Below are 57,671 nucleotides of genomic sequence, written 5' to 3'. Positions count from 1 at the left end.
ACAGCCAAGGCCAACGACGATCTGCGCAACCTGATCTCGTCAACCGGCATTCCAACGGTGTTCGTCGACCGCGAGATGCGTATCAAGCGATATACGCCGCCGGCGGTCGAGCTCTTCAAGCTGATTGCGTCGGACATCGGGCGGCCGTTGCTGGATCTCACGCATCGGCTCGACTATCCACAAATGGCCGACGATGCACACGCGGCCTTCGACACCCTCACGCTCACCGAGCGCGAGATCCGCACGAATCGTGGCGAATGGTTTCTTGCGCGCGTGCTGCCGTATCGCACGGCGGACGATCAGATTGATGGAGCGGTCATCACGCTGATCGACATCACGGCGCGCCGGGCGGCCGAAGCGGCGGCGCGCAGCAGTGAAGAACGCTTGCGGCTGGCGGCGGTTACCACGAACGACTACGCGATCATCGTGCTCGACATGGACGGGTTGATCGTCACGTGGAACGGCGGCGCGCAACGCATTTTTGGCCATGCGGAGAGCGTAGTGCGAGGCCAGCCGCTTGATCTCATCTTTCTTCCCGGTGACCGTGAAGCGCGCGTGCCTTTGCGCGAGCGGCAACGCGCCACTCAGGCCGGACGTGCCGAAGACGAGCGCTGGCACGTGCGCTCCGACGGCACCGAAATCTATTGCAGCGGCGTCACCACGCCGATCGAGTCCGATCAGTTCCGCGGTTACGCGAAGATCGCTCGCGATGTCACCAACAAGACCGGCGTCGAGAGCCAGAAGCAACTTTCACTCACGCTGGAGCGCGCGATTCGTGCGCAGTCCGAAGCGGCGGACCGGTTAAAGGACGAGTTCTTTTCCGTGTTGTCGCATGAGCTCAAAAACCCGCTCAACCTGATTCACGTGAAGGCCGAATTGCTCACGCGCATGCCTGATGTGCGGGACATCTCAAGCGTGCAGGACGCCGCCGATGCCATCCAGCGCGCGGTGGCGGGCCAGGCCAGGATCATCGACGACTTGCTCGACCTGTCGCGTGTACGTACGGGCAAGCTTGCGCTCCGGTTCGCGCCGGTGGAGGTCGCGTCCGTGCTGCAAGCGGTGGTGGCTGCGAGCGCGGCGGATGCGCGGGCGGGGGATATCGAGTTGTCGGTAGCGGGCGCCGATGCGGCTGTGATGATTCGTGCCGATGCCGAGCGTGTCGAGCAGATGGTCTGGAATCTCGTGCGCAATGCGCTGAAGTTCACGCCGCATGGCGGGCGGGTGCGGATCGCGTTATCGCGGCAAGGCGGCTTTGTTTGTGTCGAGGTGGAGGATACGGGGCAGGGTATCGATCCCGGCTTCCTGCCCCGTATCTTCGAGATGTTCAGCCAGGCCGATGGCGGGGGCCGTCGTGATCGAGGTGGTCTTGGGATCGGGTTGTCGCTTGTGAAGCAACTCGCGGAGTTGCACGGCGGGCGTATTGAAGTGGAGTCGGCGGGGCAGGGACAAGGGGCGCGCTTCCGGCTATGGCTGCCGGAGAACGCGCCGTCGCCGCCGGTGGAAACACCGCGTGAAACCGTTGATCCGGGCATCTTGAAGGGCCTGCGCGTATTGCTTGTCGATGACTCCATCGAAGCGTTAGAGGCGTTTCGTACGCTGCTTGAAATGGAGGGGGCGCAGGTGCGTGCCGAGCCGAGCGCCGAGCAGGCGCTTGAAGCGGCGGCGCAGCAGGAGTTCGATGTGGTGCTGTCCGATATCGGCATGCCGGCCATGAACGGCTACCAGATGATTCGGCAAATGCGAAAGACACCGCGGACCGCGCGGCTGCCTGCGCTGGCGCTCACCGGGTTTGGCCGCGAACAGGATGTCGCCCGGGCGCTCGATGCCGGGTTTGACGGTCATTTGAGCAAGCCGGTGTCGTTGAAGGGACTGGTCGCGGCGATTGCCCGGAGTTTGCGGAAGTGAGGGGGGCTTGTGCCAATCCAGGACGGCTGGTGTTTGCAATTTGTTAGCATTATGCTAACATTGGTCATGTACACGATCGAATACACCAAAGACGCTGTCAAAGTACTCAAAACAATGCCGCGTAACGTCGCTGCCACGATCCAGGCGAAGATAAAGGTGCTTGCGAACGATCCGTACTCGGCTGCCAATGTGAAGAAGTTAACCGGACGCGATGGCTATCGGTTACGTGTTGGTGACTGGCGTGTTTTGTTTGAAATCAACGATGGCAAACTGGTGATCCTGGTGCTTGCCGTCAGACCTCGAGGAGGGGCTTACGAATGACTGCCATTCAATTTATCGAGCGCGACGGTCGCGCTGAATTCGCGATCGTGCCTATCGAAATCTGGAACCGCGTCGCGCCGTTGATCGAGGATCTCGATGACGAAGCGCTTTTTGATCAAGCGAAAGCAGCCGACGATGGTTTCCACGTGCCAGCCGCTGTGCTCGATGCTGAGTTGGCCGGCGCACACCCAATACGCGCCTGGCGCGAATATCGCAATCTCACTCAGGACGCGTTGAGCGAAGCATCCGGCATTAGCAAGCCGTATTTGAGCCAGATCGAAAGTGGGAAGCGAAACGGCACGTTCAAAAAACTTGCTGCTATAGCCAAGGCGCTCGCTGTGCCCGTGGATATCCTTGCGCAGCCGTAGTGTCTTGTCCGGTCGAGTTCCTACATCAACACAATATCGTATTGCTCCTGACTCAGATTCGACTCCACCTGAAGCGAAACCGGCTTGCCAATAAAGTCCATCAACATCGCCAGATGTTGCGACTCTTCTTCGAGAAACAAATCGATCACCTGCTGCGACGCCACCACGCGAAACTCGCGCGGATTGAACTGACGCGACTCACGCATGATCTCGCGCAGCACGTCGTAACACACGGTGCGCGGCGTTTTCACCTGGCCTTTGCCATCGCAGGTCGGACACGGCTCGCACAACACATGCGCGAGCGATTCACGTGTGCGCTTGCGGGTCATCTCAACCAGCCCCAACTGCGAAAACCCGTTCACCGTCACCCGCGTCCGATCTCGTGACAACGCCTTCTTCAATTCGCCAAGCACCTGATCGCGATGCTCGACGTTTTCCATGTCGATGAAATCGATAATGATGATCCCGCCCAGATTGCGCAACCGCAGTTGCCGTGCAATGGTGTGCGCTGCTTCGAGATTCGTTTTGAAGATCGTATCGTCAAAATTACGGGCACCTACATAACCGCCCGTATTCACGTCGATGGTGGTCATTGCTTCGGTCTGGTCGATCATCAGATAACCGCCCGACTTCAAGTCGACCCGGCGTGACAACGCGCGCTGAATCTCGGCTTCAATGTTGTACAGGTCATATAGCGGCCGCTCGCCCGCATAGTGATGCACACGGGAAGCCACAGCCGGCGTGAACTCGATCGCGAAGTCGGCCAGCATCTGGTACGTCTCGCGCGAATCGACCTGAATACGCGAAGTCTCGTCGTTGACGAAATCGCGTAACACGCGCTGTGCAAGATTGAGATCCTGATGCAGCAGCGAGGTCGGCGCTACCCGCGTCGATTGCGCGACAATCGTCGCCCATGTCTTGCGCAAATAAGCGACGTCGGCCGCAAGCTCTTCACTCGACGCATCTTCCGCAATCGTCCGGACGATGTAGCCGCCTTTTTCGTCAACGGGAAGAACAGCCGTGAGCCGTGCCCGGATGGCCTCGCGTTCAGCCTCGCTGGCAATCTTCTGCGAGATCCCGATATGCGGCTCCTGCGGCAGATAGACCAGTGTTCGCCCCGCGATACTCACCTGCGTGGAAAGCCGCGCGCCCTTGGTGCCGATAGGATCCTTGACCACCTGCACCATCAGCGCCTGGCCTTCGAACACGATCTTCTCGATCGGCGTATGCGGCGCGTTCGAATGCGTTTCGCCGGCAATACGCGGATGCCAGATATCCGCCACGTGCAGGAACGCCGCACGTTCGAGCCCGATATCGATAAAGGCCGACTGCATGCCAGGCAGCACGCGCACGACCTTGCCGAGATAGACATTGCCTACCCGTCCGCGCGACAACGTGCGCTCGACGTGCAGCTCTTGCACCGCGCCTTGCTGAACGAGGGCAACGCGGGTTTCCTGCGGTGTGACGTTGATCAGGATTTCTTCGTTCATGGACTGTTTAGAAGTCAACGCGCGCCACGCGCAGGAGTGCTGCTGTTTCGAAAAGAGGCAGGCCCATGATACCCGAATAGGACCCCTCGATCCGTTCGATAAACGCCGCGGCGCGTCCCTGAACGCCATATGCACCGGCCTTTCCGAGCGGTTCACCCGTGGCCGCGTAACGCTGCAGTGCAGCACGTTCGACAGCGGCGAACCGCACGAGCGAACGCGACAGAACAGGCGTGAGCAGAACGCCGTCGGCATCGACCACGGCAAGCGCTGTCAGCACCTCGTGATCGCGCCCGGATAGCCGTTCGAGCATTGCGACGGCATGGTCCGCGTTGTCGGGCTTGCCCATGATCGCGCCATCCAGGGTGACGGTTGTATCGGCCACCAGAATGGGTGCCGCACGATGTCCGTCCTTCTGGCGGCGAGCGTAGGCCGCTTGCGCCTTTGCTGCGCAAACACGCAGTACATAGACGTCGGCCGCCTCACCGGGCAACTCGGCTTCGAGCGCTTCGGCGTCTTCATCGGGACGCGGCAGCAACAACTCGAAGCGCACGCCGAGTTGCTGTAACAGTTCTTGCCGCCGGGGACTTTGCGACGCGAGATAAACAAAAGGGAAGCTGGACGATGGCATGTTCGCGGATATTGAAGGTCACGCGCCGTAGCCCCAAGCGTGGTTGTTCAACGCCCGATGCCACACCTCATACGTTACGCGCGATGATAGGGATGATTTTGCGTGATGCTCCACGCGCGATAAAGCTGTTCGGCCAGCAGCACGCGGACCATGCCGTGCGGCAGCGTGAGACTTGAAACACGCAGCAGGACTTCGGCACGCGCCTTGACCTGCGGGTCGAGACCGTCGGCGCCGCCGATCACGAACGCCACGTCACGGCCTTCCTGCTGCCAGTCCGGCAATGCGCCGGCGAGTTGCATGGTGGTCCAGTCACGGCCGCGTTCATCGAGCGCGACAAGCCGCGCATTCTTGGGCAGCGCCGCCTCGATTCGCAGGCGTTCGGCAGCCATCACGCTCTCGGCGTTACGTCCCGATGAACGCTGTTCGGGCTTGATCTCACGCAACTCGACGCGCAGCTCGGGCGGCATGCGTTTCGCATACTCGTCGAAGCCGGTCGCGATCCAGTCGGGCATCTTGTGGCCGACCGCGAGGATATGAAGTTTCATGGCGACATTGCAAAGCGCTTCACCCGCACTACGTCCGCGCTTTTACCTTGACGGGCAGCGCGACGTACGGGTGCGGCGAACGTCAGCGGCGCGTGGTCTTGCGAGCTGGCTTGGCCGCCGGCTCGTCGTCTTCTTCGTCGTCCGACACGCTCACCTGGGCGCCGCTGAAGCCACCCGAGCTTTGCAGTTTCACCCGCACGGGTTTGTCGCCCCAGACCTCTTCGAGGTTGTAGTACTGGCGCAGCGCCGGTTGCAGGATATGGACGACGGCGTCGCCGCAATCGACCAGCACCCACTCGCCGACTTCCTCGCCTTCGGTGCTGATGACGTCGCCGCCCAGCCCCTTGACCTTGTCGCGCACGCTGTTGGCGAGCGCCTTGGTCTGACGATTCGACGTGCCGCTCGCGACGATGACACGGTCGAAGAGGGCGGTCAGGTGGGTGGTGTTGAACACCTTGATGTCCTGCGCCTTGACGTCTTCGAGACCGTCGATGATCGCGCGTTGAAGCTTTGTGATTTCCATATTTTTACCGATGGTTTTTACCGATGATACAAGTGGTGTTGAACAATATAGTCCCATACGGCGGACGGTACATGACTCTCGGCGCCTTTCTCACCCGCCGCGTGCGCCCGCAGGCGTTCTCCCAACTGCTCGCGGATTTCCGTTGCCGACACTTCCAGCTCCAGCGCGGAATCAATCAGCAGATGGCCGTGCGGCGTGGCTTGCAGCACCTCAGCCGGGGCGCTGCGCGCGGTAATCTCCGCGGCTACGGCGGGAGAAACCGTTGAGACATTAAATCCGGCACGGGTTTCCACACACACGTGCGCAAACTCGAACAGGCGTTTCCAGTCGCGCCATGAATCCAGGTGCACGAGCTGGTCGGCGCCGATCAAAAGTGACAGCGACGCGTCCGCACCTTCTCGCGCGCGCCAGCGAGCCAGCGTCTCCACGGTATAGGTCGGGCCGTCGTGATCGATTTCATCGGTGGCGACGATGACTTGCAATCCTTCCGCATGCAGCGAATCCGCCGCCGCGCGGGTCATGGCAAGCCGGTGATGCGCCGCGGTGACATCCTTTTTCTGCCACGGCTGGCCGGCCGGCAACAGCACGAGTTCCGTCAGGTCGAGCAACTCGGCGAAACGGCGCGCAAGGGCCAGATGAGCGTCGTGAATCGGGTCGAATGTGCCGCCCAGTAAACCGACGCGTCGAGCGCAAGGGAGGTTCGATTTCAGTGGACGATCCTCTTCGGGGACAGATTGCAACACGTGCAGCGATCAGGTCTCATAGTCTGCAGCCTTCTTGCGGCTTCTTTCGCAGTTCTTTCGCAGTTCTTTTATAGCCACTCTCGTGGCACCAGGAAATCGGAGTAAAGCCGCGCTTCGGGCGTGCCCGGCTCCGGCTTCCAGTCGTAGCGCCACGTGACAGCCGGCGGCATCGACATCAGGATGGATTCTGTCCGGCCGCCACTTTGCAGCCCGAACAACGTGCCGCGGTCGAAGACGAGGTTGAATTCCACGTAACGGCCGCGCCGGTAGGTCTGGAATTCCCGTTGCCCTTCGCCGTAAGGCGTGTCACGCCGGCGTTCGATGATTGGCAGATACGCGGCCAGGAAGCTGTCGCCGACACTGCGCATCATGGCGAACGATTCGTCGAAACCGGGTTCCGAGACGTCGTCGAAGAAAATCCCGCCGACCCCACGCGCTTCATTGCGATGCTTGAGATAAAAATACTCGTCGCACCATTTCTTGAAACGCGGGTACAGATCTGTTCCGAAGGGTGCCAGCGCGTCCCGGCAGACGCCGTGAAAATGCCGCGCGTCTTCCTCGTAGCCGTAATAAGGCGTGAGATCCATGCCGCCGCCGAACCAGAACAGTGGGGGCTCACCCGCTTTCGTCGCTATCAGCAGGCGCACGTTCATGTGCACGGTAGGGCAGTGCGGATTGCGCGGATGCATGACAAGCGACACGCCCATGGCCTCGAAACCACGCCCGGCAAGTTGTGGACGCGCGGCGCTCGCCGAGGGCGGCAAAGCGTCACCGGCTACATCGGAGAAGCCGATGCCGCCGCGTTCGAAAAACTGGCCGCCTTCGAGAATCCGTGTGGCACCGCCCCCGCGCAATCGTTCTTCCGGGCCACGCTGCCAGGAATCGATGGAAAATTCAGTGCCGTCGAACGCGCCGAGCGCCTGCGCGATCTGCTTTTGCAAACCGGTCAGATAAGTGCGGACAGCTTGTACGTCGTAGGTTGGAGCGGTCATCGTGGACTGTTTTACGGCTTGCGGGGAAAGGGCCCGGAGTGGGTGAACCTTGGATTGGCCCAAAGTTGCCTGGTCCTGTGCGCGTTCCTTCTAAAACGCACTGCCGGACGCGAAGGTCCGGCAGTGCGTTGCTCAATGTGCTGCGTTTCCGGCGACGGTTTCTGATGACGGTTTCCGGTCACCTTGCTTCCGGCTACCTTAACACCGGTTCCGCTTCAGCTCTGGCGGTCTGCCGCTTTACGATTCAATGCGCGATAACCAATGTCTCGCCGATACTGCATGCCGTCGAACGCGATTTGATTGATCGTATCGTAGACGACGGACTGCGCGCCACGTACCGAGTCCGACAAACCCACGACGCACAACACGCGTCCGCCCGATGTACTGAGCTTGCCGTTTTCCAGCGTGGTGCCTGCGTGGAAAGTCACGGCTTCCGGCGTCTCTGGAGGAATGCCGTTGATCCGGTCGCCCTTGCGCGGCGTGTCCGGGTAGTTGTGCGCGGCCAGCACGACGCCGAGCGCTGTGCGCCGGTCCCATTCGATCTCCGCCGTCGCCAGCGTCCCGGCGATCGCCAGTTCCACTACCTTCGAGAAATCGCCCTTCAGGCGCGCCATGATCGGTTGCGTTTCCGGGTCACCCATCCGGCAATTGAATTCGAGCGTTTTCGGATTGCCGTGCGCGTCGATCATCAGGCCCGCGTACAGGAAACCGGTGTAGCGGATGCCTTCCTGCTCCATGCCACGCACCGTCGGCAGGATGATTTCGCGCATGACGCGGGCGTGCAGTTGCGGTGTGACGATAGGCGCGGGCGAATAGGCGCCCATGCCGCCGGTGTTCGGGCCCTTGTCGCCGTCGAGCAAGCGCTTGTGGTCCTGACTCGAGGCCAGTGCCAGCACATGCTTGCCGTCCACCATCACGATAAAGCTCGCTTCCTCGCCGTCCAGGAATTCTTCGATCACCACGCGCGCACCGGCGTCGCCCAGTTTGTTGTCGGCGAGCATGGAATCGACAGCCGCGTGCGCTTCTTCAAGCGTCGTTGCCACGACCACGCCTTTGCCGGCCGCGAGTCCGTCGGCCTTGATGACGATGGGCGCGCCCTTCGTGTCCAGATACGCGTGGGCAGCGGCTATGTCCGTGAACGTTTCGTATTCGGCCGTCGGAATAGCGTGGCGCTTCATGAACGCTTTCGCGAAGTCCTTCGAGCTTTCGAGTTGCGCGGCTTCCCTGGTCGGGCCGAAAATTTTCAGGCCACGTGAGCGGAACAGGTTGACGATACCCGCCGCGAGCGGACCTTCGGGGCCGACCACGGTCAGCGCAATCTGCTCTTTCTCCACGAAATCAGCGAGTGCGGCGGGATCGGTAATGTCGACATTGAGCAGACGCTCGTCCTGAGCCGTGCCGCCGTTACCCGGCGCGACATAAACCATTTGCACGCGCGGCGACTGCGCGAGCTTCCACGCGAGCGCGTGTTCGCGACCGCCGGAACCGACGACGAGTAACTTCATTTAAATCCTCGAAGATCTTAAGAAATTCATGGCGGCAGGAGGGTGGACCAGGGTCGAATCGATTTTTATCAATTCGAGCCGATTTAAATTGGTCCGCCGCGCCTGATCCGCGGATATCTGCTTTGTCATGCGCCGGATCTTGGCCGGTCGTCTGCCGAATCCTCGGCGGGTGCATTGACGGTGGAAGCGGTTCGCGCCATCACGCGGCTGCGTCACTCGACTTCCTGGCTGTCAAACGCGGCTTCCGGCCAGGTTCGGCCCACCTCAACGGCTATATCCAGCCTGCATTTCAGGGTCGGATTGCTGGAAACATGCCCGGCGTGGTCTGCCGGCTTGCCTTTCACATAACGCGCCAACCGGCGGGTTTATTTACCCATGGCCACCGTATTCGGCGCGCACGCGTCCGGGCTCCGCTGTTCAAACAAACGACTGAACCCACCGCCACATGCACCAATCGAGCCAGAAACGGACAGTGGCTTCGGACGTCCCACACCGGGCACATCCGCGCCGCACGGGTGTTCAGACAAACCGTCGCGGCGGCTTTGTGGCCAACCGGCTCATTTACCCGGCAGTCATTCCTGGTCGATGGCCGCGTTGGTGTACACCTCTTGCACGTCGTCCAGATTTTCCAGCGCGTCGAGCAATTTCTGCATTTTCGCCGCGTCCTCGCCGGTGAATTCGACTTCCGTCTGCGGCTTCATGATGATTTCCGCCACTTCCGCCTTGAACCCCGCAGCTTCCAGTGCATCTTTCACCTTCTGGAAGTCGTTGGCGGGGCAAACTACTTCAATGCTGCCGTCGTCATTCGTCACCACGTCGTCCGCACCTGCCTCGAGCGCCGCTTCCATCAGCTTGTCTTCGGACGTGCCGGGAGCGAACAGGAACTGGCCGACGTGATCGAACATGAACGCCACCGAGCCGTCCGTGCCCATGTTGCCGCCGAACTTCGAGAACGCGTGGCGGACTTCCGCAACGGTCCGGGTACGGTTGTCCGTCATGGTGTCCACGATGATCGCCGCACCGCCGATACCGTAGCCTTCGTAGCGAATTTCTTCATACGTCGCACCGTCGACACCACCCACACCGCGCTGGATAGCGCGGTTGATGTTGTCCTTGGGCATGTTGGCGTCGTAGGCCTTTTCGACGGAGAGCCGCAGGCGCGGGTTTGTATCCATTTCTCCGCCGCCCATGCGTGCGGCGACCTGAATTTCCTTGATAAGACGCGTCCAGACCTTGCCACGCTTGGCATCGGTCGCCGCTTTCTTATGCTTGATGTTGGCCCATTTTGAATGACCCGCCATACCTTTCTCCATCGCGCGCGAGCTTCTCTCGCACGCCTGTGTGTCAATGATGCCGCCCTATCCCGAAAAGGCGCTTTTCGCCAGCCGGCATTTTTATGTTCGCGCCGTACGGTTGCAGGGCTCAAATCGGAAGGCGCGGCAGGGCGCATGCCTTGGTTGGCGGTTCTACGAGGCCGGGCCGGTTGCCGACAATCTGCAAATTCACGATTCCGCGAACTCGAACCAACACATCCGCCCATAACCCGCTGCCGGCCGACTGATGTTAGCTAATCCGGTCAGCCAATCCTGCCTGCTAATCCCGCCAGCCAACCCAATGCGCGAACCGCTTATTTGGCGGACCCGAATTTTATCATGGCGCGCTGCTTCGGCAGGCGTTGGCCTTGCTCCAGCGGCGCGCACGTCCTTTCATGTTCCCATGCTGGAGCTTGGTTCTGTGCTAGTTCTTCGTACCAAACAGCCGGTCGCCTGCGTCGCCCAGGCCCGGCACGATATACGCGTGCTCGTTCAAATGCGAGTCGAGCGAAGCCACGTACAGCTTCACGTCCGGATGGGCGTCCGAGAAAACCTTCACGCCTTCGGGCGCCGCAACCAGCGCCACGAAGATGATGTTTTCACCGAGCACCTTGCGCCGTTTCATTACGTCCACGGCATGGACCGCCGAATAGCCGGTTGCGAGCATTGGGTCGCACAGGATGAACACGCGCTCTTCCAGGTCCGGTGGCAGGCGCACGAGATACTCGACCGGCCGGTGATCCTCCGCGCGATACACGCCGATATGGCCGACCCGCGCCGACGGAATCAGGTCCAGCAGCCCGTCCGACATGCCGATACCGGCTCGCAGCACCGGCACGATAGCCAGCTTCTTGCCGGCGATCACGGGCGAGTCTACGGTGACCAGCGGGGTTTCAACGCGCTTCGTGGTCAGCGGCAGGTTGCGCGTGATTTCATAACCCATCAGCAACGTGATCTCGCGCAGCAACTCGCGAAACGTTCGCGTGGACGTGTCCTTGTCCCGCATGTGCGTCAGCTTGTGCTGAATCAGCGGGTGGCTGAGGATGAAGAGATTGGGAAAGCGGCTGTCCTGTTTCATGGAATTCGCGCGGTTGCCGCGGCATTAAGTGTGGATTCGGGTGAATCGGGTGATTCGTTCGGTCCTGAAGCCGCTTCGGTTTTGCATGGCTGGGCTCAAGTAATGACGCCAGTTTACCCAAATTAGGCGCGCCCAAAGTGGAGATTGGGGGTGATAGGCCATCCGGCTTATTGCGCGTCCGACGTCCGATCCCTCATTCTTCTAGAATTGCATCACGCGGTCCGCACGAACGGATGGCGGACCAGGATTCGGCACAAGACTTCATTACCCCGCTTTTAATCGAAATCGTTTCCCCCGGTTTCAACGCGGGCAACCAGAAAGGGACAGCAATGGACATGGGAATCAAGGGGCGCACGGCGCTCGTGTGCGCGGCCAGCAAGGGTTTGGGGCGCGGTTGTGCCGAGGCGCTGGCGGCCGAGGGCGTCAACCTCGTGATCGTTGCGCGCACGGCGGGTCCGCTTGAGGCCACGGCCGAGCATCTTCGTGCAAGCTTTGGCGTGAATGTGACGGCGGTGGCGTGTGACATCACCACGGCCGAAGGCCACGCCGCGGCGCTGGCCGCGTGTCCTGCGCCGGACATTCTCGTGAACAACGCCGGTGGGCCGCCGCCGGGGGATTTCCGGCAATTTTCGCGCGACGACTGGATCAAGGCGCTTGATTCGAACATGCTGACGCCGATCGAACTCATCAAACAGACGCTCGACGGCATGATCGAGCGTGGCTTTGGACGTATTGTGAATATCACGAGTTCGTCGGTGAAGGCGCCTATCGACGTGCTGGGTCTGTCGAACGGTGCGCGTTCAGGGTTGACGGGTTTTGTCGCGGGTTTGTCGCGCAAGGTCGCGGCGACCGGTGTCACCATCAACAACCTGCTGCCGGGTTCTTTCGATACCGACCGGCTCATCACCACGTTCGAGGCGGACGCGAAGGCGAACAACATTTCGTTTGAAGAGGCCAAGAAACGCCGCATGAGCCGGCTGCCGGCGGGCCGCTTCGGTACGCCGGAGGAGTTCGGCCGAGCGTGCGCGTATTTGTGCAGCGTCCACGCCGGCTATATCACGGGGCAAAACCTGCTGATCGACGGCGGGGCTTACCCGGGCACGTATTGATTGTCGAATCCTATAAAACATCACAATCCATCACAACCCGGAGACATTCGATGAACCCACGCGTCGCGCTGATCGCGCACGACATGAAGAAAGATGACATCGTGGCGCTGGCCGGCGAATTCGCGGCCACGCTGGCGCAGTGCCGGCTGGTGGCGACCGGCACGACCGGTGCGCGGATTGCGGCGGCCCATGGTCTGGAAGTCGAGCGCAAGCTCTCCGGACCGTTCGGCGGCGATCTGCAGATTGGCGCTGAACTGGCCGAGGGACGGGTCGACGTGGTGGTTTTCCTGCGCGACCCCATGACGCCGCAACCGCACGAGCCGGACATCAATGCGCTGGTGCGCGCGTGCGACGTCCACAACGTGGCGTGCGCGACGAATCTCGCGACCGCACGCATGATTCTCGATGATCTGAAGCTACGCCTGAACCGGGTTTAGGCCGGCTGAATAGTGACTAGTGGCCGGCTGACGCCGGCAAAAGGAGACAAGGGTGACAAAGGCAATTCGATTCGATAAAACCGGTGGCCCGGAAGTGATGAAATGGGTCGACGTCGAAGTGGGCGAGCCGGGCAAGGGCGAGATTCGCGTGAAACATCATGCGGTCGGTTTGAATTTCATCGACGTGTACTTTCGTACCGGGCTATATCCCATGCCGCTGCCCGGTGGACTTGGCATGGAAGCGGCAGGTCAGGTCACTGCGCTCGGCGAAGGCGTGACAGGGTTCAAGGTGGGCGACCGGGTGGCTTACGCGTCGCGGCCGCCGGGCGCTTATGCGCAGGAACGGGTCATGTCGGCGCAGTATGTCGTGCGCCTGCCCGATGCAATCGCGTACGAGGATGCGGCGTCGGTAATGTTGCAGGGCCTGACCGCGCAATATCTGCTCCGACGGACGTATCGCGTGAAAGCCGGCGATACCATCCTGATCCACGCGGCGGCGGGCGGCGTAGGCATGCTCGCGTGCCAGTGGGCGAAGGCGCTCGGCGCGACGGTGATCGGGACGGTCGGCTCGGACGAGAAGGCCGAACTCGCGAAGGCGCACGGCTGTGATTATCCGATCGTCTATACCCGCGAGGACTTCACAAAACGGGTGCGAGAGATCACGAACGGCGCGGGCGTGCCGGTAGTCTACGATTCTATCGGCAAGGACACCTACACGGCATCGCTCGACTGCCTCGCACCGTTGGGTTTGTTCGTGAGTTTCGGCAATACATCGGGGCCGTTGCCACCCATCGATTCGTCCGAGTTCGCCGGGCGTGGTTCGCTGTATTTCACGCGGCCCACGTTGTTCAGCTATGTCGCCAAACGCAGCGATCTCGAAGAGATGACGGGTGAACTGTTCAATGTGTTGAGTACAGGCCAGGTCAAGACGAGCGTACGGCAGCGGTATCCGCTGGCCGAAGCGGCAAAGGCGCACGAAGATCTGGAGGCGCGCCGAACCACAGGGTCGACAATTTTCCTGCCTTGATAAGAGCGTGAGGAAACGGACGGGGCGGACGCGGCGTTCTTTCGTGTCGCGCCGTCCATTGGGGGCACGGCGAAGAATGCGAATTAGCATAATTAATGGGTGACGCATCGGACGGGACCGTCTTGCGATCCGCGTTACTCAAATGCCCGCTGCAAGACCACCGCAACAAAGCCTCGCTGTGAAGGTCTTCCGCAGCCCCATTTACATAATTTTTACGTCCATATCCCGATCTTTGATCCGCCTTTTACGTCGGCGCGCTTAATGTTCGGGCCATCGTTCAATACTTGGGGAAAATACCCGGCAGCAAACCCAATATCGGACCCGACGCCGGAGATCCAAAACGTAGCGGTTCGTGATAGCGCGAAAGCCACGTGTGAATATGTTGATGTCGAACCAAAGAAACCGAACCTCGCCTCGGATGCGATTGCTCCGCAAAGCTAAAAAATGAACCGCCCAAACCCAGACGAGCTGCTCGGAAAGCTGCAAAGAGAAGAAGAGAAGCGTCGTCGCGGACGGCTGAAGATATTTTTCGGCGCATCGGCGGGAGTGGGCAAGACCTACGCCATGCTACTGGCGGCGCGGGGCAGGAAACAGCAGGGCGACGACGTAGTCGCCGGCATAGTGGAAACGCATGGCAGAAGCGAAACGGCCGCGTTGCTGGAAGACCTCGAACAACTGCCGTTGGCGAACATGCTGTATCGCGGCCATGCGCTCCAGGAGTTCGATCTCGACGCCGCGCTTCAGCGCCACCCGCAGCTTGTACTTGTCGATGAACTCGCTCATTCGAATGTTCCTGGCGCACGTCACCTGAAACGCTGGCAAGACGTGCATGAATTGCTGGACGCGGGTATTGACGTCTACACCACGGTCAATGTCCAGCATCTGGAAAGCCTGAACGACATCGTCGGGCAGATCACGCAGATCCGCGTGTTCGAGACGGTTCCGGATCGCGTGCTGGATCAGGCCGATGAAGTCACGCTGGTCGATCTTCCGCCCGAGGAGCTGCTGGAACGGCTGCGCCACGGCAAGGTCTACATGCCACAGCAGGCGGAACACGCGGTCCGCAATTTCTTTCGCAAGGGTAACCTGATCGCGCTGCGTGAACTGGCGCTGCGGCGCACGGCGGATCGCGTCGATGCCCAGATGCGCGAATACCGCGCGGATCGTTCTATCGACAGGATTTGGCAGGCGCGCGACCGGTTGGTGGTGTGCATTGGGCCAGGACCGGAAGCGCCTACGCTTGTGCGCGCCGCGGCAAGGCTCGCGGCAAGCCTGCGCTCGGACTGGATTGCGGTGTATGTTGAAACGCCACGGCTGCAAAAACTTTCCGATGCGCGTCGCGAACGCACGCTCGCCGCGCTCAAGCTCGCCGCCGAACTGGGTGCCGAGACGGTGACGCTGGCCGGCGAGGATGCGGTTGCGACGATGATTGGCTATGCGCAGGCGCGCAACGCGTCGAAGCTGGTGGCGGGTGCATCGAAGCATCGCGGTTTCGCACGATGGTTACAACGGTCGTTTGGCGAGCGGCTGGCGGAACACGCGGGCGACCTCGATCTCACGCTGATTCGAGCGAGGGAGAGCGACCAGAGCGAAGCAAACGGCTCGGATGACCGAAGCGGGTCGTCGTCGCAAGAAGAGGGGATTGCCCCTGACTGGCACGACGCGTTGAGTGCCGCGCGCGAGCAGCGCTCGGCGCCGCGGGGCTACGCGTACGCCATCGCGATCTGCGCGGTCATCACGCTGCTCGCGAGCCAGATCCGGAATCATTTCGATCTCACGAACCTCGTGATGTTTTATCTGATCGGCGTGATTTACGCAGCGGCGCGTATTGGCCGTGGTCCGGGCGTCCTGCTGTCGTTCCTGAGCGTCGCGGCCTTCGACTTCTTCTTCGTGCCGCCGCGCATGTCGCTGTCCGTCTCCGATACTCAATACCTGCTGACCTTCGCCGGCATGCTGCTGACGTCGCTGGTGATCAGCCACCTCACGTCGAGCTTGCGACGCGAGGCGCGCGTGGCGTCCAAGCGTGAGCGCCGTACGGGCGCGATGTATGCAATGGCTGGCGAACTCGGCGCGGCGCTTGGTGTCGAGCAGATCGTGGGTATCGGTATGCGGCATGTGAGCGAAGTATTTCGCGCGAAAGTCGCGATGCTCCTGCCCGATTCCAGCGACAAAGTCCGCCAGAAACTCGATTCATCGGATACGTCAGTGGCCGCGTTGCTGCTCGATGCAAGCGCGCTTGACCTTGATGTTGGCCAATGGGTCTACGACCAGCAGAAGCCGGCCGGCCGTGGCACGGATACGCTGCCGGCTGCGACCGCGCTTTATCTGCCGCTCAAGGCGCCGATGCGCACGCGCGGCGTGCTTGCGGTCGTCACGCGCAACGCCGGCGAACTCGATGTCCCCGAACAAAAGCGCATGCTCGACGCATTCGCCGCGCAGATCGCGCTGGCGCTTGAACGGGTGCATTACGTCGAGATTGCACGCGACGCGCTGGTGAGCATGGAGTCCGAGCGCCTGCGCAATTCGCTGCTGTCCGCCATCTCGCACGATTTGCGCACGCCGCTCACGACCATCGTTGGTTTTGCATCCATGCTCGCGGAAGCGCGCGGCGATGCCCGTTCGCCGGCCAATGCCGAATTGATCGCGGCGATCCATGATGAATCGCTGCGCATGACCAGCATTGTCACGAACTTGCTGGACATGGCGCGTTTGCAGGCGGGCGGTCTGCGGCTGAACCGGCAATGGTCGTTGCTGGAAGAGACGGTCGGTGCGGCGTTGCGGGCGTGTCGGCGCGTCTTGAACGGCCACCCGGTCGAGGTGCGTCTGCCCGCCGATCTGCCGTTCCTGCAACTCGATGCTGTGCTGATGGAACGGCTCTTCTCGAACCTGCTCGAGAACGCTGCGAAATATACGCCGCCGGGCTCGAAGCTCGTGATTGGCGCAGATAGCCTGGATGTGAATGGCAAGCCGTTCGTGCGTGTTTATATTGACGATAACGGTCCGGGTTTGCCCGCGAATATGGAAGACCGCGTGTTCGAGAAATTTACGCGTGGCGAGAAGGAGTCGGCGAAGCCGGGCATCGGGCTCGGGCTCTCGATTTGCCGCGCGATCGTGCAGGCGCACGGCGGTACAATCGGCGCGAATAACCGGCTGGACGCGAGTCTTCCGAACCCCCAGGTCCAGGGCGCGCGCTTCTGGTTCACCTTGCCCGTGGATGCGGCGCCGCCCGTGCCCAGTTTCTCCGATGAAGCCGAACAGGACTTCGTCGATTTCTCCCCGTCGGACCCTAAAGCCCCCTAAAGCACATTAAGCCCCATGAGCGAACCTAACCTCACTGTTGTGTTGATCGAGGACGAAAAGCAGATTCGCCGTTTTGTGCGCGCGTCGCTCGAAGCTGAGGGCATTACTGTGCACGAGGCGGAAACGGGCAAGCAGGGGCTGGTGGAGGCGGCCACGCGCAAGCCTGATCTCGTGATTGTCGATCTTGGCCTGCCCGATACCGACGGTCTCGATGTAATCCGCGAACTGCGAAGCTGGACCGAATTGCCGGTGATCGTGTTATCGGCGCGTACGCAGGAAGAGGAGAAGGTCGCGGCGCTGGATGCGGGCGCCGACGATTACCTGACCAAGCCGTTTGGTGTATCGGAACTGATGGCGCGGATTCGGGCGCATTTGCGGCGACGCAACCAGGCCGCGTCGAGTGAATCGCCTTTGGTGAAATTCGGCGATGTAGTCATTGATCTTGGTCTTCGCCAGGTCACGCGTGGCGGTGCGCCCGTGCATTTGACGCCGATTGAATACAGGCTGCTCTCCACGCTGGTGCGGCACGCCGGCCGCGTGCTGACGCATCGCCAGTTACTGCGCGAAGTGTGGGGGCCGTCGCATGTGGAAAGCCACCACTACTTGCGCATTTACATGGCGCACCTGCGGCAGAAACTTGAACGTGATGCCGCGCAGCCGGAGCATATTGTTACTGAGACCGGCGTGGGTTATCGGCTGATCGGGGCTGTCTGAACTGTGTCGAGCACATCGTCTATTGGCACGTCGCCGCCGACAAACCCGATCACCTCGTCGCGCACACCGCGTTTGATGCATGCCACTGTGACGCGTGCAACGTCATCGCGCGAAACGGGCGCTGCATCCGCGCTGCGTTGCGTGGAGAGTGCGATTGTGCCCCGGCCGATGTCATTGGAAAGCGGTCCTGGTCGCAAGATCACATACGGGACGCCGCTTGCCTGGACGTAGTCGTCGGCTTCGCGCTTCATTTTCGAGTAATGTTTGAGCGGCAACGGGCTGGATTCCGGCCAGTAGGCGGAGATCGCGCTGATGACCACGAGTTGTTTTGTCCGGCGGCGTTTTGCGTAGTCGGCGGTGCGTTGGACGGCGTCGCGATCGATCGCGCGTTCCTCGTTCACGCCTTCGCTTTCCGCCGATCCTGCGGCGTAGATGACGTGCGTGACGTCGTCGAAGGCGTGGGAGAAATCGTTTGTCAGATCGCTGAGCACGATTTCGGCGCCAAGTGCGGCGAACTCACCGCGATGCGCGGATTTGCGCAGCAAGACTTTGAAGGGGAGGGCTGCGGCGCGGAGTTGCCGGGCAATGTGGCGGCCGGTCCGGCCGTGCGCGCCGATGAGCAGGATTTTCATTGCTTTTTCGCTCCTTCTGTTTGTGGGCAGGAGCTAAAACGTTAAGCGATTTTTGGAATTCATGCACGGGGGGAGTGCTCGCGCCGGTGGACGGGTTTGGGGTTTTTGGGGGGGCGGTCGGGGTTGATGCTGGGGTGCCTGGTTCCGCGGTTAGTGGTCGGGGTCAATGCCGGGTTGGTGCTTTCGGCCGTGGTGGTCTGCGAGAGTCGGATTTTCTCTTTATCACTATTAGCCACTGTGCGTGGCGGCACGTCATTTCTTTGTCCAAAGCGACAAAGAAACGAAGCAAAGAAAACGCTTTCAACCACGCTACCCTAAGTGTCCACAGCGTGCAGTTTTGATTCATAGGTGCCCCAAAAGCACGGTGCTCGCCAGAGCGGAGGATGTGTGAACCCCTCCTTCTACGAACACCGATACCCACACGCTTCGCCACCAGTGATTGAACCTGCCCAAGGAGCACCCCGCGCTATCCGCGGACGACCTCCCTCCAAATATGTACGCGACGGACCACGTCGCTAACCCATCAAGAAACGGGCCGCGCGGATGCATCAGATCGTAGCTGGCGAAAAGAATCGTACATGCCGCGTAATAGCCCACCAAACATGAAGCCGTAAGTATGCGTTCGGCCGTGTAGTCCACCAAAAAAACAGCGCACAGTTGGCCAACGCTCCAAGAAACGCGGCAGCGAATACGCGTGAGGCCGTGCAGGTTCCTGGGCGCCTCGTGCTTGCCCGAGAGCGTACGGGGCGAAGCGTGTTCGTGTCAGGATTCGTGAGAAGGAGGGGTTCACACATCCTTCGCTCTGGCGAGCACCGTGCTTTTGGGGCACCTATGAATAGAAACTGCACGCTGTGGACACTTAGGGTAGAGCGGTTAAAGCGTTTTCTTTGCTTCGTTTCTTTGTCGCTTTGGACAAAGAAATGACGTGCCGCCACGCACAGTGGCTAATAGTGATAAAGAGAAAATCCAACTCTTGCAGATCACCACGGCCGAAAGCACCAACCCAGCACTGACCCCGACCGCTAACCCCAAAACCGACCAACCCGGCATAACCCCCCGACCACCAACGCCGAAAGCACCAACCCAGCATAGACCCCAACCACTAACCCCAAAAACACCCCCCGGCACCAACCACCGCCCCTCACTCAACCTGAGCACCCCCCGGCGGAGCTCGGCGCGCGCGCCGTTCCTCTGACCAAATCCGGATCCGGTCCATATAAAGATAAACCACCGGTGTTGTATAGAGCGTCAGCAACTGACTCACGATCAACCCGCCCACAATCGCGATCCCCAGCGGTGCGCGCATCTCCGATCCCTCGCCATTGCCGAACGCCAACGGCAACGCACCCAGCAACGCCGCAGCCGTTGTCATCATGATCGGCCGGAAGCGCAGCAAGCACGCCTGCTCGATCGCCTCGCGAGACGTTGCAGCCCCATGCCGCTGCGCCTGGATCGCAAAATCGACCATCATGATCGCGTTCTTCTTAACAATGCCGATCAGCAAGATCACCCCGATCAACGCAATGATGCTGAACTCCGTCCTGAACAGCAGCAGCGCGAGCAACGCGCCAATCCCCGCCGACGGCAACGTCGAGAGAATCGTAATCGGATGGATGTAACTCTCGTACAGAATCCCAAGCACGATATACACCGCAGCAAGCGCCGCCAGGATCAGGATCGGCTGATCTTTCGTGGAATCCTGGAATTGCTGCGCCGTGCCCGCGAAACTGCCGTGGATCGTGCTGGGCACGCCAAGGGTCGCCATGGTGTCGTAGATGGCGGCGGTGGCATCGGAAAGCGACTTGCCGGGCGGCAGGTTGAACGAGATGGTCGACGCCACGAACTGGCTCTGGTGATTCACCGACAACGGCGTGTTGCCCGGCCCGAACTTAGCAATAGCCGAGAGCGGGATCATGGTCTCCTGCGACGTCGACACAGCCGCGCCCGCCGATGAACTGGACTTCCCGCTCGCAGCAATGGCGTTGGTCGCCGCATTGCGGATGGACGCCAACGCCAGTGCGCTAGTCGTGTCAGTTGACGAAACGCTGCTCGAACTCGTGGACGCAGAAGTAGCCGTGGAAGTCGTCGTGGTCGCGTTCGTCGATGCCGCTCCGCTCGCGGTCCCGCCCGACGTGCTCACATAAATCTGCTTGAGCATCTCCGGGTCTTGCCAGTATTTCGGCGCGACTTCCATCACCACGTGGTACTGGCTCAACTCGTTGTAGATGGTGGACACCTGGCGCTGGCCGAACGCGTCGTAGAGCGTATTGTCGATTTGCGCCGGCTGGATGCCCAGGCGCGCGGACGTCGCCCGGTCGATCGTCACAAAAGATTCCAGGCCGCCTTGCTGCTGGTCCGAATTGACATCGGCGAGTTCGGGGCGGGTGAGGAGAGCGTCGGTGAGCTTCGGCCCCCACGTGTAAAGGTCGGTGGTGGAATCAGCCAGTAGCGTGAACTGATATTGCGCATTCGATTGCCGTCCGCCCGCGCGAATGTCCTGCACCGCTTGCAGAAAGGTTCGCACGCCCGCGACGTCCGAAAGTGGCGCGCGCAGCCGCTGGATCACCTCTTCGGCCGATACCTTGCGGTCCTTCTTGGCCTTCAGCGAGATGAACATGAAGCCCGAGTTGGTCTGCCGGCCACCCGTGAACCCGGCGACGCTTTCCACAGCCGGATCGGCTTGCACGATCCGCATCATCTCGGAAAACTTGCCTTTCATCGCCTGGAAGGATGTGCTCTGGTCGGCCTGAATGCCGCCAACGAGCCGCCCCGTATCCTGCTGCGGGAAAAATCCCTTCGGCACGATGATGTACAGATACACATTCAACCCGATGGTCGCGAGCAACACCAGCAACACGATCCTCGGATGCGCGAGCGCCACGCCAAGCGTACGCGCGTATCCGTTCTGCATCCGCACGAACTGGCGTTCAAGCCAGCGTGAAAACCGGCCGGGCGGCTTTTGTTCGTGCGATTCATGCAGCAAACGCGCGCACATCATGGGCGTGACCGTCAGCGAGACGACCAGCGAAACGGCAATCGCCAGAGACAGCGTCAACGCGAATTCGCGGAACAACCGCCCGACAATGCCGCCCATCAACAAGATAGGAAGAAACACGGCGACCAGCGAAATGCTCATCGACAGCACGGTGAAACCCACTTCCTGCGCGCCAAGAATGGCGGCTTTCATGCGCGGGACGCCGTTCTCTATGTGCCTCGAAATATTTTCGAGCACGACGATGGCGTCGTCGACCACGAACCCCGTCGCGATCGTCAAGGCCATCAGCGAGAGGTTATCGAGCGAGAAGCCGAGCAGATACATGGCCGCGAAGGTGCCGATGATCGAGATCGGCACGGCCACGCTGGGAATCAGCGTGGCGCGCCAGTTCCGCAGGAACAGGAACACAACCATCACGACCAGCGCCACCGCGACAATCAGCGTGAATTCCGTATCGTGCAGCGACGCTCGGATCGTGGTCGAGCGATCGGCCGTCGGCGTGATCTCGATGTCAGCCGGCAACGCGGCCTGGAGTTGCGGCACCATCGCTTTCACACGGTCGATGGTGTCGATAATGTTCGCGCCCGGCTGCCGGTACAGGATCACGAGCACGGCGCGCTTGCCGTTGATCAGGCCCAGGTTGCGCAGGTCCTCGACCGAATCGACCACTTCACCTACGTCTCGCAGATGCACCGCCGCGCCGTTCCGGTAAGCCACCACCAGGTCGCGATACTGATCGGCCTTGCTCGCCTGGTCATTCGTATAAAGCTGGAAGTGGGTGCCATTGAACTCGATGGCGCCCTTCGGACTGTTCGCATTCGCCGACGCCAGCGCCGCACGGACGTCTTCCAGCCCGATGCCGTAGTGGAACAGCGCGTTCGGTTCCAGTTCCACCCGCACGGCCGGATTCGCCGAGCCGCTCACGTCCACTTCGCCCACACCGGGCACGGTGGAAAGCGTTTGCTGCAGCACGGTCGCGGCGGAATCGTAGAGCGAACCGGCCGTCCGCGTAGGCGAGGAGAGCGCGAGGATCAGGATCGGCGCGTCGGCGGGGTTGACCTTGTGGTAGGTCGGATTGCTTTTCAGTGCCGTGGGAAGATCGGCGCGCGACGCGTTGATTGCGGCCTGCACGTCGCGCGCGGCGCCATCGATGTCGCGGTTCAAACCAAACTGCAACGTGATCCGCGCTGCGCCGACCGAGCTTTGCGACGTCATTTCGCTGACGTCGGCGATGGAACCCAGATGGCGCTCCAGCGGACTCGCCACGCTGGTCGCGACGGTTTCCGGACTCGCGCCAGGCAAGCTCGCCTGGACCGAAATAGTCGGGAAATCGACTTGCGGCAACGGCGCGACCGGCAGCTTGGTGAACGCGAACAGGCCGGCGAGCGCAATGCCAATAGCCAGCAGCGTGGTAGCGACCGGGCGCGCGATGAACGGTTGCGACAGGTTCATGCGCTTACTCCGTATCGCTCGCCGGGCTCGCCGGCCGAGGCGGCGCGTTCCGGTAGAAACGCGCACGCACGCGGCGCGCGAGCGAATCGAAGCCGAGATAGATCACCGGCGTGGTGAAGAGCGTCAGCGCTTGCGACACGATCAACCCGCCAACAATTGCGATCCCGAGCGGCCGCCGCAATTCGGAGCCCGCGCCCCAGCCAAGCATCAGCGGCAAAGCGCCGAGAAGCGCGGCCATGGTGGTCATCAAGATCGGCCTGAAACGCAGCAAACACGCCTGATAGATTGCATCGCGCGGACTCTTGCCCTGCTCGCGTTCGGCCTCCAGCGCGAAGTCGATCATCATGATGGCGTTCTTTTTCACAATGCCGATCAGCAACACGATCCCGATGATCCCGATGATGTCGAGATCGTGCCCGGTGATCATCAGCGAAAGCAGCGCGCCGACGCCCGCCGAGGGCAGCGTGGACAGGATCGTGATCGGGTGGATAAAGCTCTCGTACAGCACGCCGAGCACGATATACATGGTGACGATCGCGGCCAGGATCAGGAACAGTTCGTTCGACAGCGACGCCTGGAAAGCCAGCGCCGCGCCCTGGAAACGGATCTGGAACGAGGGCGGCAAGCCGATGTCCTTCTGCGCCTGATCGATCGCTTTCACGGCCGCGCCCAGCGACGCGCCGGGAGCGAGGTTGAACGAGACCGTGGTCGCGGGAAACTGCCCGAGGTGCGTGACCAGCAGCGGCGCCGCGCGTTCATGGAAAGTGGCGATGGCCGACAGCGGCACCTGGCCCGAGCTTGCCGTGGAGGAGGGCAGGTAGATGCCGCTCAGCGTCTCGCTGTAATGCGCGTCGGTCGGCTGGGACTCAAGGATCACGCGGTACTGGTTCGACTGCGTGAAGATGGTCGAGATAATGCGTTGGCCGAATGCGTCGTAGAGGGCGTTATCGACGGTGGCCGGCGTGATGCCGAAGCGCGCAGCCGTCGACCGGTCGATTTCCACGTACACCGATTGACCGTTCTGTTGCAGGTCGGTCGCGACATCCGCCAGTTCCGGCGATTGCTGGAGCCGCGCCGTCAGCTTCGGCACCCATTGCGCGAACTCCGCCGAATTCGGATCCGTCAGCATGAACTGGTATTGGGTCGGGCTGACAGTGGAATCGATAGTCAGATCCTGCACCGGCTGCATGTAGAGCCGGATGCCCGGAATGTTTTCCACGTCTTTCTGCAGGGTGCGGATCACGTCGCTCGACGTATTGCTGCGGTCGTCGCGAGGTTTCAGGTTGATCAGCATCCGGCCGCTATTCAGCGTGATATTGGTCCCGTCCACGCCAATGAACGAGGTCAGGCTCTCAACGTCCGGGTTCTTCAGGACCTGCGCGGCGAGCGCTTGCTGTTGTTCGGCCACCGCCTGGTAAGACGCGGCTTGCGGCGCCTGCGTAATCGCCTGGATCACGCCGGTATCCTGGATCGGAAAGAAGCCTTTCGGGATCCAGATGTAGAGCAGGGCAGTGAGCACGAGCGTGAGCAGGGCGACCACCAGGGTCGATCGCTGCCGGTCGAGCACCCAGGTCAAGGCAACGCCATAACGCCCGATCACATAGTCGATAAACTGATGCGCGCGCGCTTCGAAGCGATGGCTTTCCTTCGGCGGCGTGTGGCGCAGCAACTTCGCGCACAGCATGGGCACGAGCGTGAGCGAGACGATTGCCGAGATCACGATGGTCACCGCCAGCGTGATCGCGAATTCATGGAACAGCCGCCCGACTACGTCGCCCATGAACAGCAGCGGAATCAGCACTGCGATCAGCGAGACAGTCAGCGAAATGATGGTGAAGCCGATCTGCTTCGAACCCTTGAGCGCCGCTTCGAGCGGCGACTCGCCTTCTTCCACGTAACGCGCAATGTTCTCGATCATCACGATGGCGTCATCGACGACAAAACCCGTTGCAATGGTCAACGCCATCAGCGAGAGATTGTCGAGCGAGAAGCCGCACAGATACATGACGGCCAGCGTGCCGATCAGCGAGACCGGTACGGACAAGCTCGGAATCAGCGTGGCCCAGACGTTCGCGAGGAACAGGTAGATCACGAGCACGACCAGCACCACGGAGAGCGCCAGTTCAAACTGCACGTCGCGCACCGAGGCGCGAATGGTCGTGGTCCGGTCGGTGACGATGCGCACGTCGAGCGCGGCCGGCAGCGCTGACTGCAACTGCGGCAGGATCTTCTTGATGCCGTCGACAACCGCAATCACATTCGCGCCCGGCTGGCGCTGCACGTTCAGGATGATGGCCGGCGTGTTGTCGACCCACGCGCCGAGCTTGGTGTTTTCCGGCCCTGAGACGACGGTCGCCACGTCAGTTAGCATGACTGGCCGGCCGTTCTTGTAAGCGATGACCGCGCTCTGGTACGCGCTGGCATCGGTCAGCTGGTCGTTCGCGTTGATCGTGTAGGCCCGCGAGGGGCCATCGAAATTGCCCTTCGGCGTGTTGACGTTCAGGTTCGAGATGGTGGTGCGCAAGTCGTCGATGTTCAGACCGTACGACGCCAGTGCACGCGTGTTCGCCTGGATCCGGACAGCCGGCCGATTACCGCCGCTGACCGACACCAGCCCCACGCCGCCGACTTGCGAGATCTTCTGCGCGAGCCGGGTATCGGCGAGATCCTGGACCTGCGTGAGCGGCAAGGTCTTCGAACTGATCGCGAGCGTGATGATGGGCGCGTCCGCGGGGTTCACCTTCGCGTAGATCGGCGGGGCGGGCAGGTCGGACGGCAGCAGGTTGCCTGCTGCATTGATAGCCGCCTGGACCTCCTGCTCGGCAATGTCGAGCGGCAGGTCGAGACTGAACTGCAACGTGATGACAGAGGCGCCCGCCGAGCTTTGCGACGACATCTGGTTCAAGCTCGCCATCTGCCCGAACTGCTTTTCAAGTGGCGCGGTGACCGAGGTGGTCATCACGTCCGGCGATGCACCCGGATAAAACGTCTGCACCTGGATGGTCGGATAGTCGACAGCGGGCAACGCGGACAGCGGCAAGAAGCGCAGCGCAACGAGGCCGACCAGCATGATTGCCGCCATCAGCAGCGCCGTGCCGACCGGACGCAGAATAAAAGGACGCGATGGATTCATGCGGGTGCAGTGCGGTTATGGATCATGAGTACATCATTGTTGCTGCTTGCGATGGTGGCCGCGATGCGCGCCCGAAGCAGCCGATGCCGCAGCCGCGCCGGACGCACCGGAAGCGCCTTTGGGCCTGTCTGCCGGGATGGTGATCTTCGCGCCTTCCTTCAGGCGGTCGGAGCCGTCGATCACGACACGCTCGCCCACTTCCAGACCTGTCCTGATGCTGGTGCGTTCACCATCGACCGGACCGATCTTCACGTTGCGTACGGTGACTGTATTGTCCGGTTTCACCACATAGACAAACGCGCCCGATGAACCGTTGAGCACCGCGGGCGTGGGCACGATGACCGCGTCCTTGATGACATCGACCAGTAGTTTCGTGTTCACGAACTGGTTCGGAAACAGCATGCTCTCCTGGTTGTCGAAGGTCGCGCGCAGCTTGACGGTGCCCGTGGTGGTGTCGATCTGGTTGTCGATTGTTTCCAGATAACCGCTTTCGAGCGACTTGGTGTTGGCCCGGTCATAAGCGGTCACCGACATCTTCGTGCCCGTGTGCAACGGCTTCAGGATGGCGGTGAGGTTGTCTTCGGAGGTCGTGAAAATGACGCTGATGGGCTGCAGTTGCGTAATGACCACCACGCCGTTCGTGTCGCCGGTCGTCACGTAGTTGCCCGGATCGACCTGCCGCAAGCCGACTCGGCCCGACACCGGCGCCGTGATGCGCGCGTAGGTCAGGTCGAGTTTGTAGGTATCCACATTCGCCTGGTCCGACTTGACCATTCCCTCGTACTGCTGGACGAGCGACGCCTGTGTGTCCACTTGCTGGCTTGCGATCGAGTCTTGCGAGAGCAATACCTGGTAACGCTTCAGGTCGAGGCGGGCAGTTTGCAGCAGCGCCTGGTCTTTCGCGAGCGTGCCTTGTGCATTGCGTAACGAGATCTCGTAGGGGCGAGGGTCGATCTGAGCCAGGACGTCGCCCTTCCTGACCATCTGCCCTTCCCGGAAGGCGACGTCCTGCAGCGTGCCGTTGAGCTGCGTCTTGACCGTCACCGACGCCAGCGGCGTCACTGTCCCGAGCGAGTTGATCACCACCGGCATTTCGCCTTGCGTCACAGTAGCCACATGCACGGGTTGCGGCGGAGCGCCCATGCCCGGACCGCCGCCACCGCGCCGGCCGCCGCCTGCCTGGCGCTCGTGCTGTGGGTTATCGGCACCGCCACGGTTCCACGGATGCCATGCGAACAGGCCCGCCACGACCAGGATCGCGACGATGATCCAACCAAGCCGGCGCCGGCGGGGCTGGGAGGTGGACACAGGAGGAGTCGAGGCTTGGGATGTGGGCGAACGGGCGTCAGGGTAAGGCGGTGATGCTGGGTGTTTTTTTTGTTCGTCCATCGTTTCAGTGGCTCGGTGAGTCGGTGGGCTCGGAAACTGTCTTGAGGTGCTGGCGTGTTGGCCTGCCAGCGTTCGCGCACACGGTTCTGACGCGTGCCGGGAACGCCGTCGATTGATACGTCACGCACTTTACGCGACGCAGCGGTCAGTTATGCGGCGAGCACGCCCTAGGCGCCCGGAGCGCTCGCGTGGCGTTCACCTGAGTGAAAGCATCGAAAGCTTGGCCGCGCGCGAAGTGTGATGCTACGTCCCGCGCTTCGTTGCAGTCCAGCTATCTTTCTTTCGATTGATTACGAACGTTACGATTCCCAACGGGGACAGAAGGCAAAGCGGAAATAACGCGCCAAGGGCCGTGAACGCCGGCCGACATCGTATCGCGTTGTGCTTTTGCGAGTCACGCGAAGGCTTGGCAAGGCGTGCTCAAAGGGTTTTTGCGCCGGGGTGGCCGCTGTGGTCGCGGTTGTGCGTGGACTGCTGCCATGGACGGGGAGCGGCCCGACGTGCCGATGCACCGGCGCGGACACAGCGGCACGTCGGTGTCTTGCTGTGCGTCAGGCGCGAAGTGCGTTATTCGCTGAGGCGCGCGGACGGCGTTCCGCCGATCTCGTGCGTGATCTTCGCGACGCATTCGAGCAAAGCGGGGGCGACCTTGTTCAGCAGCGCGTCGCGCGGGGCCTGATACTCGGCGCCGCCGCAATTGACCGCGTAGCGTTGTCCCGACGGCCCCACGAACCCCGCCGCCACGGCATTGAGCCCGTGATGCCACTCGCCGGTGGAGATGGCGAAGCCGCGGCGCACCGCGTCTTCCAGGCCCGGCTTCAGGCTTTCGTCGATGCTCGGCCAGTCGTCGCCCGATGCGATCCGCAGACTGTCGAGCAGACTGGCCCTGTCGGGCTCGCCGAGCGCCGCCAGATACGCGCGGCCGACCGCCGTGCGTCCCAGGTCCATCCGCGAGCCGACTTCGAGCCGCGATACAAGCACGGCCGAGCGCGGCCGGATGGTATCGATGACAACCATATCCAGCCTGTCGCGTACGGCCAGATGGACGCTGAGCGTGGTCCGGTCCGCCAGTTCGATAAGAAACGGCCGCGCCCGCGCCCGGATGTCGAAGTTGCGCAGGAAGCCGTTGCTCAACTCCAGGACCGAAGCCGTCAGTACGAAACGCTCACTGTCGGGTAATTGAAACAGCAAATTGGCGCTTACCAGGGTCGCCGTCAGCCGCGAGATGGTTGGTTTTGGAATGCCCGTCCATTCGGCTAGTTCGCGATTGCTGACCGGAGCGTCGGCGGCGGCGATACGACGGAGTACGTCGAGGCCTCGGGACAACGCGACGACTTCTTCACCATCACGTCCTTTTTCCTTTTCCCGGCTCGTGGGCCGGCTCTCAGTGGTTTGCATTATTTTTCGGAACTTGGTTTCGTTGGAAAGGCCGGAGACGCCATTCGTCGAAGTTGACTAAGCACGCGCCGCCGCTCACCGGAATCGTATTACCCAGCAATGAAAAGGTGCATTTGCCGGACCCGTTTTTGTCATCAAACCCGCGTACCTTACCGTTAGATCGTCGCTCAATCCTCGAAATTTCGCTTGACTAGGTTTCGCATAACGTAAAAAATGGAACCCGATTTCGAAAGTACCTCGGAAGCGCGAATCTCGCGCATCGAAATGCGATCGATAACCAGCTCTCAGGTTCTAGCACGGCCCTCGGAATGGCTAGAACTTTTAAGGCGCTACGGCAACGTAGCGCCTTTTTTTTGCCTGTCAAAAGAAAAGCGCTCCCGAACATGTTCCGGACGGCGCCATCGGATAGCGTATCTGTGTTCACACGTGCAACGGCGTTGTTGCCAGTGCCGACCTTGCTGTGGTGCTGATGATGGACGCTGGATGTCGCGTGCACTCGACTCGACCCGTTACGCTACCTTATCTCAGGGCTTTTCAGCTTGTTCCCCGCGCATGTTTAGTATTTTCGGGTGAACTAAAAGATCCTGATGCTTTCGCCAATAAGACGATGCCCTTCCGAGACGAAAGGGCATCGTGAGACGCGCCGCTATTTGTAGGGCGGTTGATCCGGCAAAGGGCCCGTGCCCTTATCTATCGCACTAGCGGTGTGCGGCAAACATCTTGCCGGGTTTCAGCAAGCGCCGGCCGCGTAGTGCCCAATAGATGCCAGCTATACCCAGCACGGCCGAGCTGCCGAACACGAGCACGGGAGAAACCTGCTGCGGCGCAGGATTGCTGGTAGCGACAATCATTGCGGCGACCAGCGCCACACCCGCCTGCACAAAGGCACGCATGGCACGATTGCGATGGTCGGAAAAGCGCACTGAACGCGACATGGGCGTGCGCGTGAATGGCTCGAAAAGGATCATGCCGGCGACGAGGGCAACTAGCAGGTTCATCAGGATCATGAGAACACTTCAATATCGAATTCAGGGATGGCCGCACTATAAGGAGCGGCGTCGATGAAATGAATCAGAAGCGTCTTAAAGCGGCTTGAATTTCAATGTTCAGAGGCAATGCAGGTAGTGTTACTGCGATTTCTCGGGACTACGCCTGAAACCTGGCCGAACGGCCAGCATCGCCGGGTTGGGCGGAAGTGGGCTGGCGTGCACGGTTATCATGGGGTTCGAAAGAGCCGTTGAAGCGGTGAATGTAACAATCGGGCAGCTGCAGCTTGCTCGCCCAACAGGACAATGACGATGCAAAAGAACTGGATGAACCGGCTGGCCGGCGCCGTGGTTGCGCTTGGACTTCTCGCCGCGTGTGAGAAGCATGACGCCGCGGCGGGACAGGTCGCCGGCGCGCTGAACAACGTAGCCAGCCAGGCTGGCCAGAAATTCGATCAGGCGGCGAGCTATGTCGACCAGCAGGTCGACTCGGTCAAGCAGTCCGCGCAGCAGAACGTGCAGTCGGCGGGCACCTTGCCGGATATGTCGGCGAGCGGCGTGGCGGCAGCCGCGCGGGCCAATCTGGAGGGTGCGGCGAGCGCAACAAACGCGGCTATCGTCAATGCTGCAAGCGATACCGGTGCGGGCCTGCAGTCCGCGGGGCGCAAATTGCAGGACTGGTCTGCAAGCTCGGCCACGGGTCAAAGCGGAGCGACTGGCGTATCAGGAACAAGTTCGGGCAATTCGTCGAGCGGGTCATCTGCTACGTCGGCGGACCCTGGAAACGCCCGCTCGGATATGGACAAATAGGTGACAGCCGGCTGGAGTCGCGCAGGCTGCCGCGCTTTTCGACGCCGTAAATACGGCGTTTGCGGGCTAACATCTCGTTACCTGCGTGACCGTTTTGTCTAAAGATTATTTCAGCGCAGCGGCTAAACTGGCGGTCTTTTACCTCTTTTGCCTATTGCGCACCGCCATGAAACCAAGCCGCATCCGGGCGCTCGCTGGCGCGCTGGTATTAGCGTTGGTCAGCTCGGCGCTCACTGTTTTTGCCCTGAACGCTAACGCCGCCCCTCCTGCGCTCACGTTGCCGTCGTTTCAGGAACTCATCAACAAACCTGCGGCATCGGACCCGGGCTCGGGGGCCGCAGCGGCTTCGGGTACGGCGGACGCCACGGCCAGTCCGCCCAGCGACGCGGATCTGACGCGCTCGCTCGACACGGTCATCTCCACGCTGGACAACGACCGGGAACGCACGGCGCTGGTCGCACAGCTGAAAAAGCTGCGCGACGCCAAGCGTGACGCCGAAGCCGCCGCGCAACCGGCTGATGTGTCTGCTGCGTCCGACGGCTCCGGCGCGGCAGTGCTGCCGGAGGTGGCTGCGGCCTCGTCGGCGAGTTCATCGACGGCCGCGTCGTCGGTCGTCGCTGCCATCACGCCCAAAACGGGGCTGCTCGGGGCGATCGCGTCGGGGCTGTCGAGCGTGGAAGAGGACTTCAGCCGTGGTCGTACGCCATTTAATTATTGGGGCGGTCGCCTGAACGCCGCGGGCAACGAGCTTTTCACCATTGTGTCGGGTCAGAGCCGCGAGAGTTTTGGCCACACGCTGCTCAACTATTGCCTGATGCTGACGGGCTGGGGGCTCTGCGCTTTTCTGCTGGTCTACTTCCAGCGGTACTTGCACGCGCGTTACCAGGTGCATTTCGGGCTGCGTGCCAATCCGACCACCAGCGAGCTTCTGATCTTCGCGCTGCGGCGGGTCGGGCCATACCTGTTCGCGTTCATCGCAGCGCTGACTTTTGTGCGGCTGATGCCGGTATCGCTAGGCCGCACGCTCGCGATGGTCACGGCGTACGCGATTGTCGCGGGCGCCGTGTTTTCGTCGATCTGCCTGATCATGTTCTCGCTGTTCGGCTCGGCGCATCGCCGGGTGGCGGTGCATCTGCTGATTCTGCATGCGCGCCGCCTGTTATTTCTTATCGGCACCCTCGGCGCGCTCGGCGACGCCGCGTCGAACTACGACGTGGCGCAACAGCTCGGCACGAATCTGTCCGGGCTCCTCTCAACGGTCGCGAACATGGGCGCGGCGATCCTGACCGGCTATTTCACGTTGGCGTTCCGGCGGCCCGTGTCCCATCTGATTCGCAGCCGTTCGTATGAGCAGCGCAGCCAGCACAAGGCCGCGACCGAAACATTCGAAGTAGTCGGCTCGCTCTGGCAGGTGCCAATGCTGCTGCTCGCATCGGCTTCGGTGATCGCGACGCTGGCGGGCATCGGGACCTCCGAGAACGTCCTGCAAATGGCGATCGCAACCGCCGGCTTGCTGGTGGTCGGACTGTTTCTCAGCGCTGTTGCGTTGCGGGTCACGCGACTGCCGCAACGCAAGACGCGCCGGCAATCGGCCTATGTACGACGGCTTTTCAAGTTCTTCGGACGCATGGTCGTGCTGATGATCTGGTTGGCCTTCCTCGAGCTTGCCTCGCGTTTCTGGGGGTTTTCGCTCACCAAACTTGCGGAGGAAAGCGTGGCCGCACGCGGCATCACGCATGCGGTGAGCGCGATCCTGCTGACCATTCTTATCGCTTGGCTGATGTGGATCCTGATCGATACGGGGATTCAGGAGGCGCTCAATCCGAACACGCCGCGCGGCAAAGGGCGCGGTCCGAGCATGCGCGCGCGCACCATGCTGCCGCTGATTCGCAACGTGGTGTTCGTGGGACTGCTGAGCGTCGCCGCGATCATTACCGCGGCAAATCTTGGGCTGAACGTGACGCCGCTGCTTGCCGGCGCCGGCGTGATCGGGCTGGCGGTGGGTTTTGGTGCGCAGTCGCTGGTGGCCGATCTGATAACGGGACTTTTCATCATCATCGAGGACACCATTTCTGTCGGCGATTCGATCGAGGTCGACGGCGGCCATGCGGGCGTGGTGGAAACGCTGACCATTCGTACCGTGCGGCTGCGCGACGGGCAGGGCGCGATTCACGCCATTCCGTTTTCGCAAATCAAGGTGGTGAAGAATCTGTCGCGCGATTTCGCTTATGCGGTGTTTGAAGTGCGGGTGCCGTTTTCTGCCGATGTCGACCAGATCACGCAGATGATTCGTGAGGTCGGCGCGGAATTGATGGCCGATTTCCGATACCGGCGCGAGATGCTTGGGCCGATCGAAGTGTGGGGGCTGGACCGTTTCGATCCCAACTGGATGGTCGTGAAAGGGCAGATCAAGACCCTGCCGCTAAAGCAATGGAGTGTCGCGCGGGCATTCAACGTCAGGGTCAAGCGCAAGATGGACGAGATCGGAATGGACGTTCCGGTGCCGCAAATGCAACTGCGGGTATCGCGGGAATCCGGGGGCATGGACACGGACTTGAGCGATCTGGAGGAACTGACGGAAGCAGCTCCGTTGTCGCCGGTGGAGCGCAGCGCGGCCGCCATGGCTCGCGATGTTTCGCATAAATCCCAGGCCGCGCCGCCGCCGACCGATCAATCTGTGCAAGTGCCGCCGCAGATTCCAACGGCGTCGGAGCCGGGGAAAGCGTAGGACGAGGGTTGTACAGTTTGCCGATGCCGCCGCGTGTTATGCGGCAACCATGACGAGATCATTGACATGCGTTGAGATGTGCGCGCCGGGCACGCCATACACATGGAGCGATACCGCGGTGCGTCCCGTCGCCGATGCGTTGCCCAACTGGTGAATTGCCCCACGGCCCGCGCCGACAAACGACACCGCGCCCTGCGCCCGTTCGTGGCGGCGCGTTTGAACCGCCCGATTCGTGTTGGCGTCCCACGCAAACAGCGTCTCGGACAGCGTTCCTTCAATCACTGTATAGGCGCACCACGTGTGATGGCCATGTACCGGGCTCGCCTGACCGGCTTGCCACACGAGCGCGGCGACGGCATAGCGGCCGAGCGGATCGGCGACCAGCAAATGCCGCCGATAACCATCCGGCCCGCCTTCACGCTGGGCATCGGACAAAAGACCGGTTTCCCGGGACAAGCCATCGAGCGCCGACCGCACGCCAAGCGCGAACCCCGCCGACGACGGATCGAGGCAGCAGGCTTGATCGAGTGTTTCGGACAACCGCGCGAGCGGCGACTTTGTATCAAGGGCAAGGGTCATGGCGAGGCTCGTCAGGAAGGCGGAATCAGGTAGAAAGGAGCGGAAAGCCGAGCCTCTTTTATACCGGTTTGCATGTGGAAAAAGTTTCCATATAATTTCGCCAAGACACGGAAAAGTAGAATAATTTCCTACAAGGGGCGGGCTATGGGCATGGACCTTATCGATCGCAAGTTGCTGGAGCTGCTGCAGGAAGACGTGACAATGCCTATCGCCGAGCTGGCGACGCGCGTCAATCTCTCGCAAACGCCATGCTGGAAGCGCGTCCAACGGTTGAAGGAAACCGGCGTGATCCGCGCTCAGGTCGCGCTGTGCGATCCGCGTAAGCTGGGGGTCGGGACAACGGTATTTGTCGCGGTGAAGACCAATCAGCACACGCAGAACTGGGCGGAGGATTTCACGCGCGCGGTGCGCGACATTCCCGAGGTCGTCGAGGTGTATCGGATGAGCGGGGAAACGGACTATCTGATGCGCGTGGTGGTGTCGGATATCGACGATTACGACCGTGTCTACAAAACGCTGATTCGCGCTGTCCCGCTTTACGACGTGAGTTCGAGTTTCGCGATGGAACAGATCAAATATTCCACCGCGCTGCCCGTGCGATCCCCGCTCGGGGTCACGGGAAACTGAGGTTTTTGTGCGGGAGGTGGAACGCGTTCTGCGGGGGGGGACGGAAGGGCGCCGCAACCCTTCTGAAATCCATGTCGGGTAAGATCGTGCGCTTCGTCCAATCCCACTCAGAGCTTCAATTTCATGACCGATGACCGCCGCAAAAAGGCTCCGACGCGGAAGAACCCCACCTTCGCGATCAGTATTCTTATCGTGGTCGTGGTGCTGCTTGTGATCGGCACATTGTTCTTCAACGCGATCCGCGACAAGCGCGAGTACGAAAGAGACAATCCGCCGGAGGCGGCGAGCGCTACCATTCCCGCTGCGCCTGCGACGGGCGCTTCCCAATAAGGCTCTTTCGACCTGCCGCTCATGTGTTTATGCATGACTGGGCGCTGCCCCGGTTGTCACTCCGGCAGGTTGATGAGGCTCGCGTCCTTGCGAATCAGGAGCGACGCCGTCAGCATCTGCTTGCACTGATGCGCAAGCAGCTTCAGATCCTGGACGGTATCGACCGGGATATCCTGGGCACGCTCCGCACCCACCACCATTGAATCCAGTTCGCGCGTGAGTAGCTTCGACTGCTCGGCTTGATCTTCGGGAGCGGGTACGCCGTCCTGCGCCTGCGTTAGATTGTCGCGGATCACGGTCAGCGCGCGCTGCACGGGTTGTGCCGCGTGCCCCGCGGCAGACTTCCCTACCGATTGCAGCAACGGCCCCGCCGCGGTGATCTGTGACGCGAGCACGTGGCTGCGGATGAGCAGGTCGTTGAGTTCGGGCACGAACTTTTGCTGCGCTTTCGGTTCGAGCATCATGCGCTGAAACGCCTGGGCGAGATTCGCAAAAGCTATATGCACGTTTTTGCGCGCGAGGCGGTAGCGGAAGTCGCTGTCGAGAGCCTCTGCTGCAATGGCCGCCGCGGCGGAGGCACCTGAAATGGCGGTCGCGGCCGCACTTTCGCCGGTGGCTTTTTTCTTCGATGTCGCGGCCGGGGGCTTGCTGCTCGTTTCAATGACGGCCGGTTGATCTGCGGTCTTCGCTGTCGCGCCCGCGAGCGTCTTGGCCGAACCGTCCGCTTGCTTCATGGGCGCAGAAGATTGTGCTTCGCCGGACGTGTTTATGGCTGACGCGACGACCGCTTGGCTATCGACGTTTGCGGCTATCTCGTCGTTCGCGAGGCCTGCAGCGTTGCTTCCGTTCGATACCACTGTCTCCGCCAAAGCGGTTGCCCGGTCGCGCACGATGGGTGAAGGCCCCGCGTCATCTTCACTTGCCAAGCTCCGGGACGCATTCCCCGTTGCCGCGAGTTCCGTTTCTCCGGCTTCCACCCGCGCAAGCGCGGCCGTTGCGGCTTGCGCTGTTCCGGCGTTGGCATCGGCGAAAAGATTGGCGTCTGCCGGGCTCTTCACCTCAGCCTGATTGGAAGGCTTGCCGGTCCACCACCAGCTTGCCTCGAGATAACTTCGCATTGCGCCGATCATGTCGTGCACCTGCTTGCCCATCAGCCGGTATTCCCAGTACGGGAAGAGATGGCTGGCGGCAATCGCGATGGCGCATCCGACGGCGGTGTCGATGGCGCGTTCGCCGATCAGCCGCATGCCGCCCGGCGCGAGCAGGTGCAGCATCAGCAACACATAAGCCGACGTGAACACCACGCTTGCCGTGTAGTTGAACAGCAGCAGGCTGTAGCTCATGACCATGCAGGCGAACATGGCGACCAGCAACACGTGCGGGTCCTTCACCACCAGGATCAACCCGACGCACGCCGTACAGCCGATCGCCGTGCCGATAATCCGCTGCACATTACGCTGTTTGGTAAGCGAATAACCGGGCTTGAGAATGATGACCGTCGTCATCACGATCCAGTACGCGTTGGTGAGCGGCAGCAAGCGGCCGAGCCAGAATCCCACGCCCACCGCGATGGTCACGCGCAGTGCGTGCCGGAAGCTCGGCGAGGCCATGGTCAGGTTCGAAAAAATCTGCATGAACGGCACGCGCCGGCTCGACACAAAACGCGACAAGGTTGGATCGACGCGAATCACCGTTTCCGTGATGCTCGGATCGTGCCGCGTCTGGCGACGCATTTTGTCGATCAGCCGTGTCGCACTCCAGAGCCTTCTGAACGCAGACGACACCGCCGAATACGCTTCCGGATTTTTCTGCGGGACGTCGTGCCGGCGCATCTGGTCGAGTTCGTATTCGATCGCGCGCAACTCTGCCTTCACGTTGATTCGTGCCCGCGCCGGCCGGTTTTGCAGCACGGCCAGGCCGATGTCCTCGAGATCGAGCGCGGTCTTTCTCATCAGGTCGCGATAGAAGATCAGAATGTCCGCACCGCCGAACGTGTTGCGCACGAGCGGGTAATCGGTGTGCGCCCCCACGAACATCTCGTGCAAGTCGACCACGTTGATGAAGAGATTGAAGAGCATGACGCGGCGCGCATCGAGCTTGCCGCTTCTCAGTTTCGGCAGGTTGCGCAGCACGATGTCGCGGGCCGCGTCCTGGCGCTCGACAGCCGCGATCTGCTTTTCGATCAGCTTTCGGTAACACTCGTCGAGATTGGCGTCGAGATCGTAAAAAGCCGAGCGCGCGAGCAGATACTCGGCGCAACTGAACACGCTTTCAGCCAGCGCCTGGCGCTCGATCCGATACACCAATGAGCGGCTGACAAAGGTTGCCCAATAGGTGTACCAAAGACCGCCGAGCAGGATCCACGACGCGTTGACGAGCGCCTGCATGGGCGTGAAATGATCCTCCAGCGTCACGATCATCATGAAGAGCGTGGCGAAGCTGATCTGCGGCCAACGATTGCCGTACACCACCACCAGCGACAGCACGAAAGTAAGCGGCACGACGGCCAGCCACAGCGTCACCACGTTCGCGCTTGCGATACCGGTAGCCAGCGCGGACAAGAAGCCGATCACCGTACAGGCGAGCATCTCGTTGTGCTTGTACTTCAACGGCCCCGGCATATCGACGACGCTCGCGCCCAGCGCGCCGGTCGCAATGGTGAAGCCGAGTTCACGATTGTGAAATACAGTCAGCATCACGATGGCCGGCAGCGAGACGCCTAGCGCGATCCGCAAGCCACCGAAGAAGTACTGGCTATAAATGAATTTTCTGATTTCTAGCGAGTAACGCATCGACTTCCTAATTTGCTGCCCGGGTATCTTCGGGGTGTCTCAGGTCCCGCCATGGTCTCGGTATGCCACGTCGGGGCACTGGACCTGACTTAATGTGGGTTCGAGTCTAACCCAACTCCACGGTATCCAAACCTAGGCCGTTCGGACGAATTCCGGTTAAGAACGGCCTTTGCTATCCTGTCGTTTCACCTCGCGACACGTCCGTGGCCTTGGCCGTTCGAGCTGTTGCCTTTCATGCCCAATTAGCAGGATCCATGCTCGAACTTTTCTATTCGAATCGCCATGAAACGCTGTCGCAGGCGCTGCTCGACGACGTCGCCGCGTTCGCGCTGAATGGCGGCGATCCATTTGCCAGCCAGACGATCATCGTGCCGAGCGCGGCAGTGCGCCGTCGGCTCGAACTGGACATGGCTGCCCGCTTTGGCATTTGTGCAAACGTGGACCTGTGTTATCTCGCGCAGTGGTTGTGGGCGAGGATAGGGGACGTATTGCCGGTTCCCGAGCATTCGCCGTTTGCGCCCGACCGGCTGGTATGGCGTTGTTTCCGGCTACTTGGCGCAATGACGGAGGCGGCTCCAGAGAGTTCGTCGCGATTGCGCGCCTACCTCGACGCCGCCGACGACTCCATGCGCTATGAACTCGCGCGCCGTATCGCGACCGTGTTCGATCACTATCTGACGTATCGGCCGGAATGGCTGCTGCATTGGCAGGCCGGCGGGTCAATCCTGGCGTCGGCCGGCGGGGCAATCGACGCAAACGGTCCGCGCCTGCCGAACGCCACAGAAATCCAGCGCGAGGACGAGCGCTGGCAGGCCGCGCTATGGCGCGCGCTGCTCGCCGATCTCGCACAAAATGCTGACGCTCATGATCCCACGCCGCCCGCGTACCGGTTCCTGACTGAATCGCCGAAACTCGATCTCGACGCCGTGATGAAGGCCGAGTGGCCGGAGCGCGTGAGCGTGTTCGCGTTGCCGACCATGCCGCCGTTGCATATCGCGTTGCTGCGCGAATTGTCACGATGGATCGATGTACGTATCTATGCCATTGACCCGTGCCGCGAGTTCTGGTTCGACATCGTGAGCGAAGCGCGGGTGGAACAGCTCGAACTGGCGGGGAAGCTGGATTTCCAGGAAGTGGGCCATCCGCTGCTCGCCGAATGGGGCCGCCAGACGCAGGCGCAATTGCACATGCTGCGCGAGCTGACGGAGAGCGCGGCGTCGCGGGAAGCCAGCCATTTCGAGGAGAATCCCGGGCCGACATGGCTCGCTCATGTGCAGAACGCGATTCTCAACTTGAACGGAGTTTCCGAGCCCGGCGAAGCGCTTGAACCCGGTATCGAAATTCATGTGTGCCATAGCTTGTCGCGGCAGCTTGAAGTGTTGCACGACCGTTTGCTTGGCTGGTTCGAGGAAGTGGACGGGCTGCAGCCGTCGGACGTGCTCGTGGCGTTTCCGGATCTCGCGGCGGCGGGTTCGCTCATCGACGGGGTGTTCGGCACTGCGCCCGCTGGCGTGGCCGGTGAGCGCCGGCGGATTCCGTATCGGATTACGGGTTTGCCGCCTTCGCAGGCGAACCCGGTCGCGCGCGTATTGCTCGACTGGCTGGCGTTGCCTGAACGCAGTGTGGGCGCGCCCGAGTTGATCGAATGGTTGCGGGTCGACGCGGTCGCGGCGCGTTATGGCATAGACGCCGTCGCGCTGGAAACCGCGCAGACGTGGCTTGCGGCGGCCGGTGCACGCCGCGGGCTCACGCCGTCGGCCGTCACTGCCGCGGATGTGCCTCCTGCCCGTCACACCTTCTCCGATGCACTCACACGGCTGTTCCTCGGCTACGCGCTGCCCGACGGCGGCGCGCCTGTCGACGAATGGCTGCCGGTTGGCGGCGCGCAAGGGTCGGATGCGGAATTGCTCGGCCGATTGACGCGATTTATTGACGACATTGACGCGTTCGGCGAACGTATAGCCACCGCGCGTACGCCGCAGGCCTGGACGCAATTGTTGCTCGACGCGCTCACGCAGTTCTTCGACGCCGGCCTGCCATTCGCGGACTCAATCGCCGACGTTCGCTCGACGCTCGACTCGCTGATGCTTTCCATGAGCGAAGGCGCTGTCGACACTGAAATTGCTGCCGACGTTCTGCGAACGGCGCTCACCGACGCACTCGACGACGCCGCGCGTGGCGGTGTCCCATGGGGCGGCGTGACGTTTTCGTCGCTGACGAGCTTGCGCGGGTTGCCGTATCGCGTGGTCTGCCTGCTCGGCATGGACGACGGCATGTTGCCGAGCCTCGCGCGTGCCGACGAATTCGACCTGATGGCGAGTTTTGGCCAGCTCGGTGACCGGCAACGCCGCGACGACGAACGCAATCTGTTCCTCGACTTGCTGTTGTCGGCGCGGGACCGCTTGATGATCGCGTACACGGGACGCAGCATTCGCGACAACGCCGCGCTGCCGCCTGCCGCGCTGATCGACGAATTGCTCGACTATCTGGCGGAAACGGTGGCGGGCGAGGGTGCAACGCCGAAAGAACTCGAGAGCGCGCGCAGCCGTTTCGTATTCGAGCATCCGTTGCAGCCGTTCGCGCCCGAGTACTTCAGCGCGCCGCTGTTCACCTACGAGCCGGAGCGCGCGGAACTGGCGCAGACGCTCGCGCTCGGCAGGATTGAACCGTCGATGAAATTCTTTAGCGGGCCGTTACCGGCGGAAGAGGTGGAGCCCGTTGCATTCGACGATTTCGAGCGTTTCTGGCGTCATCCGGCGCGCGCTATCTTGCGTGATCGGCTCGGCATCTCGCTCTTCGACGCTGAGACCGAACTCGGTGATACCGAACCGTTCGAGCTCGAATATCCGGGCCGCGCGGCATTGGCCGATCGAGTGCTGCCCGCGCTGCTCGCACTCACCGACGACAATGAAGTCCGCGGGCTCGATCGTGCGCGGAGGGTCGCGCGTGCGAGTCCTGAAATGCCAGGCGGCGCGACGGGCGGTGTGTGGCAATCGCGGGAAATCGGCGCGTTGCATTCGCTTGCCAATCGGGTGCGGGTTGCGACGGGGGAAGGCGCGGCGCGCTTGCCGTTCACGCTGGATATCGAGCCACGTTGGCCGGATGCCGAGTTGTTCGGCCGCCACGACGCTACATTGCAAGCCGACGCTTTGCAGCCGCTGCAGCTTCACGGCACTTTGAATTTGCTCACCGACGAAGGCCAGATCATTTACCGATACGACGTGCCGCGCGCTCGCGACTACCTCTCTGCATGGCTTGCACATCTTGCGTACTGCGCCGCGTTGCCCGATGGCCCTCGACGCACGGTATGGCACGGGCGCGGCGCGCAATCGAGCGGCTTTGAACTGACGCCTGTAGACGATCCTCATGCACACCTGGCAATACTCGCTGCGTTGTATCGCGCCGGGCGGCGGTTGCCGCTGCGGTTCTTTCCAAAAAGCGCGTGGACATGGGTCAAGGAAAGCGAGTCCAAGGCGCAGGGCGTGTGGGTGTCGGACAGGACGCGTGGCGAGTCGGACGATCCCGCGTTGCGCATCGCGTTTCGCGGCGCTGAACTGAGACTCGATGAAACCTTTGCCACATTGGCCAGGATCGTCTTCGAGCCGTTGATCCAGCACATGCGGAGCGACGCATGACGCGTATCGAAACAACCACCACACTAACGGCCGACATGGCTGATGAACTCGACGTCTTCGAATGTTCGCTCGATGGCGTGAGCCAGATCGAAGCATCGGCGGGAACGGGGAAGACGTGGAACATCTGCGCGTTGTACGTTCGCCTTCTGCTCGAAAAGAAGCTTGCTGCCGACGCAATCCTCGTCGTCACCTTCACGAAGGCTGCGACCGCTGAACTGCATGAGCGCATCCGCTCGCGGCTCGTCCAGATCGCGCATGCGATGGAAACCGGGGACACCGGGGAGGACGCATTCCTCGAGCGCCTGTTCGAGACTACGCTTGAATGCGTTGATCCTGACGAAGCGCTCAAGCGCATCAGGATTGCCCTGCATACTTTCGATCAGGCCGCCATCCACACAATCCACGCGTTCTGCCAGCGCGCGTTGCAAGAGGCGCCGTTCGCTGCAACCATGCCGTTCGCATTCGAACTGGAAGCCGACGACAGCGCGTTGCGCTTCGAGATGGCAGCGGACTTCTGGCGTGAACGGGTCGAGCCGGTTGCCGCGCGGGATTCATCGTTCGCCGCGTGGCTCGTGAGCAAACGCGCAGGACCGGCATCGCTTGATGCACAGCTTTCGCGCCGGCTGAAAAAACCGCTTGCCACGTTGCGCTGGGGGGAGTCGGAGCTCGCCCACCGAGAGGACGCGCAAGCGTTATTCGATAAGGCGTGCGCGGTGTGGCACGCCGAACGCGACACCATCGTGCAGTTGCTGATCGACGCCGAAGCGAAGCTCAGCAAGACCACGCACAAGCGCACGCTGATCGATGCGGCGATTGCCGCGTGGTCCGACTATTTCGCCGACAACGATTGTCACGCCACGCCGCCGAAAGAAGCGCTGAAGCTCACGGCGAGCGCGTTGAAGAAAGGCACGAAGGTGAAGAACGAGCCGCCCTCGCATGTTTTCTTCGATCACGCCGAGACGCTTGCCGCTGCGGCGGCTGCCGCGGAAGCGGCGCAGCGCGCGGCATGGCTTGGCATTGTGCGCGAGTGGCTCGACTACGCGCCGCTGGAACTGGCGGTGCGCAAGCGGACGAGGCGCGTGGTGTCGTTCGACGACCTGCTGTCCAACCTGTATCAGGCGCTCCACGCCAATCCGTGGCTCGCCGATGCACTTCGGGCACGTTATCCGGCTGCCTTGATCGATGAGTTCCAGGACACGGACCCGCTGCAGTTTGCCATCTTCAACAGCATCTTCGCGCCACAAGGGCCGTTGTTTCTGGTCGGCGATCCGAAGCAAGCCATCTACAGTTTTCGTGCCGCCGACCTGCATACGTATTTGACGGCGCGCAAGCGTGCGTCGGCAAGATATACCCTTGCGGTCAACCAGCGCTCGACTGAGCCGATCATCGACGCCTGCAATCGCATTTTCAGCGCCAATCCGGCGGCATTTATCCTTGACGGATTGACGTACCAGCCAGTGCGTGCAGGCACGCGCGAGCGCAAGCCGTTCAACGACAACACGGCGTCGGCTGCGTATTCCGACACCGCTGATTTCTGCGTGTGGATGTTGCCGCAAGGTGATTCGGCACTGTCGAAAACGAACGCCAACCGCCAGGCGGCGGAGGCCTGCGCGGCGGAGATCGTGCGGTTGTTGCGCGGCGCTCAAAACGGCGAAGTAACGATCGGCGACAAACCCTTGTCTCCCGGCCAGATTGCGGTGCTTGTGCAGACACATCGGCAGGGAAGTCTCGTCAAGCGGGTCCTCGCAAGCTGGGGCGTGGGCAGCGTGGAACTGGCGCAGGCATCGGTATTCGGTACGTTCGATGCTGAGCAGATCGAACGATTGCTGGCCGCCATTGATACCCCTGGCGACTTGCGCCGCTTGCGTGCGGCGCTTGCAACGGACTGGCTCGGGCTCGATGCCGCCGCGTTGTGGAGCATGGAGCACAGTGAAGCGGTGGAAGAATCCGCAGCGACCGATGCCATGAGCTGGGTCGAACGTTTCTCGCGTTACCGGATGCTATGGCACGAGCGCGGTTTTGCGGTGATGTGGCGCACGCTCGCACGTGAGCTGCTGATCGCGCAGCGTCTTGTTGTCGGTCCGGACGGCGAGCGCCGCCTGACCAACGTCAATCATCTGGCCGAGTTGATCCAGGCGCGTGGCGCCGTTCAACCTGGCATTGCGCCCACGCTGCGCTGGCTAGCCGCGCAACGTGCAGAGCAGGGCGGAGGAGAAGATGCGCAGTTGCGGCTCGAGTCCGATCGCAATCTCGTGCAGATCGTCACGGTGCACAAATCGAAGGGTCTGGAATATGCGGTCGTGTTCTGTCCGTTCCTGAACGACGGCGCGTTGCGCGACCAGCCGTCCACAGGACTGCCCGATGCCCGCGAATACCACGACGACGGAGCGGCCATATTGCATTACGGCTACACCGACGAAGAGGGTGAACGCGCGTCCGGACTCGCCACGCGCGAGCAGGCCGCCGAACGCGCGCGGCTCGTGTACGTTGCGCTCACGCGCGCGGTGTACCGGTGTTATCTGGTCGGAGGCGTGTATCTGATCGGCAAATCAGCGAAGGAATCGCGGCGCAGTGTACTGAACTGGCTGATCGCAGGCGCGGGCCGCGAGTTCAGCGACTGGCTCACTGAACCACCCGAAGAAGACGACGTGATCGGAAGCTGGCAAGCGCTTGCGACGGGCTCCATCTCCGTCGAACCCTTGCCTGTGATCGACGTGCGTGAACCGCTCGTTGTGAAACGCGACGCGGGTTTCACGCCGCAGCCGCGAACCAGTCGTCGCGTGTTGCGCGATAGTTGGCGGACCGCCAGCTTCAGTTCCATGATCGCTGCCGGCGCACGGGAGGAATCGAATCAGGCGCAGCCCACCGACGAACGTCCTGACCACGACGGGCGTATCGACGCAATAGCGGCGCTTACACTGGTGACGCCGATTGAAACGCCATTGCCTCCGGTCCAACTCGATACCGACGATATCCTCTTATTCCCGCGCGGCCCGTCGGCGGGCGAGTGCCTGCACCGGATGTACGAGCTCGCTGATTTCACGGACTTAGCCACATGGCCCGAAGCGATCGAGCGCGCGTTACATGAACATCCCATTCCTGTTTCTGCGTCCGACACTCTGGCTGCCAACCTGCCCGAGATGATGGCGCGTCTGCTCGCCGATACAGTTGCAACCGAACTCGTACCCGGCATGCGCCTCGATACCATCCCCCCCAAGCGGCGCATGAATGAACTCGAGTTCCTGTTCCCGGCGGAATCGCTGGATTTCACGGCCTTGCGGCGCGTGCTCGTCGCGCATGGTTTCCCCGACGTCGCGCTGGAAGCGGGAACCTTGCGCGGCTTCGTCAAGGGGTTTATCGACTTGATCGTCGAGCATGAAGGGCGTTTCTGGATCGTCGACTGGAAGTCGAATCATCTTGGGCTGACGTCCGCCGATTACGACGAGCAATCTCTCGACGCCGCAATGGCCTCGCATGCCTATCACTTGCAGGCGCTCTTTTACACGGTTGCGCTGCATCGGTATCTGCATTTGCGGCTCCGTGACTACGCGTTTGAGCGGCACATCGGCGGTTATCTGTATTTGTTCGTGCGCGGCGTACGACCCGATTGGCGCGATGGTGACGGGCCTGCGGGGGTGCATGTGGGCAGGCCATCGCTGGAACTGATCGAGGCAATCGATCGACTGATGCAAGGAGTTGCCGCATGAACGCGCCCGACCTGACTCTTGTCCCCGACGACAGCATTGCGCTCGCTGATGGATTCGCGCGCCGGATAGGCGGGTTATCGAAGCGCCTTCAGGGAGAAGTCGACAACGTCCGCTGGGCCCAGCGCGCGGCGTTTGCAGTAAGCCGCGCGACGACCCAAGGGCACGTGTGTATCGCGCTCGATGCACTCGCGCAGCGGTACGGTGAAACTGCCGGTACGGTACACGCCGCGTTGCTGGCAAGCGGCGTGGCGTGCGATGGCCATGAAGCTGCCGCAGACCTGCTGCCGCTTGTCATCGATTCAAGCCGGCGTATCTATCTCGCGCGGTATTTCGACTACGAACGGCGGCTCGCGCGGGCGCTGGTCGAACGTGCCCAGGTGTCTGCCGATGCGCCGGATCCGGCTGAATTGAAAGCGCGCGTAGGGCGCTATTTCGCGGAGTCAAAGAACGACGATGACAACATCGACTGGCAACGCGTGGCTGCGCTCGTTGCGTTGTCAGGGCGTCTCACCATCGTGAGCGGTGGTCCGGGAACGGGCAAGACAACGACGGTTGTCGGCGTGCTCGCTTGCCTGCTCGACGAAAACCCGGCTTTGCGCATCGCGCTCGCGGCGCCCACGGGCAAGGCGGCGCAGCGCATGCAGGAGGCGCTGGTCGAACGCGCCAATGTGTTGCCGCCGGAGCTGGCCGCGCGTTTGCCGCGTACGTCGTTCACGCTGCAGCGTCTGCTCGGCACGCAGGCGAACGGGCGCTTCCGGCATCATCGCGACAATCCGCTGCCATTCGATGTGATCGTGATCGACGAGGCGTCGATGATCGACGTCGCGCTGGCCGCTCATCTTCTCGAAGCGGTCGCACCCGGTGCGCGCCTCGTGATGCTTGGCGACAAGGATCAACTTGCCGCCGTGGAAGCGGGCGCGGTGTTCGCTGAACTGAGCGCGCGGCCGGTTTTCAGCGATGCAGGCGCGGCGCGGATTGCTGCCGCGCTGTCGATGCCGGCCGCGCGGTTCATCGCCGCGTTGCCGAGCGACCATGACGGCGACGCTGATGATCAGGCCGCGCTGCTTGAAACCGAACCCATGTGGGTCGACGAACCTGGTTACCTGATCCCGGACGACGATTACAACGTATTGGCCGGCCTGCCCGAAGTCGACTGGCATCCGGAGGCACCTGTTGCAGTCGATCAAACCGCGACAAGTCCGTTGACCGATTGCGTCGTGTGGTTGCAGCGTAATTATCGGTTCGGCCTGGATTCTGATATTGGCAGGTTGTCGGTCGCCATCCGTCGCGGTTCCGTCGACGACGCGCTTGCCGCCTTGACGCTCAGTAGCCAGGACAACCCGGCGAAAGCGGCGCTGCTTATCGACGATACGGGACCTCATCTATCCGAGCGCACGCTGGCGCACCTGAACGCCGGTTTCGAACCGTACGCGCGAATGCTCGCCGAAACGCTCAAGGCGGGAACCGGGGCAGCACCGCTTTTTGATGCGCTCAACCGCTTTCGCATCCTTGCCGCCACGCGTCGCGGGCCGCGTGGCGTCGATGAAATCAACGCGCGCGTATCAGCGTGGGTTAGGGCGGCTGCATCGGTCACGCTGGGCGCGGGCGCTCAATGGTTCGCGGGGCGGCCGGTGATCGTGACGCGCAACGACTACGCGCTGGGCGTGTTCAACGGCGATATCGGCATTGCGCTGCCGGCGGCCAGCGGCGCTATGCAGGTCTGCTTCCGGATGGCCGACGGCACGTTACGGATGCTCTCTCCCGCCGCATTGCCGCCCCACGACACGGCATTTGCACTGACGGTCCACAAATCGCAGGGCTCGGAATTCGATCACGCCGCGCTGGTATTGCCGAGTGCGTTTGGCCGCATGTTGTCGCGGGAACTGGTTTATACGGCGATCACGCGGGCGCGTAGCCGCATAGACGTGATCGGCTCGACGGACGTCTTCGCGCAGGCCGTCCGGACACCTACGCGGCGTGACTCGGGTCTGGCCGCGCGCATTGCGGAGGCGGCATCGTGAATCATACGATCGAGTATGTGATCCAGCCGAACGAGGTCGAGCTGAGCGCCGTGCGCGCACAGGGAGCGGGCGGCCAGAACGTCAACAAGGTGTCGAGTGCGATTCACCTGCGTTTCGACATCCAGGCGTCGTCGCTTCCGGACACGATCAAGATGCGCCTGCTTGCGTTACGCGACAGTCGTATTACGCGTGACGGGGTGATCATCATCAAGTCGCAGGAACACCGCACGCAGGACATGAATCGTGCAGCGGCGCTTGCGCGGCTCGACGAGATGATCCAGCGCGTCAGCGTGACACGCCGCACGCGCGTGGCGACGAAACCTACGCGGGCGTCGCAGTTGCGAAGGGTGGATGGAAAAGTGCGGCGAGGCGCGGTGAAGGCAACACGCGGACGCGTAGTGGGGGAGTGAGGCGCATCAGCCAGTCTCAAGTCCATCTCGAATCTCGTCTCGAAGCTCATCTCGAAGCTCATCTCGTACGGTGATCCGCTTCGAGCCCGCGGCCAACGATTGATGATCCCCTTCGCCGGGTTCGTCCCGATCCGCGCGACGAGATCCATACCGGCTAACAACCCATCTGCGCCGCCTCATGAATGTCGGTTCCGGCCACCCGCAATCACGAGCGGCAGGAACCCGACACACCCGCGCCGCCACATGGGGCGCCAAGTCCTGCCACCCGAATCACGCGCGGCAGGAACACTGACGTTTACAACAACCCAGCAAGCAGCGAGACCGCCGCCCGCTTCCCCTTCAATGCGGAATCATCCACGTCAGCACATTTTGCTGCAGCCAGACCAGCACGCCGAGCAGCACCGTCAGCAGGATGGAGTGCTTGAACGTCTTCGCGAAAACCACGCCTTCCTTGCCTTTCAGTTCGGTGGTGGCTACCCCTGTCGAGATGTTTTGCGGCGAGATCATCTTCCCCATCACGCCGCCCGATGAATTCGTGGCGGCCATAAGGATGGGATTGAGATTGAGCTGCCGTGCCGCGACCACCTGCAGATTGCCGAACAGCGCATTACCCGATGTATCGCTGCCGGACAGAAAGACTGCCACCCAGCCGAGGAACGCCGACACCAGCGGGAAGAATGCTCCCACCGACGCCACCCCGAGGCCCAGCGTGTAGTTCATTCCGGAGTAGTTCATCAGGTACGCGAGCCCGACGATTGTCGCAACCGTCAGAATGGCGATGCGCGTCTGCACCCAGGTATCCACGATTGACGCACCGAACTCGCTCGCCGGCAGCCGCACGATCAGGGCGGTAATGATCGATGCCACCAGGATCGCGGTGCCGGTCGCGAGCGGCTGAAAGTCCCAGATCGCGCCGTATGGCTGGTTATAGAGCGTGATGAAAACAGCTTTGTCGAGGCCCGGCCATGGCACCTTGACGTCGCCGATCAGGAAGATCTTTGCGATCGTCCACACGATCACCACCACCGACACCACAATCCATGGCACCCAGCCCTGCCCACCGGAAAGCTTGCCGCGGACCTGCGCCGCCCGATCGACGTTGACGGCGAAGCGCTCGTCCGGGGCAGGTTTCCAGACGCGCAGGAACGCGATCGTGAGGATCAGCGAAACCATTGACGCGAGCACGTCGGTGAGCGAGTAGCTGATGTAGTTCGCCGTGACGAATTGCGTGAGCGAGAACGTCCCGCCGGCCACCAGCAGTACCGGCCAGATCTTGAGCATGTTGCGAAAGCCCGCGTACACGCCGATCACATAGAACGGCAGCAGCAGCGCGAAGAACGGCAACTGGCGGCCGACCATCTTGGCGAGCAGGTCAGGGGAGAGGTGAGTCACCGCGCCGAGCACGGTGATTGGCACACCGAGCGCGCCGAACGCGACCGGTGCCGTATTGAAGATCAGCGTGAAGGTGAGCGCTTCGAGCGTCGGAAAGCCGAGCAGGATCAGCAGCGAACTCGTAATGGCGATCGGCGTGCCGAACCCGGAGATGCCTTCCAGCAGCGCGCCGAAGGAGAAGCCGATCACGACCAGCACGATTCGCCGGTCGTTCGGGAGGTTGTCGATCATCCATATCCGGAACGCTTCGAAACGGCCCGAACGCTGCGCGATGTTATAGAGCAGGATCGCGGTGAAGACGATCCACATGACCGGCCAGACGGCGAACACGGCGCCTGCCGCGACGGAATCAATCGCCAGGCCAACGGGGAAGTGCCATACCGCGATGGCTACCACTATGCCAACAATCAATCCGGCGAGCGACGCTTGCCAGGCAGGCCGGCGTGCCCAACCGAGCAGGGCCAGCACGACTGCGATAGGCAGCACGGCGACGAGAAAGGACAAGCCGAGTGAGCCGCCGACGGGCGTCAGAATCTGGTGAAACATATCGTCTCCTGTTTTTTATTCTGCTGGACGCGCGGCGTTCTCCGGTCATGGCGACCGGTACTAACACCCCCGTGAGCTCGGTCGCGTTGCAATAAACGCGCCGCCGCTCGACGCACCGTTGCAACTAAGCGCTTGCCTAATGCGTCTGGACTAAGGATAGAGCGAGGATGGCGCGCGTCAAGGACGGATTAACCATACCTTCGGGGTTGTATCGAAGCTTTAGGGCGTGGTGGGTTCGTGTGTCTTTGACGCGTCGGTCTCGGGCGAGTCGTGTGAAACGCGGCGCAACAGCCAGATGGAGATCACGCCAAGGCAGGCGGCAAGCCAGAGCAGAACCAGCGCGAAGACCAGCATGATGAGGATTCCTGTAGCGGTAGCGCCCGGGGTGGCGTAGCTATCACGAACATCAGCGAAAATCGTGCCATATCACACTGATTGCCATGGAGCCGTCCCGGACGCGCTATTTACGCGACCGGACAGCGCGGACAATCAGGGCACACAAAAGCGAACCGCGCTATTGCAGCGCGGTTCGCGTGAAAGCGTTACATCGAACGAGTAAGCCTCGCCCGGGCGGAAAAGCAGAGGGCGAACCGCTCAGTGATGACGCTCAGTGACGATAATAATGTCCGCGCCCACCGCCACCGTACCAGCCAAAGCCGACCGACAGCGATGGTCCATACCCGTACGCGGGATAACCGTAGCCGCCGTAATAAGCCGGATAGGGCGCGTAGACCGGATAGCTCGGGTAATAAGCGGGATACGGCGCATAGGCGACAGGCGGCGCAGCAACGTACTGCGGTGTTGTTGACGCATACGCGGAGGGGGGCGGATTGTCGCTGCCTTGGTAGCTCTGCGCATATCCGGTGCCGGGCGCCCCTGCAGGAGCGACGGGAATCTCTTGCTGCGTTTGTGCTGTGCTGACTACCGGGGTGCCCGGATAGGGTGGATACGCTGGGTAATAACCATACGAACCATACGGCACGTAGTAGCAAGCGCTCAAGCTCAAAGCGCCCAAGAGGGCGGATAGTGCGAGCTTTGGGCTCATGATGCGGCTCCTCGTTGCGTCGAAACGCGACCGTTCGAATGAACGGGATGTCAGGAGCCTAGCGCATCGCCGAAACACGGGAAAGCACGGGGCGTTACCCAATGTTTCGATCTGTTTCACTGGACGGGATGGCGGGCGCACCCACTTAAATTGAGTTGTACCGGCCGCTGTATTCGTTGAAGTGAGGCGACCGGGCAAAGCGTGCCGGATAAAACATCATCTGGCACGCTGACATCACGCTGACGTTCAACCTACTTGCCGACCTGGTTACCGATCAGGCCGCCCGCTGCCGCGCCGCCCACTGTCGATAGCGCACTGCCGCCAAGCGCTGCTCCAGCCACGCCGCCGACACCTGCGCCGACAGCCGTATCGCGTTGACGGGTGCTCATTTGATCGCATGCAGACAGGCCGCCGAGAAGTGCGGCAATCAGAGTCGCAGCGCCAATCTGTTTGATCTTGTCCATTTCAACTCTCCAAAAACGATGAATCACGAAGGCGTAACGGGTTGCTATCAAACCGGCGAGGCTCTTGTCGTACATGCGGTGCATGCCGCGCATGATTTGCGCTGAGCGGGTGAGCCTCACTGTCCACGTCCAACCCGGCGGCGAAAAGACAGTTCCTGCCGGTTCCTTCAATGAAGAAGCAGAAACGGTGCCCGACCGTCGTATTCAGCAGACAAGTACGGGATTGAGCGTCCTCCAACGCAAAACGGCCTGTCGCATGTGACATGCGACAGGCCGTTTCTATTTTCACCGGGTCATCGTGCTTTACGGGCGACCGGCGTGGTCGTTGCTTGCTCGTTCTTACGTGCGCTGGTAAATCTCAGCGCCCTTTTTCACGAACTCGATCGCCTTCGTTTCCATGCCTTGCTTCAGCGCCTCGATATCCGATACCCCTTGCTTCGCCGCATATTCACGGACGTCCTGGGTGATCTTCATCGAACAGAAATGCGGGCCGCACATCGAGCAGAAATGCGCGACTTTGGCTGAGTCCTTCGGCAGGGTTTCGTCGTGGAATTCACGCGCCTTGTCCGGATCGAGTCCGAGATTGAACTGGTCGTCCCAGCGGAATTCGAAGCGCGCCTTGGAGAGCGCGTTGTCCCGCACCTGAGCACCCGGATGACCTTTCGCCAGATCGGCGGCGTGCGCCGCGAGCTTGTACGTGATGATGCCGATCTTCACGTCGTCCTTGTTCGGCAGGCCCAGATGTTCCTTCGGCGTGACGTAGCAGAGCATGGCCGTGCCGAACCAGCCGATCATCGCCGCCCCAATCCCCGACGTGATGTGGTCGTATCCCGGCGCGATATCAGTGGTGAGCGGTCCAAGCGTGTAGAACGGCGCTTCGTCGCACCAGTCGAGTTGCAGGTCCATGTTCTCCTTGATGAGCTGCATCGGCACATGGCCCGGACCTTCGATCATCACCTGCACGTCATGTTTCCACGCAATCTGCGTCAGCTCGCCGAGCGTCTTCAGTTCGCCGAGTTGGGCTTCGTCGTTGGCGTCGTAGATCGAGCCGGGACGCAGGCCGTCGCCGAGCGAAAAGCTCACGTCGTAGGCCTTCATGATTTCGCAGATGTCTTCGAAGTGCTCGTACAGGAAGCTTTCCTTGTGATGCGCCAGACACCATTTCGCCATGATCGACCCGCCGCGCGAGACAATGCCCGTCATGCGGTTCGCGGTCATCGGCACGTAGCGCAACAACACGCCGGCGTGGATCGTGAAGTAATCCACACCCTGTTCCGCCTGTTCGATCAGCGTGTCGCGGAAGATTTCCCAGGTCAGGTCTTCGGCCTTGCCGTTGACCTTTTCGAGCGCCTGATAAATAGGCACCGTGCCAATTGGCACCGGGCTATTGCGGATGATCCACTCGCGCGTTTCATGAATATGCTTGCCGGTCGAGAGATCCATGACCGTGTCGCCGCCCCAGCGGATCGCCCAGGTCATCTTGTCGACTTCTTCGCCAATTGACGACGTCACCGCCGAATTGCCGATATTCGCGTTGATCTTCACCAGGAAGTTCCGGCCGATGATCATCGGCTCGCTTTCCGGGTGGTTGATATTCGCCGGGATGATCGCGCGGCCGCGGGCGACTTCCTCGCGCACGAACTCGGCCGTGATTTCCTTGGGCGCGTTCGCACCGAAGGCCTGGGCGCCGAACGCCTGGCCCGGATGCTGGCGGCCCATCATCGTGGCGAGCTTTTCGCCGTTCGGGCCGCTCGTGCGCAGCGATTCCAGATATTCAGCGCGGCGCTGGTTCTCGCGGATCGCGATGTATTCCATCTCCGGCGTGATGATGCCCTGGCGCGCGTAGTGCATCTGCGAGACGTTCTTGCCCGGCACAGCGCGGCGCGGCGTGCGATGCAAGCCTTTGAAACGCAGGTCGGCGGTGGCCGGATCGGCGGCGCGCTCACGGCCGAAGTTGCTTGAGAGACCACCGAGCGACTCCGTATCGCCTCGTTCTTCGATCCAGCCCTGGCGCACGGCCGGCAGACCCGATCGGATATCGATCTTGGCTTCCGGGTCCGAATACGGGCCGGAGCAATCGTAGACATAGACCGGCGGATTTTTTTCGCTGCCGAAACTTTCGTTGGTATCGGATTGGGTGATTTCACGCATCGGCACGCGGATGTCGGGACGTGAGCCCGTCACGTAGATCTTGCGTGAATTGGGCAGCGGCGCGATGGCGGCAGCGTCGACGACGGCGTCGTCGGACAGGAATTTCGGATTGGCGTTCATGCGGCTCTCCTGTGTCGACCGGAATTAGCGTGTCTACCGGAGCGGGCGCGTCGACCAGAGTGGGCGCTTTGGCGCTTATTCTGGTCCCATGGCGCTCACTCCGATCCCATGCGCTTACTCCGGTCCCATGCAAATGGTTGCTGTGGGGACGGATGTTTCCCAGCCGGTCCGCGAAAAAACGCCAAACGCGCGAAATTGCACGAATGGCATCAATTAGCACGAGAACCGGCTGAGTCAAACGCTAGCTACGGGAGACCGAAGAAAAGCAGAGAAGAAGGCGGGCGGACTTGGCAGGGAACGCGAGGAAGAGATAGACCCAAAAGACCCCAGCGCTGCGAAATCCGAACGCTTCCCTGCGCTGGCATTATCCAGATCAGGTTCAAAGGGTATTTCTCACCCGCGACACACGGACAATCCGGTGACAGATTGCGATGTGCAGCGCAGGACCCCCGCGTTAGCAGTCGCAACAATACACCTCGCCGTAGCGTGTTGGCAACCATCTGTAACACTCCCGCGTGCGTGTGCATGGCTTACTGCATAATGGCGACCACCGTGTTTTCCCGGATGCGGTCCGATATTTTTCACGAAACGGTCCGGCAAACTCGCGGCGGCTCCTGCCGGCTTTTTGAGCCGTTATCGAGCTTCGGCACGTTGTTGCCCGACCCCTTTTCCTGCTTCCGACATGTTGTCCTGCCTTGCCCGTTTTGCCGCGACGCTCAAGCGGCATGCGCGCCGCTCTTTGTTTCCCCCGGTCCCGGGTGAAACGAAACCGGCGGTTGTAGGCCTGCCCGTTTGGCCGGCTGACGTTGCAATCATCTTCGTCGCGGAGTAACGGATGTCCACACCGTTGCCGCCCGCGCGGTCGTCTGATTCCGATTCTTCAGCTTCGCCGTTTGTGCCACCGGCACAACCTCCGCAGTCGCAGCCCTCGGCCGACGTGTTGCCGTTTCCGCACGCAGCAACCAACGCGCCATCGCCATCGCCATCGCCATCGGCGGACGTTCTGCCAGGCGTGACGAGTCCGCAACCCTTGGCCGATACCCCTGCGCGTCGCCTGTTCAATCTTCCCGGCCATTTCCCGTTCCGCCTTCCCGCGACGCGCGGCGGCCGGGTAGCGCTTGCCCTTTGCGTCGTGTACCTCGTATGGGGTTCGACCTACATGGCGGTGCATCTGTCGCTGGAAGCGTTCCCGCCGCTGATGCTGTCCGGGTTGCGCAACTTGTTCGCCGGCATCGGTTTGTTCATCTTTGCTGCGCGTCGGGACCCGGTCTGGCCGACTTTCGCCGAAGTGCGAAACGCCGCGGCGGTCGGAACGTTGCTTGTGGGTTTGTCGAGCGGAATGCTCGCGTTCGGTATGCGCACGGTCGAGACCGGCACTGCCGCGGTCATGGTGGCGACCGTGCCGTTGTTCGCCACGGTCATCGCCGCGATTGCCGGCCGCAAAGTGGCGAAGGGTGAGTGGGTCGCCGTCGGGCTTGGGCTGGTCGGGATTGCGTTGCTGAATCACGGCGATCCGTCGTCGGGTTCAACCGCCGGCAGTCTTGCGATCCTGTGCGGCGCAGTTTTCTGGGCAGGCGGCTCGTTTCTCGCGGGGCGTCTGAAGCTGCCGTCCGACCTGCTGGTATCGACTGCACTGCAGATCGGCCTTGGCGGGGCGATGGCGACGATCGTTGCGTGGGTGTCGGGCGAACGTATCGTGAGCATGGGGTTCACGCCGTTTTTGGCTTATCTCTACCTGATGCTCGTCGGTTCGATGGCCGCGTATGTTGCGTATGCGTACCTGATTCGCCACACGAGTCCGATTATCGCGAGCAGCTGCATGTACGTGAATCCCGTGGTGGCCGTGGTGATAGGTGCGCTGTTTCTCGGCGAAGTGATCACGAAGTGGACCGTGATGGCAACCCTCATCATTCTGGCGAGCGTGGGTTTGTCGTTCTGGTTCGATTACAAGAGGCGTGGGCTGGTTTGACGGCGGGCGTGACGGCTGACAGTTCAAAAACGGCTGACCGTTTCGGAGACTTCCGGAGAAACGGTCAGCTTTTTTTATGGGGCGACTGGATAGTCGGGAAAAAACAGAACCCCGGGCTTGTGCTCGCTCGACGGCGTGAAACCCGGTTTCCACGCTGCCAACTGCCGGACAACTCCACGACTATGTCAGATAAAACCGTCTGCCGTCGCATGGTTTTCGCGAACAACCGGGCGAGAAACAGCCATAAATTGACATCGATAGTCTCGGCAAATTAATGGCATAGAGCCTTGACAGCATTGGCTCTGCCCAATTTATTGCTCAACTTCGCCTCGAGAAAAAGCATAAAACTCTAATTATAGTAAAGCACAAAACTCGAGTTATAGTTCGACACAAAACTCTGGATATAATACGACACAAAACTCTAATTATGGTCTGAAGTCCCGGAGCGAACCGCGTGGCTGCACCCAACGAAAAACTGGCCTCTTCCCTGTCAATCCTCAAAGCGCTGCAGGACAGGGGCCTTTCCGTATTCCAGATCAGTACGCATCCCGAGCTCACCCGCACACACCGTGAGCGGCTCCAGAATGCCGGTTTCCTGAAGCTCGTCATTCAAGGCTGGTATCAGTCGAACAATCCGGAAGACGCGGAGGGCGACTCGACGCATTGGTACGCGAACATGGAGACCTTCGTGGCCGCGTATGCCCACTCCAGGTTTGCAGACCAATGGCAGGTGAGCCCCGAGCTTTCGCTCCTCAAGCACAGTGGCCACACGAGTATCGAAAAGCAGATCCTGCTTTACTCGCCGCTCGCGACCAACCAGCCTCAAGCATTGCCTCACGGCTGTTCCATGTTTCTCTATCGGACGAAGCCTGACATGCTGGTGGACGGCCGTGCGCCGAACGCGAGTGGGCTCATGTTGATTCCTGTGCCTGAAGCGCTGATTCGGGCAAGTCCGAGCTTTTTCCACACGCACGAGCTTGCCGCACAGATTGTCACGCGTCAGGTCGATATCACCACGCTCACCGCCCGATTGCTCGAGGGCGGCCATAGTGTCGTTGCCGGCCGTATGGCGGGAGCCTTGCGGGCCGTCGGCCGTGATCAGGACGCCGACCAGCTCCTCGATACGATGAAAGCGGCGGCCTACGTGGTGGTCGTTGATAACCCGTTCGAGCGGCCGCTGGCCCATATTGGCGGCCGGATGAACGAGTCACCTTATGTGCAGCGCATCCAGGCCATGTGGTCGGGCATGCGGGACATGGTGATCGATCGCTTCCGCGATATTCCTCGCTTGCCGAACCCCGACAGCGAAGCGCTCCTGCACGACATAGAGGCAAGGTACGTCGCGGACGCTTACCACTCGTTGTCTATCGAAGGGTATCGGGTCAGCACCGACCTGATCGCGAAGGTTCGAAATGGCGACTGGAGCCCCCTGACCAACAAGGAAGACCGGCTGACGCGCGATGCCATGGCGGCCAAAGGTTACGCGGAGACCCATGCCCGGGTCCGCTCCCTGATTGGCCGCGTAGTGGCTCAAGCTGACGATCCTTCTACCACCCTCAAGCGAGATTTTTCACAGTGGTACGTGACGCTGTTTTCGCCGAGCGTGACCGCGGGTATCTTGAAGGCGAGCGATCTGGCCGGGTATCGAAACAACAACGTGTTCATTCGAAATGCGTTGCATGTACCGCTCGCGCCTGAAGCGGTACGGGATTGCATGCCGGCGCTCTTCGACCTGCTGCAGGCAGAAGAGCACCCCGGCGTGCGAGCAGTATTGGGTCATTTCATCTTCGTGTTTATCCACCCCTACATGGACGGCAATGGCCGCCTCAGCCGCTTTCTCATGAACTACCTGCTGACCACGGGCGGCTACCTTTGGACCATCGTGACCGTTCAGTCCCGTAGCGCGTATCTGGCGGCGCTCGAACAGGCCAGCACGTACCGGAACATCAAGCCTTTCGCCGATCTGATTGGCGGTCTTATCGAATCGCAGGCGGCCGAACCGATCGAGCGCATCACGCAGCGCCCCGAGGCGGGAAGCTGGACCGCTTTACCGCCTGCTTCTGACTGATGCGCGTTCGTGGGTCTTTAGCCAAGACACAAAAAAAGAACCTCCGCTAAGGGAGGTTCTTTTTGATCGTCGGTTTGATCGGATCTCACGACCCGTTCCGTCGTGGGCGCGGGGTCACAAAACCTGGGAGCCAGTGAAGACAGCAGTAGGCACATTGCCGGCGGCCGCTAATTCACTAACCGCCAGCTATCTGTCGCCAGCTTACTTACTCCGCGTTGTGCTTATCGGCCGAATTCGTGATGGCGTTGCCGCCCTTCGAAAGGTCCTGGCCGGCGCCGGCCACTGTATTGCAAG

At 61.5% G+C, this 57,671-nt stretch carries 41 protein-coding genes and 1 riboswitch (2 of these 42 running past the window's edge); of the genes, 18 read left to right on the top strand and 23 right to left on the bottom strand.

All coding sequences use genetic code 11. The features are described from left to right. The 3 genes from HB376_RS09790 to HB376_RS09780 form a co-directional block, all read left to right on the top strand. Positions 1-1,905: the final stretch of a CheR family methyltransferase gene (locus HB376_RS09790; RefSeq protein WP_213763455.1), read on the top strand. It extends 2,268 nt beyond the left edge of the window; 1,905 of the gene's 4,173 nt are visible here — the last part of the coding sequence; its start codon lies off the left edge, out of view; it ends in the stop codon at positions 1,903-1,905. Between the two features lie 66 nt (positions 1,906-1,971). After that, positions 1,972-2,226, top strand: a complete 255-nt coding sequence (locus HB376_RS09785) for a type II toxin-antitoxin system RelE/ParE family toxin (RefSeq protein ID WP_213763454.1) — start codon at positions 1,972-1,974, stop codon at positions 2,224-2,226. Further along, positions 2,223-2,594, top strand: a complete 372-nt coding sequence (locus HB376_RS09780; protein ID WP_213763453.1) for a helix-turn-helix transcriptional regulator — start codon at positions 2,223-2,225, stop codon at positions 2,592-2,594. Before HB376_RS09785 ends, HB376_RS09780 begins: the two co-directional genes overlap by 4 nt. Before the next feature lie 20 nt (positions 2,595-2,614). Here the strand turns inward: HB376_RS09780 and rng are convergent, their stop codons facing one another. From rng to upp, 9 genes are all read right to left on the bottom strand, one after another. Beyond that, positions 2,615-4,084, bottom strand: coding sequence for a ribonuclease G (gene rng / locus HB376_RS09775; RefSeq protein WP_213763452.1), 1,470 nt, complete (start codon positions 4,082-4,084; stop codon positions 2,615-2,617). 7 nt (positions 4,085-4,091) lie between these two features. Next, entirely contained in the window at positions 4,092-4,712 is a 621-nt protein-coding gene (locus tag HB376_RS09770) for a Maf family protein (RefSeq protein ID WP_213763451.1), read from the bottom strand. A 74-nt stretch (positions 4,713-4,786) separates the two neighbouring features. Further along, positions 4,787-5,257 (bottom strand): 23S rRNA (pseudouridine(1915)-N(3))-methyltransferase RlmH, encoded by a 471-nt coding sequence (rlmH, locus tag HB376_RS09765; RefSeq protein WP_213763450.1) that lies wholly within the window; start codon positions 5,255-5,257, stop codon positions 4,787-4,789. A gap of 82 nt (positions 5,258-5,339) precedes the next feature. Further along, complete coding sequence (gene rsfS / locus HB376_RS09760; RefSeq protein WP_089160712.1) at positions 5,340-5,780, bottom strand: ribosome silencing factor; 441 nt, start codon at positions 5,778-5,780, stop codon at positions 5,340-5,342. A 17-nt stretch (positions 5,781-5,797) separates the two neighbouring features. After that, positions 5,798-6,523, bottom strand: a complete 726-nt coding sequence (locus HB376_RS09755; protein ID WP_213763449.1) for a nicotinate-nucleotide adenylyltransferase — start codon at positions 6,521-6,523, stop codon at positions 5,798-5,800. A 68-nt stretch (positions 6,524-6,591) separates the two neighbouring features. Next, positions 6,592-7,515: an oxygen-dependent coproporphyrinogen oxidase gene (hemF, locus tag HB376_RS09750; RefSeq protein WP_213763448.1), complete on the bottom strand. Its 924-nt coding sequence runs from the start codon at positions 7,513-7,515 to the stop codon at positions 6,592-6,594. 215 nt (positions 7,516-7,730) lie between these two features. Then, positions 7,731-9,020 carry a phosphoribosylamine--glycine ligase gene (gene purD, locus HB376_RS09745; protein WP_213763447.1) on the bottom strand — a complete coding sequence of 430 codons (1,290 nt, stop codon included), beginning with the start codon at positions 9,018-9,020 and terminating at the stop codon, positions 7,731-7,733. Between the two features lie 572 nt (positions 9,021-9,592). Then, a complete protein-coding gene (locus tag HB376_RS09740; RefSeq protein WP_213763446.1) occupies positions 9,593-10,321 on the bottom strand; it encodes a YebC/PmpR family DNA-binding transcriptional regulator in 729 nt (242 codons plus the stop codon). Between the two features lie 436 nt (positions 10,322-10,757). Further along, entirely contained in the window at positions 10,758-11,411 is a 654-nt protein-coding gene (gene upp / locus HB376_RS09735; protein ID WP_089160717.1) for a uracil phosphoribosyltransferase, read from the bottom strand. A 329-nt stretch (positions 11,412-11,740) separates the two neighbouring features. Here upp and HB376_RS09730 point away from each other — a divergent pair, with 329 nt between their 5' ends. The 5 genes from HB376_RS09730 (at position 11,741) to kdpE (ending at position 17,998) form a co-directional block, all read left to right on the top strand. Continuing rightward, positions 11,741-12,520, top strand: coding sequence for an SDR family oxidoreductase (locus HB376_RS09730; protein WP_213763532.1), 780 nt, complete (start codon positions 11,741-11,743; stop codon positions 12,518-12,520). Between the two features lie 50 nt (positions 12,521-12,570). Then, positions 12,571-12,957: a methylglyoxal synthase gene (locus HB376_RS09725; RefSeq protein WP_213763445.1), complete on the top strand. Its 387-nt coding sequence runs from the start codon at positions 12,571-12,573 to the stop codon at positions 12,955-12,957. A gap of 52 nt (positions 12,958-13,009) precedes the next feature. Then, positions 13,010-13,984: an NADPH:quinone reductase gene (locus HB376_RS09720; RefSeq protein WP_213763444.1), complete on the top strand. Its 975-nt coding sequence runs from the start codon at positions 13,010-13,012 to the stop codon at positions 13,982-13,984. A 444-nt stretch (positions 13,985-14,428) separates the two neighbouring features. Beyond that, positions 14,429-17,284 carry a sensor histidine kinase KdpD gene (locus HB376_RS09715; protein ID WP_213763443.1) on the top strand — a complete coding sequence of 952 codons (2,856 nt, stop codon included), beginning with the start codon at positions 14,429-14,431 and terminating at the stop codon, positions 17,282-17,284. 15 nt (positions 17,285-17,299) lie between these two features. Next, complete coding sequence (kdpE, locus tag HB376_RS09710; RefSeq protein WP_213763441.1) at positions 17,300-17,998, top strand: two-component system response regulator KdpE; 699 nt, start codon at positions 17,300-17,302, stop codon at positions 17,996-17,998. On the opposite strand, the gene HB376_RS09705 is transcribed toward kdpE, so the two are convergent. The 6 genes from HB376_RS09705 to HB376_RS09680 form a co-directional block, all read right to left on the bottom strand. Then, positions 17,974-18,630 carry an SDR family oxidoreductase gene (locus HB376_RS09705; RefSeq protein ID WP_213763439.1) on the bottom strand — a complete coding sequence of 219 codons (657 nt, stop codon included), beginning with the start codon at positions 18,628-18,630 and terminating at the stop codon, positions 17,974-17,976. The two genes, kdpE and HB376_RS09705, sit on opposite strands and share 25 nt — an antisense overlap. 1,141 nt (positions 18,631-19,771) lie before the next feature. After that, positions 19,772-23,077 (bottom strand): efflux RND transporter permease subunit, encoded by a 3,306-nt coding sequence (locus HB376_RS09700; protein WP_213763437.1) that lies wholly within the window; start codon positions 23,075-23,077, stop codon positions 19,772-19,774. Between the two features lie 4 nt (positions 23,078-23,081). Next, on the bottom strand, positions 23,082-26,210 hold the full coding sequence (locus HB376_RS09695; protein WP_213763435.1) for an MdtB/MuxB family multidrug efflux RND transporter permease subunit: 3,129 nt from the start codon (positions 26,208-26,210) through the stop codon (positions 23,082-23,084). Positions 26,211-26,243: 33 nt separating this feature from the next. Then, entirely contained in the window at positions 26,244-27,599 is a 1,356-nt protein-coding gene (locus tag HB376_RS09690; RefSeq protein ID WP_213763433.1) for an MdtA/MuxA family multidrug efflux RND transporter periplasmic adaptor subunit, read from the bottom strand. Between the two features lie 567 nt (positions 27,600-28,166). Continuing rightward, complete coding sequence (locus HB376_RS09685) at positions 28,167-28,997, bottom strand: IclR family transcriptional regulator (protein ID WP_213763431.1); 831 nt, start codon at positions 28,995-28,997, stop codon at positions 28,167-28,169. Between the two features lie 698 nt (positions 28,998-29,695). Then, positions 29,696-30,004, bottom strand: coding sequence for a hypothetical protein (locus tag HB376_RS09680; RefSeq protein ID WP_213763429.1), 309 nt, complete (start codon positions 30,002-30,004; stop codon positions 29,696-29,698). Between the two features lie 291 nt (positions 30,005-30,295). Between HB376_RS09680 and HB376_RS09675 the strand changes: the two genes are divergently transcribed. Continuing rightward, positions 30,296-30,793, top strand: coding sequence for a hypothetical protein (locus tag HB376_RS09675; protein ID WP_213763427.1), 498 nt, complete (start codon positions 30,296-30,298; stop codon positions 30,791-30,793). 166 nt (positions 30,794-30,959) lie between these two features. Then, positions 30,960-33,521, top strand: coding sequence for a mechanosensitive ion channel domain-containing protein (locus tag HB376_RS09670; protein ID WP_213763425.1), 2,562 nt, complete (start codon positions 30,960-30,962; stop codon positions 33,519-33,521). 36 nt (positions 33,522-33,557) lie between these two features. On the opposite strand, the gene HB376_RS09665 is transcribed toward HB376_RS09670, so the two are convergent. Then, positions 33,558-34,100, bottom strand: a complete 543-nt coding sequence (locus HB376_RS09665; protein ID WP_213763423.1) for a cysteine dioxygenase family protein — start codon at positions 34,098-34,100, stop codon at positions 33,558-33,560. Positions 34,101-34,244: 144 nt separating this feature from the next. Between HB376_RS09665 and HB376_RS09660 the strand changes: the two genes are divergently transcribed. Both HB376_RS09660 and HB376_RS09655 read left to right on the top strand, forming a co-directional pair. After that, on the top strand, positions 34,245-34,727 hold the full coding sequence (locus tag HB376_RS09660) for an Lrp/AsnC family transcriptional regulator (protein WP_213763421.1): 483 nt from the start codon (positions 34,245-34,247) through the stop codon (positions 34,725-34,727). Between the two features lie 123 nt (positions 34,728-34,850). Continuing rightward, on the top strand, positions 34,851-35,057 hold the full coding sequence (locus tag HB376_RS09655) for a hypothetical protein (protein ID WP_213763418.1): 207 nt from the start codon (positions 34,851-34,853) through the stop codon (positions 35,055-35,057). A gap of 56 nt (positions 35,058-35,113) precedes the next feature. Here the strand turns inward: HB376_RS09655 and HB376_RS09650 are convergent, their stop codons facing one another. After that, complete coding sequence (locus HB376_RS09650) at positions 35,114-37,849, bottom strand: FUSC family membrane protein (protein ID WP_213763416.1); 2,736 nt, start codon at positions 37,847-37,849, stop codon at positions 35,114-35,116. A gap of 254 nt (positions 37,850-38,103) precedes the next feature. On the opposite strand from HB376_RS09650, the gene recC reads away from it, so the two are divergent. Genes recC through arfB form a run of 4 tightly spaced genes read left to right on the top strand, consistent with a single transcriptional unit; the run spans position 38,104 to position 47,622 of the window. Beyond that, complete coding sequence (gene recC, locus HB376_RS09645; protein ID WP_213763414.1) at positions 38,104-41,484, top strand: exodeoxyribonuclease V subunit gamma; 3,381 nt, start codon at positions 38,104-38,106, stop codon at positions 41,482-41,484. After that, complete coding sequence (gene recB / locus HB376_RS09640; protein WP_255631254.1) at positions 41,481-45,191, top strand: exodeoxyribonuclease V subunit beta; 3,711 nt, start codon at positions 41,481-41,483, stop codon at positions 45,189-45,191. Before recC ends, recB begins: the two co-directional genes overlap by 4 nt. After that, positions 45,188-47,212 carry an AAA family ATPase gene (locus tag HB376_RS09635; RefSeq protein WP_213763412.1) on the top strand — a complete coding sequence of 675 codons (2,025 nt, stop codon included), beginning with the start codon at positions 45,188-45,190 and terminating at the stop codon, positions 47,210-47,212. Before recB ends, HB376_RS09635 begins: the two co-directional genes overlap by 4 nt. Beyond that, entirely contained in the window at positions 47,209-47,622 is a 414-nt protein-coding gene (gene arfB, locus HB376_RS09630) for an alternative ribosome rescue aminoacyl-tRNA hydrolase ArfB (protein ID WP_235210661.1), read from the top strand. Before HB376_RS09635 ends, arfB begins: the two co-directional genes overlap by 4 nt. A gap of 339 nt (positions 47,623-47,961) precedes the next feature. On the opposite strand, the gene HB376_RS09625 is transcribed toward arfB, so the two are convergent. From HB376_RS09625 to thiC, 5 genes are all read right to left on the bottom strand, one after another. Beyond that, entirely contained in the window at positions 47,962-49,560 is a 1,599-nt protein-coding gene (locus HB376_RS09625) for an L-lactate permease (protein ID WP_213763410.1), read from the bottom strand. 219 nt (positions 49,561-49,779) lie between these two features. Beyond that, positions 49,780-49,914 carry a hypothetical protein gene (locus tag HB376_RS40895; protein ID WP_255631253.1) on the bottom strand — a complete coding sequence of 45 codons (135 nt, stop codon included), beginning with the start codon at positions 49,912-49,914 and terminating at the stop codon, positions 49,780-49,782. A 253-nt stretch (positions 49,915-50,167) separates the two neighbouring features. Further along, a complete protein-coding gene (locus HB376_RS09620) occupies positions 50,168-50,605 on the bottom strand; it encodes a hypothetical protein (RefSeq protein ID WP_213763408.1) in 438 nt (145 codons plus the stop codon). Positions 50,606-50,856: 251 nt separating this feature from the next. After that, positions 50,857-51,069, bottom strand: a complete 213-nt coding sequence (locus HB376_RS09615) for a glycine zipper 2TM domain-containing protein (protein WP_213763406.1) — start codon at positions 51,067-51,069, stop codon at positions 50,857-50,859. A 339-nt stretch (positions 51,070-51,408) separates the two neighbouring features. Next, on the bottom strand, positions 51,409-53,340 hold the full coding sequence (thiC, locus tag HB376_RS09610; protein WP_213763404.1) for a phosphomethylpyrimidine synthase ThiC: 1,932 nt from the start codon (positions 53,338-53,340) through the stop codon (positions 51,409-51,411). 332 nt (positions 53,341-53,672) lie between these two features. Then, positions 53,673-53,801: riboswitch (TPP riboswitch) on the bottom strand. 374 nt (positions 53,802-54,175) lie between these two features. Here thiC and HB376_RS09605 point away from each other — a divergent pair. Further along, positions 54,176-55,309 (top strand): EamA family transporter, encoded by a 1,134-nt coding sequence (locus HB376_RS09605; protein ID WP_213763402.1) that lies wholly within the window; start codon positions 54,176-54,178, stop codon positions 55,307-55,309. A 454-nt stretch (positions 55,310-55,763) separates the two neighbouring features. Continuing rightward, on the top strand, positions 55,764-57,377 hold the full coding sequence (locus tag HB376_RS41700) for a Fic family protein (RefSeq protein ID WP_213763401.1): 1,614 nt from the start codon (positions 55,764-55,766) through the stop codon (positions 57,375-57,377). 205 nt (positions 57,378-57,582) lie between these two features. Here HB376_RS41700 and HB376_RS09595 read toward each other — a convergent pair whose 3' ends face one another. Then, positions 57,583-57,671 carry the 3' portion of an entericidin A/B family lipoprotein gene (locus tag HB376_RS09595; RefSeq protein WP_097265959.1) on the bottom strand. 52 nt of this gene lie beyond the right edge of the window, so only the last 89 of its 141 coding nucleotides appear in the window; its start codon lies off the right edge, out of view; the stop codon is at positions 57,583-57,585.

The organism is Caballeronia sp. dw_19, assembly GCF_018449515.1.
Taxonomy (GTDB): domain Bacteria; phylum Pseudomonadota; class Gammaproteobacteria; order Burkholderiales; family Burkholderiaceae; genus Caballeronia.
The sequence above is the reverse complement of the archived record's forward strand: the minus strand, read 5'-3'. Positions and strand labels throughout refer to the sequence as shown.

What these genes read in the sequence shown, in the direction of transcription:
- HB376_RS09785 (WP_213763454.1), top strand. Translation starts at nt 1,972, where the DNA reads ATGTACACGATCGAATACACCAAAGACGCTGTCAAAGTACTCAAAACA.
- HB376_RS09780 (WP_213763453.1), top strand. Translation starts at nt 2,223, where the DNA reads ATGACTGCCATTCAATTTATCGAGCGCGACGGTCGCGCTGAATTCGCG.
- rng (WP_213763452.1), bottom strand. Translation starts at nt 4,084, where the DNA reads ATGAACGAAGAAATCCTGATCAACGTCACACCGCAGGAAACCCGCGTT.
- HB376_RS09770 (WP_213763451.1), bottom strand. Translation starts at nt 4,712, where the DNA reads ATGCCATCGTCCAGCTTCCCTTTTGTTTATCTCGCGTCGCAAAGTCCC.
- rlmH (WP_213763450.1), bottom strand. Translation starts at nt 5,257, where the DNA reads ATGAAACTTCATATCCTCGCGGTCGGCCACAAGATGCCCGACTGGATC.
- rsfS (WP_089160712.1), bottom strand. Translation starts at nt 5,780, where the DNA reads ATGGAAATCACAAAGCTTCAACGCGCGATCATCGACGGTCTCGAAGAC.
- hemF (WP_213763448.1), bottom strand. Translation starts at nt 7,515, where the DNA reads ATGACCGCTCCAACCTACGACGTACAAGCTGTCCGCACTTATCTGACC.
- purD (WP_213763447.1), bottom strand. Translation starts at nt 9,020, where the DNA reads ATGAAGTTACTCGTCGTCGGTTCCGGCGGTCGCGAACACGCGCTCGCG.
- HB376_RS09740 (WP_213763446.1), bottom strand. Translation starts at nt 10,321, where the DNA reads ATGGCGGGTCATTCAAAATGGGCCAACATCAAGCATAAGAAAGCGGCG.
- upp (WP_089160717.1), bottom strand. Translation starts at nt 11,411, where the DNA reads ATGAAACAGGACAGCCGCTTTCCCAATCTCTTCATCCTCAGCCACCCG.
- HB376_RS09730 (WP_213763532.1), top strand. Translation starts at nt 11,741, where the DNA reads ATGGACATGGGAATCAAGGGGCGCACGGCGCTCGTGTGCGCGGCCAGC.
- HB376_RS09725 (WP_213763445.1), top strand. Translation starts at nt 12,571, where the DNA reads ATGAACCCACGCGTCGCGCTGATCGCGCACGACATGAAGAAAGATGAC.
- HB376_RS09715 (WP_213763443.1), top strand. Translation starts at nt 14,429, where the DNA reads ATGAACCGCCCAAACCCAGACGAGCTGCTCGGAAAGCTGCAAAGAGAA.
- kdpE (WP_213763441.1), top strand. Translation starts at nt 17,300, where the DNA reads ATGAGCGAACCTAACCTCACTGTTGTGTTGATCGAGGACGAAAAGCAG.
- HB376_RS09705 (WP_213763439.1), bottom strand. Translation starts at nt 18,630, where the DNA reads ATGAAAATCCTGCTCATCGGCGCGCACGGCCGGACCGGCCGCCACATT.
- HB376_RS09700 (WP_213763437.1), bottom strand. Translation starts at nt 23,077, where the DNA reads ATGAACCTGTCGCAACCGTTCATCGCGCGCCCGGTCGCTACCACGCTG.
- HB376_RS09695 (WP_213763435.1), bottom strand. Translation starts at nt 26,210, where the DNA reads ATGAATCCATCGCGTCCTTTTATTCTGCGTCCGGTCGGCACGGCGCTG.
- HB376_RS09690 (WP_213763433.1), bottom strand. Translation starts at nt 27,599, where the DNA reads ATGGACGAACAAAAAAAACACCCAGCATCACCGCCTTACCCTGACGCC.
- HB376_RS09685 (WP_213763431.1), bottom strand. Translation starts at nt 28,997, where the DNA reads ATGCAAACCACTGAGAGCCGGCCCACGAGCCGGGAAAAGGAAAAAGGA.
- HB376_RS09680 (WP_213763429.1), bottom strand. Translation starts at nt 30,004, where the DNA reads ATGATCCTGATGAACCTGCTAGTTGCCCTCGTCGCCGGCATGATCCTT.
- HB376_RS09675 (WP_213763427.1), top strand. Translation starts at nt 30,296, where the DNA reads ATGCAAAAGAACTGGATGAACCGGCTGGCCGGCGCCGTGGTTGCGCTT.
- HB376_RS09670 (WP_213763425.1), top strand. Translation starts at nt 30,960, where the DNA reads ATGAAACCAAGCCGCATCCGGGCGCTCGCTGGCGCGCTGGTATTAGCG.
- HB376_RS09665 (WP_213763423.1), bottom strand. Translation starts at nt 34,100, where the DNA reads ATGACCCTTGCCCTTGATACAAAGTCGCCGCTCGCGCGGTTGTCCGAA.
- HB376_RS09660 (WP_213763421.1), top strand. Translation starts at nt 34,245, where the DNA reads ATGGGCATGGACCTTATCGATCGCAAGTTGCTGGAGCTGCTGCAGGAA.
- HB376_RS09655 (WP_213763418.1), top strand. Translation starts at nt 34,851, where the DNA reads ATGACCGATGACCGCCGCAAAAAGGCTCCGACGCGGAAGAACCCCACC.
- HB376_RS09650 (WP_213763416.1), bottom strand. Translation starts at nt 37,849, where the DNA reads ATGCGTTACTCGCTAGAAATCAGAAAATTCATTTATAGCCAGTACTTC.
- recC (WP_213763414.1), top strand. Translation starts at nt 38,104, where the DNA reads ATGCTCGAACTTTTCTATTCGAATCGCCATGAAACGCTGTCGCAGGCG.
- recB (WP_255631254.1), top strand. Translation starts at nt 41,481, where the DNA reads ATGACGCGTATCGAAACAACCACCACACTAACGGCCGACATGGCTGAT.
- HB376_RS09635 (WP_213763412.1), top strand. Translation starts at nt 45,188, where the DNA reads ATGAACGCGCCCGACCTGACTCTTGTCCCCGACGACAGCATTGCGCTC.
- HB376_RS09625 (WP_213763410.1), bottom strand. Translation starts at nt 49,560, where the DNA reads ATGTTTCACCAGATTCTGACGCCCGTCGGCGGCTCACTCGGCTTGTCC.
- HB376_RS40895 (WP_255631253.1), bottom strand. Translation starts at nt 49,914, where the DNA reads ATGCTGGTCTTCGCGCTGGTTCTGCTCTGGCTTGCCGCCTGCCTTGGC.
- HB376_RS09620 (WP_213763408.1), bottom strand. Translation starts at nt 50,605, where the DNA reads ATGAGCCCAAAGCTCGCACTATCCGCCCTCTTGGGCGCTTTGAGCTTG.
- HB376_RS09615 (WP_213763406.1), bottom strand. Translation starts at nt 51,069, where the DNA reads ATGGACAAGATCAAACAGATTGGCGCTGCGACTCTGATTGCCGCACTT.
- thiC (WP_213763404.1), bottom strand. Translation starts at nt 53,340, where the DNA reads ATGAACGCCAATCCGAAATTCCTGTCCGACGACGCCGTCGTCGACGCT.
- HB376_RS09605 (WP_213763402.1), top strand. Translation starts at nt 54,176, where the DNA reads ATGTCCACACCGTTGCCGCCCGCGCGGTCGTCTGATTCCGATTCTTCA.